The organism is Micropruina sp. (assembly GCF_047602385.1).
Lineage (GTDB): Bacteria > Actinomycetota > Actinomycetes > Propionibacteriales > Propionibacteriaceae > Micropruina.
Map to the genome: position 1 here is coordinate 626,095 of NZ_JASGHL010000005.1, position 56,872 is coordinate 682,966.

The window sequence follows — 56,872 nt, forward strand, 5'->3', positions numbered from 1 at the left end:
CTCGAGCAGCTGCAACCGCGGGTGTTCACCGTGATGATGGGTGGCGCCGTCGGGGCCTTCAACTCCACCGGAGCGGTCGGCCTCGACGTGCAGAAGCGGGTCGGCGAACTTCTCGGCATGGACGTGATGGCTATCCCGTCTCGGGCGATCAACTCGCCGAAAGTGGAGTACATCAACGCCTTGGCGCTGCTGGCCAACAACTTCCACACGGTGGCCGAGGAGGTGTTCCAAACCTCCATCGAGGAGTTCGGCGAAGTGTCCGAAGGCTTCAAGAAGGGCACCATCGGCAGTTCGACGATGCCGCACAAGATCAATCCCAAGCTGGCCAAGGGCATCATTGCGAACGCGCAGAAGCTGTACTCGCTGACGTCGGTGGGGTACTTCTCCAACGCCCGGCCGTTCGAGGCCGACAGCACGTCCAACATGCTGTTCGACAGCATCCTGGACGAGGCGGTCGGCCTGATGCGGGAAGCGATCGTGCGAATGGTGGAACTCAGCGCGACCCTGAACGTCAATGCGGGCCGCCTGTATGCGAACGCCAATCTGAATCACGGCATCGACAACAGCGAGTACATCATGATGAAGCTCGCCGAGCGTCTCGGTAAGGACCAGGCTCACGAGCTCGTGTACGACTTGGCCATCGACGCCACGATCAACCAGCGCAAGTACTCCGAGGTGTTGCTCGAGAACGACATCGTGAACTCGGCGTTCGATCGGCACGAGATCGCCGAACTGCTCAAGCCCGAGAACTACACCGGTCTGTCCGCACAGCTCGCTCGCGAATCCGCCGAGCGGGTGCGGGCGGCCTACTCACGCACCTGAACGAACCAACAACGAACTCAAAGGAAGTGATCGACAGATGGTTTTCGGATTCAAGAAGAAGCCGGCGCCGACCCTGGTGGCAGTGGCCGATGGCGAAGTGATCGCCATGGACGCGGTGTCCGATCCGGTTTTCGCCAGCAAGACGATGGGTGACGGCTTCGCCGTCCGGCCCACCTCGGACATGGTGGTCTCGCCGTTCAACGGCGAGATCGTGAGTGTCTTCCCGACCAAGCACGCGATCATCATGCACAGCGACGACGGACTCGACGTTCTCGTGCACATGGGCATCGACACCGTCGCTCTCAAGGGCGAAGGCTTCGACGTCAAGGTCGCTCAGGGCGACAAGGTCAGCGCCGGGCAGCCGTTGGCCGCCATGGATCTGGGCTACGTGGTCGACCAAGGCAAAGAGACCACCATCATCGTGGTCATCACCAATCTCGACGGCAAGCGCCTGAAGCTGACCAGCGGAGCCGCGAGCGCCGGAACGCCGGTGCTGGAACTCAAATAGTGTCCGACGGGGACGGTTCTTTCGGTCACTTCTGGACCGAAAGAACCGTCCCCGCGGTCCATTCCGGTCGAGTTGCCGAACACACCCCTCACTCGGGCAGCAGCCGCCCGACGTCCGGGTACGTGCGGGCCAAGCCGGCGTCGAGGGTCGCGAGCAGCCCACCGTGTCGGCGAGCCGTGGTGGCGAGGTAGGCGTCGGTAGCCTGGCGATGCCCACGCAGGCTTGGCAGATCGACTTCGAGATAGGACGAGTCGTCCGGCCAGAACTGACAACGTGGGTGCTGTCGGACGAGTTCCAGCACCGCACGAGCGGTCGCACCGGATTCGCCGGTCCGCAACAGGAATCGGACCAGCGCTCCCTCGACGACCGGAGACACCGCGAACTCACCTGACTTCACCAGCCACTCGCTGGCACGGTCATGGTGCTCGTGCTCGCGAACGGTCAACGCGATCAGCACGTTGGCGTCCAGCAGGTGTGGCGTCATTCGTCGTCGAGCGCTTCAGCGACGTCCGCGGAGGTGATCGTGCGGCCCAGCGAAAGCACCGGCAGACCGGTCCTCGGATCCGTCTGCAACGTCACGGGTTCATCGAGCTGAGCAAGCCCCCGGACAGCGAGGTCTGCCACCACCGCGGACAGCGACCTGCCGCTCTGACTAGCAAGTTCGCGGGCGCGCCGGTGAACCGCAGTGGGTAGATCGACTGTGGTTCGCATGTCTGCATCATAGATGCATCACCCTCAATGCAGACTATTCGGCACCACGGCTGCGGCGTTGGACGCCTCGGCCAGCACCGATCCTCGGTTGCGGGGCGCCGGACGCCTGACGCTCGCCGCGAGAAGAACCGTCCCCTTCGTGCGACATTCCGGTTCAGGCCAGGGCCGGTACCTCGCGGAGCCGGAGCGTCCGGCGCCGGACGACGGCCAGGGCACTGGCGCCCAGGGCGACCACCGCCCAGCCGAGCAGGGTGAACACCGCCGCCGACGCCCCGGACGCCCCGGTCACCAAGGCCCGGACGCCGTCCAGGGCGGGCGAGACCGGTGAGACCGGACGGGCGCTGTCGAAGAAGCCGGGGACGGCGCTGGTCACCGCGCCGACGGTGGTGAGCACCGCGAAAGCGATCGCCAGCAGCCGTCCGGCGTTGCCCAGCCAGGCCGCCAACGCGTGGTTGACCAGCACGAATGCCACCCCGGCCAGCAGCAGGAAGCCGGCCAGTGCGGCCGCCTGCGGCAAGGCCAGTCCGAGCACGCCCGCACCGATCCCGGTCAGCACCAGCGCCTGCGCCACCGCGACGACCAGGCCTGGGCGCACCGCCCGCCAGATCAGGGTGCCGGTGGACGCCGTCGACAGCGCCAGCCGTCCGTCGAGTGGCTTGACCAGGGCGAACGTCGCCAGTGCACCCAGCCACAACGCCAGCACCAGCAGCAGGCTGGCCCAGGCGGTGGTGGGTGCGACCACGCCCGCCGAGCCGTCCGGACTGACCGGCGCGGCGACCACCGTGGACAGGTTCTCCCGGTCGCTCTTGCTGAAGCTGGGCACCTTGTCGGCCCCCTTGGCCAGCCCGTCGGCGAGCTGCTGCGAGCCGTCCGCAACCTTGCCGACGCCGTCGGTGTACTTCTTCACCCCGGAGCTCAGCTGCGGCAGTCCCGCTGCCAGCTTGGTCGCACCGTCGGACGCCTGCGAGATGCCGGTGCTGAGCTGACCCAGGCCCGACCCCAGCTGCGCCGTCCCGGAGACCAGCTTCTTGCCGCCGGCCCGGAACTCGGCCAGCTTCTTGGCCTGCTCCTTCTGCTCCTTGGCGGACGGCAGCTTGCTGTTGAGCGGACCGGTGATCTTGGCCAGTCCCTGCTGCAGGCCGGTCGCCCCTTGCGCCGCTGCTCCGGTGCCGTAGCCAAGGCCGGTGTAGAACGCGGTGCACTCGCCCGGCGTCGTGAATGGGCACTCGATGTTCAGCACGGTCGGGTCCTCGGACGCCTTGGCCATCGTCTGCTGGTAGCTGTCCAGTCCGCCGGAGAACTGGCTCAGCCCGTTCGCCAGCTGCGCGGTGCCCTGTCCGGCCGCCACCAACTGGTCGGCCAGCCCGTTGGCGCCGTCCACATATCTCTTGGCCCCGGACGCCAGCTCCTTGCCCTGGCCGGGCAGGCCGGCGGTCTTGCTCTTCATCGTCCGCAGCCCGGACGCCAGCGCGCCCGCACCGTTCTCCACCTGCTTGGTGCCGTCGACCAGCGCAGGGCCGTTGACGTCCAGCTGGTGCGCACCGTCGGCCAGCTTGCCGGCGGCGTCCGCGACGGTCTGGAACTGCTTGCCGGTGTCGTTGAAGCCGATGTAGATGCGGTCCAGGTAGGCCTTGGTCAGCGTCTCGTTCAGGGCCCGGGACGCCGCGCTGGCCAGCACGTTGCCCAGCCAGCCGTCCGCCACACCGGCGACCGGCGAGGTGTGGACGGCGATTGTCGCCTGCTCGGCGGTCGCCGGGTCGTCGTTGCCGTAGGAGGTCGCCGCCTCGGAGAAGTTCTTCTGAATCACCACGACCGCGGCGTACCGGCCGGACGCCAGCCCCGGCCAGGCGTGCGCCTCGTCGGCCAGCACCCAGCTGAAGTTCTGCTGCTTCTCCGAATCGACCAGGGCGGCCGACAGCTGCCGTCCGAGCGGGATGAACTTGCCGTCCAGGTGCACCCCGTCGTCGAGGTTCACCACGGCGGCCTCGACCTGGTGCAGCCGGTCACCGGCGTTCCAGGTGCCCCAGAGGAAACCGCCGGCGACCAGCACCGGCACCAGCACCAGGGCGAGCAGGCTGCGCCAGGTCAGCGTGCGGGTTGCTTCAGGCATGGCTGAGTTCTCCTTGCAGGTTCAGCGTGCGGTAGGACGCGGGCAGCAGGTCGGCGAGGTCGGCGCCGGGCGCATGCCCCAGGACGGCGCAGCCGCCGGCCTCGGTGAGCAGCCGCAGCCGCTCGGCGAGGGCTGTCCGCTGCCGGCCGTTGAACAGATCGGCTTCCTCGACCACCAGCAACGGGCCGTCGAAATCACGGATCGGGGAACGATGGGACGGGGTGGCCACGGCGGCGATCCGGCGTACCTCGGACGCCTGCTCGGGCAGCGCGCGTCCGGCCACCACCACCTCGCCGGCGGTCAGCGGCAGCCGTCCGGCCAGGGCGAGCAGCAGGGCCCGGCGGGCCGTCACTTCACCCTCGACCACCAGCACCTCACCGGGCTTGACCGCCACATCCACACCCGAGAACGCGCCGTGGACGGACAGCCCGCGGCCGTAGACGATGTGCCCACCGGCTTCCGGCCAGGACTGCAGCTTCAACTGGTGGGCCAGCGCCTCTCCCTCGATGTCGACCACCGGCATCCGCCGATCGAGCCAGCGCGGCAGCCACCAGGCGTGCCGTCCGAACAGCTTCATCACCGCCGGCACCAGCGTCATCCGGACGATGAAGGCATCGATCGCCACGCCGATGGCAAGGGCGAACGCGATCGGTTTGATGGTTCCCTCACCGGAGGGGACGAAGAACGCGAACACCGCGAACATGATCAGCGCGGCGGCCACCACCACCCGCGAGGAATGGATGAAACCGTCCTCGACGAAGTTCTTGGTGTTGCCGTGCACGTACTCCTCGCGCATCCGGGAGACCAGGAAGACCTCATAGTCCATGGCCAGGCCGAACAGCACCCCCATCAGGATGATCGGCAGGAAGCTGATCACCGGGCCGGGTTCGCCGAGGTTGACCAGCTGTTTGAACCAGCCCTGGTTGAACACCAGCGCGGTGGCGCCGAACGCCGCGCCGACACTGAGCAGGAAGCCCAGCGCCGCCTTGATCGGCACCCAGATCGACCGGAACACCAGGGTCAGCAGCACCAGCGACAGCCCGACCACGAAGATGCCGAACGGCAGCAGCGCGCCGGCGAGCCGTTGCGTCACGTCGATCTGGACGGCGGTCGCCCCCGTCACCGAGGTGTCGATGTCGTAGTCGCGCAGCCATCGGTCGTGTTCGGCGCGCAGTTGATGGACGAGTTCCGCGGTCGCCGGGTCGTCCGGTCCGGTGGTGGGAATCACCTGGATGAGCGCGGTGTCGGCGTTCTCGTTCGGAGTGGCCAGAGGCACCAGTTGGACGCCGGGCATCTTCTCGATGTCGGCCTTCAGGTCGTCGACGATCTGCAGTGGGTCGTCCGATTCGACGATGGTGCCGGTGATCACCAGCGGACCGTTGTAGCCGATGCCGAACTCGCGGCTGATCACGTCGAAGGTGACCCGGTCGCCGTAGCTGATCGGGTTGCGGCCCGAGTTGGGCAGCGCGAGCTGCAGGTCCTTGGCCGGGACGGCGAGCGCACCAAGCGCGGCTACCACCAGGGCGACGGTGAGCAGCGGGACCGCGGTGACGGCACGCACCCAGACCCGGCGCAGGTCGAACCGCGGCCCTTGGCGTCGGGACGCCTTGGCGGCCTTCGGCGTCAGCCGGCTGCCGGCGAAGCCGAGGAAGGCGGGCAGCAGGGTGAGCGCCAGGAGCACCTCGAAGAGCACTCCAACGGCGGAGAAGATGCCCATCACACCGAGGAAGGGAACGCCCGAGATGGTCAGTCCGGCCAGCGCGATGATCACCGTCAGACCGGCGAACACCACCGCGGATCCGGCGGTGGCGACGGCCCGGGCGGCGGACTCTTCGGCGTCCAGGCCCTGGCTGAGCTGGTCGCGGTGCCGCGAGACGATGAACAGCGCGTAGTCGATGCCGACCGCCAGCGAGATCATCACCGCCAGCATCAGGCTGGTCGAGTTCACCTCGATCACCCTGGAGGCCAGCATGGTGACCTCGACCGCGATGCCGACGCCGATCAGCGCGGTGCCGACCGGCATCGCCGCGGCGGTGACCGAGCCGAGCACGACGAGCAGCACGATGATCGCGACCACCACGCCCAGGCCCTCGATGATGCTCAGGTGCGGAATATGGGTGGAGAACACCTCACCGCCCAGATGCACCTCCGAGCCGGGCAGCAGGCCGGCGACCTTGGTCGCCTGGTCCTCGAGCTGCTGCTTCTGCGCGGCGGTGATGCTGGTCACCGAGACGTTGAGTTGCACGTTGGCGAGCCCGGCACGTCCGTTGTCGGAGATCAGGCCGTCGACGTGCTCGTTGTAGGGGCTGACCACGTCGGTGACGATGGAGAGGTCCTTGAAGGTGTCGAGGGCGTCGATCACCTTGGTCTTGGTCGCGGCGTCGTTCAGCGATTCGCCCTCGGGCAGCAGCAGCACCACCTGAGCGGTGGTCGCGGCGCCGGAGGGGAAGGTCATCTTCAGCTGGTCGAGCGCCACCTGCGAGGACGCCCCGGGAATCCGGAAGCTGTCGTTGAACTGCGGGCCGCCGACGACGGCCACGGCGCCGCCGAGCGCGGCGACCAGTGCGAGCCAGATCAGCAGAACCCGGACGCCGTGGCGGTAGCAGGCCCGCCCGATCCGGTACAGCATCGACGACATCGGCCGTCCTCTCCACGGTTCTCGATACAAGTCTGTATCCGATGCAGTAGTGTATTCAATACGAGCGTGCATGCAAACAGCTAGGATGCGGCGATGACCACCACCCCGGGGATGCGACGAAGCCCCCGCCGCGAGGCGACCCGGCAACGGCTGCTGGACGCCGCGGTCGAGCTGTTCGGCGAGCGCGGGGTGCTCGGATCGTCGGTGGAGGAGATCTGCGAGCGGGCCGGCTTCACCCGAGGGGCGTTCTACTCCAACTTCGACTCCAAGGACGAGCTGTGTCTCGACGTGCTGCGCCGCAAGGGCGAGCAGTACCTCGCCGCGATGCAGGCGGCGGTCGGGGTGATCCCGGTCGCCCCGGTACCCGCGGACGGCACCGACCGATTGATCCGCGATGCGGTGGCGGTGTTCCTCGAGGCGCAGCCGAAGAAGGTCGCCGAACTCGTCACCATGATGGAATTGCGGTTGCATGCCCTGCGCACCCCCGGGCTGCGCGAGGGCTGGCTGGCCGTCCACGAGGGCATCTCGCAGTCGACCGCCGGCCTGCTCGACGTCGCTCTCGCCCGGGTCGGCGCCACCCTGACGCTGCCGGCGTCCCAGGTGATCGAACTGCTCGGCGCGGTCTACGAGAACACCATCAGTCTGAGCCTGCTGCGCGGCGAGAGCCGTCCGAGCGACCTGGCCGAACAACTGGCCGTCGTGCTGGACGCCTTCATCGTCGGCGACTGTCGATGACGGACGCGGACGCCGGCCTCGTCGCCGCGCTGCGGACGGCCCTGGCTGAGGGCGCCGATCCGGTGCGGGCAACAGGCCAGCAGCGCTACATGAAGTCGGCGATGCCCTATCTCGGCCTGCCGATGCCCCAGGTGCGCCGTGTGGTGACGACGGTGGTCGCGGCTCATCCACTGCCCGATCGGCCGACCTGGCTGGCGACGGTCCGGGCGCTCTGGGACGAGGCGACGCATCGCGAGCAGCGCTACGCCGCGATCGGCGTACTGCGGCATCGGCGCTACCGGACCTGGCTGATCCCGGACGACGAACTGCTGGGGCTGTTGCGGCACCTGGTCACCTCCGGTGCCTGGTGGGACCTGGTGGACGAGCTGTCCCACGTCGCCGGCGACCTGCTGGCGTCCGACCGGCCGGCGATGGCCGCCGTCCTGCGCGGCTGGTCACGGGAGCCGGACCTGTGGCTGCGGCGGACGTCCATCATCGCCCAGCTCGGCGCCCGTGAAGCCACCGACCTCGACCTGCTGAGCTATGCCATCGAGGGCAGCCTCGACGACCCGGACTTCTTCGCCCGCAAGGCGATCGGCTGGGCACTGCGGGAGTACTCCAAGACGGACGCCGCCTGGGTCCGCAGCTACCTGGCCGCGCAGGCGTCCCGGCTTTCGCCACTGTCCCGCCGGGAAGCGTTGAAGTGGCTGGAGGCTCGCGGATCAGCGACCGATTCCGGGCGCATCTCGCCTCCGCCGCCTCAGGCCAGGCCCGAATCGGTCGCTGATTGACGAGCCAGGAACGCTCGCACCTGACTGATCATCACCAGCGGTTCGTCGTTGAGCTGCTTCCAGGTGTATCGCAGGACGCGGTAGTCACCCATCGTGAGCACGTTCTGGCGACGCCGGTCGGACTCGAAGACCTCCGGCTTGCTGTGTACCTCGTAGCCGTCGAACTCGACCACCAGCCCAGCCTCCTCGAACAGCACGTCGGGGAAGTATCGGAAGCCGTCGATCACCAACTCCGCGTTCGCTACCCAGCCCGTCACCCGATGGCGTCGCAACAACGCGTGCAGCAGCCGCTCGCCACCTGACCACGGGTTGTCGACGCTGGTCCGGACGATTCGGCGACGGGCTTCCTGGCCAGCGCTACCGCCGAAGGCCGGCAGGACCTCGAGCAAGTCGGACGGCTTGACCAAACCGAGACGAAGGAAGCGCTCCAGCAGCGCCCCCGAGTCGCGCGCCGCACTTTCGACGGCCAGGTAGCGGGCGGACGGGCACCGCAATCCCTGCACCCGGGTGCGGTGCTCCGGCGGTACCCGTCGGCGAACCCAGGCAATCGCGTCCGTCGACGCATGCCCTCGCAGGTGCGCCAACTGAACGCGGTCTCGCGGGCCGAACGGGCGGTCATCGAGAGTTCCAGTAAGGACCGCGACCGCGTCCGCACCCCAGAGCACCGCGCCCGGAGACGTCGCCAGTGCGGCCGCGAACCGCGTCCGACGGCTCGTGATGAGCGCCGCGTCGACATAGACCCCGGGCAGCACACGAACCAATGCGCCGGAGCGCTCCAAAGCGTCGAACGTCGTCCGTGATCTCGGGTGATCCCGGCGACGCAGCACTCCGTTGTTCAGGTTCATCACGTTCGTGAGCAGCATCACGTCGTCGATGTCATCCATCAGCTCAGCGCATCAGATCGGACGGGCACGTGGGTGCCCGAAGGCGGGTTATCCACACAACTCACCCCAGAAATCCTCTGTTGCTCGCGGATCAGCGACCGATTCCGGGGGTCTTCCGCCTGCCCATCGCGGGACAAGTGGGAAATCGGTCGCCAGTTGACGGATGGTCGGGCAGAGTCGACAAGCTCGACCAACGGTGGCTGGGACGCGAGCCTCGACAAGCTCGACCGACGGTGGCCGCCTGAGGAACTCAGCGGGCAGTCAGCTGGCCCAGCGTCCGGTGAAGAACAGCCAGCCCCAGAAGCAGACCACGAAGCCGGCGGCGAGGAAGCCGAGCACGGTGAGCAGGATCCGCAGGCGCCGGCGTCCGGGAGAGACGTTCCAGCCACCCGACAGCGCTTCGCCGATCAGGATGAACAGCGGGAACCAGAGCAGCACCGCCCGGTTCACACTCAGGAACCAGTACGAGCAGGACAATGCGAGCACCTGGACGCCGACCCAGGACGCCTCGGCCCACCGTCGGCGCGCCAGGCAGGCCAGCGTGGTCACCAGCCCGAGCGCCATCGAGATGATCTCGCCGCGGAACACCCAGGACCACTCCGGATAGGCGGGGTAGGCGTCCGATGCCGCCGCTTCGAGAGTGTGCTGCAGGGACACCCACGGCCAGGTGAAGCCGCGCGGCCAACCGGTGGACTGTGCCCGGTACCAGGCGTTCCAGTCACCGGTCAGGTGGTACAGGTACGCCGCATAGGCGAACAGGGTGAACGCAGGAATCAGCAGCCACGCCAGCGCCTTCAGCCTTGTTCGCCAGGTCATCGAGGACGCCGCGGGTTGCGCGAACGCACTCGGCTGCGGCCAGGACCGCAGCCACGGCCAGGTCCACCGGGTGCGGGCGAACCGGCCGGACTCACCGCCCCGCAGAGCCTCCGGACCCCAGCTGCCGAAGGTCCCGGATCGATCCGCTCCGAAGCTGCCGAGCGAGCCCGCGGGGCGGTCGCGGCGCCCACCCCGTCCGCCCTGGGTGAGCGCCAGGATCACCAGCGCACCGAGCAGGAACAGGCCGGACACCCGGAACGTGCAAGCCACCGCAGCCAGACCTGCCGCGGCACCCCAGCGCCCCCGGCTGGCCCGCTCCCAGGCCCAGAACGCGGCGGCGCAGAACGGCGCCTCGGTATAGGGAACCAGGGTGAAGACCGTAGTGGGAGCCAGTAACCAGACCACCGCGGCGATCGGTCCGCCGAGCCGGTGCAGGGCCGCGGCGGCCAGGGCCGAACAGATCAACGCGAGCCCGACTCCGGCCCAGAGCATCGGGACGCCGACCGCGGCGAACGCCCGCAGCACCAGTGGCCAGCCGGGGAAGAAGGCGATGTCGTTGTCCCCGGTGTAGCCGTCGGACGCGATCGCGAAGTAGTGCTGGACGTCCCAGTTGGTCAGCATCTCGTACGCCGCCCGGTCAGTGCTGACCCCCACCCACAGCGCGACGCCGACCAGCAGCAACCGGGTGAACAGCCAGGTCTGCAGCACCAGCCGTCCGCCGTCGCGCACCACCGGCGCGGCCGGGGCGATCGGCCGGAAGGTCACCGCAGCCACGGCACCACCCTCATCCAGGGCGCGGCCGCCGCGCCGTCCAGCACCCCGCCGTCCGGATCGTCCAGACGCACCGGCCCACCCCTGCCGAGCGGATTGCGCACCGGGTCGAACGACGGCCAGAGGATGTCGCGGACCACCAGGCCGGCGATCCACAGCTGGACGCCGATCCGGATCAGCACCGCCGCCACATACAGCCCGTGGCCGCCAGAACCTGACTCGAGGCCACCGTCCATCTGCCGCCAGATCGCCACGAAGTACACCGCCTCGCCCAGTCCCCATACCGTCCAGTCGCGCCAGCGTGGTCGGGCCAGCACCACGAACGCCAGCAACCAGAGCACATACTGCGGCGAGTAGACCTTGTTGACGACCAGGAACAGCACCATCATCAGCAGGAACCCCTGCGCCAGCCGGGGACGCCGCGGGGCCAGCAAGAGCAGCAGGCAGATCGCCGCCGTTCCCACCACCAGCCACCAGGTCTGGGATGCGGACGCGTCCGGGATTTCGTAGCCCATCAGGCTGAGCGCGTACCACAGCGATCCCCAGTCGGCGCCCCGGTCGACGTTGAAGGTCCAGAAGTACAGCCAGCCGGACGGGCTGAGCAGGTAGATCGGCAGGTTCACCGCCACCCAGCTGCCCAGCGTGCCACCCACCGCCAGCCAGAACGCCTTGAGTCGTCCGGACCGGAAACACAACACTGCCAACGGGACCAGCAGCAGCAGCGGATACAACTTGGCCGCCACGCCGAGCCCCCACCACACCCCGGCCCAGCCGGGATGTTTCCGCGACCAGGCCAGGACGCCGAGCGCGGTCAGCGCCAGCACCAGGAAATCCCAGTTGATCAGGCCCGCCGCCATCACCGCCGGCGAGACGGCGATCATCATCGCATCCCAGGGCCTGGCCAGCCGCACGTGCGCCCACAGCACCACCAGGAAGAGCCCGAACAACAGCAGGGCGTTCACCCCGAAGAACAATGCCTCGGTCTGTCCCACCACCGCCTCGGGCAGGCCCGGACCGGTCTGCCCGCCCAGCAGCAGGGTGAGCCGCCGGGCGACGTCCATCAGTACGCCGGTGAGCACCGGGTACTCGACATCGGCGTCCAGGAACGGGATCTTGCCCTCCGCGAGTCCGCGCCAGTAGAACAGCGGTCGGATGTCGGTGTAGCACATCGCCTGGTAGACCGGTGCACCGGCCAGGCACGGGATCTGGCGCAGCATCAGCACCAGATAGGACGCGGTGCCGGCCAGCAACACCCAGGGCTGCGGATTGAACCACAGGCCGGCGCGTTCGGCCCGCCGCCCGATCGTCCCGCGCAGCGCCCCCACTCCGCTCATCGCGAGGTCACCGGGTGGTGGTGGGCCTGGAGGTCGGCCGCCCGGTGGGCCTGCCAGTCGAGGTGGCCGTGGCCGTCGGTGTCGGGGTGGGGGTCGCCGTCGGTGTCCGGGTCGGGGTGGGGGTGGCCGTCCGGGTCGGCTGAGGTGGCAGCGTCGGCGTCTGGGTCGAGGTTCGGCGGGTGGCCTGGTCGAACGGGACGTCCTTGAGACCCTTCTGCGCCACCTGCATGTAGGCCATCCAGGTGCTCAACGGCGGACCACCGCCGAAGAAACGCGGCCGGATCTTGTCGAGGTCGGCGGTGCCGTCCTTGCCTGCTACGAACATCACCGCGGTCGCGATCTGCTTGCTCATGCCGACGAACCAGCAGGCCTGGGTGGCCGCCCCGCCGCTTGCGGTCCGGTTGTAATAGGTGCCGGTCTTCCCTGCGATCGGGAACCCCATCCCGGAAGCGCGGGCAGCGGTGCCGTCCTGCACCACATGGGTGAGCGCGGCCGCTACGTCGTTGGCGACATCGGCGTCGATCACCTGTTCGGCCTTGGTGTTCGCGCGATACAGGACGGCGCCGGTCGCGTCCTTCACTTGGGCCACCACGTGCGCCGGTGCATGCTTGCCGCCATTGGCGAAGGTCGCGTAGCCGGACGCGTGGCTGAGCGGGCTGACCTCGGGGATGCCCAGCGGCAGCACGCTCACCGGGTCCCAGCCGCCGGCCTTCGGCAGGCCGACCTTCTGGGCGAACTCCAGCGTCTTCGCCGGGCCGTCCTTCATGTTGGTCTCGAGGTCGACATAGGCGGTGTTGATCGAGTTGGTGGTCGCCTGCTGCAGGGTGACCCGGCCGTAGTTCCGGTTGCCGGCGTTCTGGACGGGCCGGCTGCCGCCGGGCGGAACGAAGCTGCTGCCGTTGAACACGTCATTGAGGGTGAAGCCCTGGCTGAGCGCCGTGCCCAGCGCGTACGGCTTGAACGTCGAGCCGGTGGGACGCGGGGTGGTCGCCCAGTTGCGTCCCTTCAAGTAGTCCGGCCCGCCGTAGAGCGCGATCACACCGCCGGTCTCGACATCGATCGAGGCCAGCCCGGCGTGCAGATCGCGGATCTTCTTGGCGTTGCCGCCGGCGGTCTGCGAGGTGATCGACTGGGCGGCCTTCACCGCCGCCTCCTGAGCCGTTGCGTCGAAGGTGGTGACGATCGACAGACCGCCGCCGTCGATCTGTTCGTCGGTGAACCCCTTGGTCCGCAACTCCTCCTGCACCATGTTCAGCAGGTACCCCTTCGGCCCGCCGAACTGGGAGTCGCGTTCGAGCTTGGGGAATTTGGGCAGCTTGGCGTAGATCTCGGCCTTCTGAGCCTCGGTCAGCTTGCCCATCTCGACCAGACCGTTGATCGTGTACTGATAGCGCTCGAGCAGATCCGCGGCCTGCTGCTTGCCGCGCGAGGGATCGAGCCGGCCCGGATCGTTCGCCATCGCGGTCAGCGCGATCGCCTCCGGGTCGGTGAGCTTGCCGACCGGCTTGCCGAAGAAGGCCTGGGCCGCCGCCTCGACCCCGTACGCACCGCGTCCGAAATAGACGGTGTTCAGGTAGCCCTGGAGGATCTGCTCCTTGGACAGCTCGTTGCCCATCTTGGCGGCAAGCAGGATCTCGGTGAATTTGCGGGTGTAGCTCTTGTCCTGGGTCAGGTAGAGCACCTTGATGTACTGCTGGGTGATGGTCGAGCCGCCGACCACGTCCTCGCCGCGGACCACCGAGAGCGCGGCTCGCACCATGCCCGGGACGGAAATGCCCGGGTCGGTCCAGAAGGACCGGTTCTCGCCGGCGACGATGGCGTCCTTCACATTCTGCGGGATCTTGTCGTAGGCCAGCGTCTGCCGGTTCTGGATCTGGTAGTTGCCGATCTTCTCCTTGCCGTCGCGGTAATACACGAAGGAGGTGTTGGTCTGGAAGTCGGCGTTGGGGTCAGGCAGCTTCACCGTGGCGTAGGCCACCCCCAGCACGGTGCCGCAAGCCACGACCAGGGCCAGTACGACGATTCCGAACCAGGTGAAGAACCGGCGCCAGCCGCTCTTCTTCCTGGCCGGTTTGCCGGCGGTGCGGGTGGAGCGGTCAGCCATAGATGTCCTCGACGGTCTTTTGACGGCGTGGCGGACGACGGGTCACCCCGTCGCCCAGCAGGAAAGAACTGATCATGTGGTTCCAGCCGCAGTCGGTGCAGACCTCGACGACGCAGACCTTGAACTCGCCGAACTCGTTCTGCATCTGCTCCAGCTCGGCGGCGGACTTGATCCGGCCCGAGTACTGCCCGAGCTGCTCGCCGAAGACGTACTGCAGGTGCACCATCCGGGCTTCGCAGATCGGACAGCGTTCCGGGGTGTCCTCGCCGTGATGCAGTGCGGCGCGGATCAGCATCGGGTCGGCGTCGCAGGCGTCGGAGCGCGAAAGCGTGCGCGGCGAACGCCGCAAGGCCTGCAGGGTGTGCCGGCGTTGCAGCGCATAGTCGATCGCCTCGCGCTTGGACCACATGGGCTCAAGGGTAGTTGGGGCCACCGACGCGGTCGATCCCGGCTTCATCGGAGCCGTGCCGACGCCGGCGGCACCCCCTGAGTTGAATGGGCGCCGGCCGACGGGGACGGCTAAGATCATCCCGTTCCGCGGCGCTCGGCGTCCGGACGGCAACCGGGGACGTGGCGCAACTGGCAGCGCAAGACCTTTGCAAGGTCGAGGTTGAGGGTTCGAGTCCCTTCGTCTCCACCCAGAGATCGCTTCAGAGCCGTGCGCGGTGCAACCATATTTATGGCTTTGGCCAGAACGCTCCCGAGAGGGACTCCACGAGGAAGCGCTGATTCTCGTTGGTCGAGCTCGTTGAGACCTTGGGCGACCTGATGCTGGCAAGGTGTTTCGACAGGCTCAGCCAGCGGTGGTTGCGTTGGTCAGCGTTTTCATAAGTATGCATAACCCGCTCATTTCCGGCGTCGGAGCGCTCCGAAGAGCGCCGAGAGGCCGCTACAGTTACTACTGTAGGTACAAAGTAGGAGCACGGCATGGGCACCACGATCACGAGCCGCGAGTTCAACCGCGACGTTTCGGCTGCCAAGCGGGCCGCCGAGCACGGTCCGGTGACCATCACCGACCACGGACGACGCTCCCATGTGTTGCTGACCGCCGAAGAGTTCGATCGGCTCTCCGGCGCACATGAGCTGGTGGGGGACCGGCTGTGGGCACGAGGCACCGAACACATCGAACTCGAGCTGCCCGAACGTCGGGTCGAAGCATCGCGTGAGTTCGGCCTGTGACCTACCTCCTCGACACCAACATCATCAGCGACGCTCGGCTGAAGCGGTCCACGGCGTTGCTGGCCTGGCTGCGAGGCCAAGAGATCAGGAACCTCGCTGTCAGCGTGATCACTGTGCTGGAACTCGAACGAGGGGTCCGCCGGAAAGAGCGCAGCGACCCGACCGGCGCAGCACCGCTGCGGCTCTGGCTGGATGAGGACGTCCGGCCGATGTTCGGTGGAGCGCTCCTTCCCGTCGATGAACGGACGGCGCTCAAGGCCGCCGAGTTGCACATTCCCGACCCGCTGCCCGAGATGGATGCACTCATCGCGGCGACCGCGCTCGTCCACGACCTCATCCTCGTCACGCGCAACACCAAGGACTTCCGGCGCACCGGGGTTCGGCTACTCAACCCGAGCGAGTGAGCGCCGGCCGCCATGCCGGGGTGAGCGGGCCCCAGGCGATGCCTCCGGCCTCAGCTGACCAACGCGATGCCGGTGACCGGGGTGTCGAGGCTTGCGACGACCGTCTCCTCGCCTGCCGAGCCGGGCAGCGGGACGGCGCGGATCGCGCCGGACAGGTCCGAGACGTAGGCGATGCCCGCGTCCGCGTCGATCGCCAGGCCGATCGTCTCCTGGAAGCCGCGGGCGAGAATCTCTGGGGTGGCGCCGGCCGCTCTCGGCGCCGGTACCGGTGCCCGGTTCAGGGTGTTACCGTCCGGTTCCGCGCCCCGGTCGGTCCAGTAGAGGTAGCCGTCGGACAGTTCCAGGTCGATCGGTTCCGGCAGCCCGTCCCACAACGTCTCGATGTCCGCCCGGGTGGCCGGGTCGCCGTCCAGCGCCAACGGGGCGCGGAGGATCCGGCCGACGCCGCCTTTCGCGGGCCCCTTCTGCGTCCAGTACAGCCAACCGGCCGCCGGATCGACCGCGACGCCCACGCATTCGTTGAGCCAGTCGTCACTGCGCTCCCGGACGACCAGATTGGTCAGCCCGGTGCCGTCCAGCCGGCAGCAGGACACCAGGCAGCCCTCGCGGTCACCCCAGTACAGCCGGCTGCCGTCGCTGACCAGTTGCTTGCCGGTGGTCAGCGCGCCGTCGGGCAGGATGTCGCGGCGTCCGGTGCCGTCCAGTTCGATGGCGTGCACCCCGCCGTTGGAGGCCGAGTAGTCGCGTCCGGCCTCACCGGGCACCCCGGGGATCAGTTCGGGGACGCCCATGGTCGTCCAGTAGACGGTGTCGCCCACCACCGCGATGCCGTCCGGTGCGGCCCCGGCGTCGTCGGTGAGCGTGTCCACCCGTCCGGACGGCAACTCGACCCGGACGATCGCCTGCTGCCGCACCAACAGCGCCAGCAACGTGCTCATCGCGGGCCCCCGATCCATTCCGGGCGGTGCGAGCCGCGCGGGATCAACGGATAGCTGTAGTAGCCGGGGGTCTGGGACATCCGGACCTGTTCGGTGACCCCCTGGTAGCGGCCCAGGGCGGTGTCGGCGGTGAAGGTCTGCGGGGCCAGGTTCTCGTGCCCCGGCGCCTTGCCGGCCACCTCGCGGGCGTAGGCCTTGTCGAAGATGCCCAGGCTGCGCAGCCACAGCGCGGTGCGGGTCAGTGAGACGGTGACCTTGTACGAGCCGCCGTGCTCGGCCCGCCGCATCAGCGCATGAATGATGCCCAGCTGCAGGAACCACGAGGTGATGTAGTCGTTGACCACCGGCACCTGAGGCAGCGTGGGCACGCCGTCCTCGCCCTCGGCCAACATCACCCCGGCCAGCGCCCCGGCGGTCTGGTCGAAGCCGATCCGGCCCGACCACGGTCCGGTTTCGCCGTTGAGGTTGACGCTGGCATGGATGATGCCCGGACGGGCCGCCGCGGCGCCCGCGGCGTCCAGGCCGTGCCGGGCGAGGTAGCCCGGACGCCGGTTGGCGAAGAAGATGTCCGCCCCGCGCAGCAGCCGCTGCATGGCGGCCGCGCCGGCCTCCTGGCGCAGGTCGAGCATGGTGGAGCGCATGCCGATATTCGAGGTGGTGTAGAGCATCGGCAGCTCGTACTCGTTGGGGTCCCACACGTTCAGCACGTCGGCCCCGTGCAGCGCCAGCGCCCGCCCGCAACCGGCACCGGCGATGATGTGCGCCCGTCCGAGGGCACGGATGCCCTCCAGCGGCTGATGGACGCCGCCGGGCAGCGGCTCGGGATCGCTGTCACCGATCTGCTCCACCACCACCGGCGGCATCGAGGACAGCACCTGGCGGTACTGCTCGGTCTCGATCAGCTCGTCGGTGGTGCGGCACATCGGCATGATCACGCCGGCCTGCTCACCGGCCTCTTCGAGTTCGAGGGAGTTCCAGGACGCGATCGCCTCGGCGACCGGGGCCTGACGTTCCGGCACCCCGAGCAGGGCGGCGGTGTCGTTGCGCAACCGGGCGTACGGACCCATCGGATGCATCCAGCGGCCGTCCGCGGTCTGGTAGAAGCTGGCGGTGGCGAACGCGGGGTCCACCCTTACCGGATCGGACATCGCGTAGCCGTTGAGCAGTTCCCAGCGCTTCTCGTAGAACGGGCAGAGCCGCCGCGGCGCCACCCGCAGGTCCATCGCGATGTCCTGCCCGAGGCCGCCGCGCATCCGCCACAGCGCGGCGACCGCCACCGACTTGGCCACCAGCGCGACCGCGGTTCCGCCGGCCAGCCGCATCACGTCGGGCAGCACCGGGTCGGCGCCGACGAAGTCGATGCTGCCCCCGGCGTCGGCCGAGGTGAGCCCGACTGTGCCGAGCAAGTCCTCGAGTGCGGCGTGCGGGTCGAAGTCGTCGGTGGTCGCCGGCGCGGTACGCAGCCGGGCGGTCAGCTCCTCGCTCATCGCGAGCCCTCCTCATCCTCAGCGGCCTGATCGGCTGCGGCCAGCCCGGCGAGGACGGCGCGGGTGCGCCGGTCCCGCTGCTCGGCGAGCTGGTGATACGCGTCCTCGCCCACGCCGTAGGCCGCCTCAACGGCTTCGTAGACGGCTTCGTTGCGGGCCGGGTCGGGCGTCCCGATCTCGAAGGTCATCGCGGCGCCGACATGGGCAGCCAGGTGCCGGATGCCGCCCGGACCGCCACCGAGATGACGTGACTCGAACGGGCCGATCGTCGCCCAGCGCAGGCCGAGCGAGTTGCGCACCAGCTCGTCCAGCTCGGCCGGATCGATCACCCCTTGCTGCACCAGGTAGGTGGACTGCTCGTTGAACACCCGCTGCAGCCGGTTCCCGACGAAGCCGGGCACCTCCTTGTTGAGCCGCACCGGACGCCGGCCCAGCCCGCGATAGACCTCGATCGCACGGTCCATGGTGGCCGCCGACGTGCTCGGCGAGGGCACCACCTCGACCAGCGGCATCAGCTCCGGCGGGTTGAACGGGTGGCCGATCACGATCCGGTCGGCGGCCGGGTTGCCCTCGGCCATCGCGGAGGGAAGCAGGGACGACGACGAGGACGCCAGCACGGCGTCCGGCTCGGCGTGCTCGGCGGCGGCCGCGAACAGTTCGCGCTTCACCTCGATCCGTTCGGGTCCGTTCTCCTGGACGAAATCGGCGCCGCGCAGAGCCTCGGCCAGGTCGGGGACCGCAGTGGCGGCGATGCCGGCCAGCAGATCGGCGAGGTCGGGACGCGGGTCGGTGACCCGCACCTCCCAGCCGGCCTCGGCGAACAGCCTCGCCCAGGACACACCGATGACGCCGGCACCGATGATGGTGACGATGGGCACTCTGATTTCTCCTTCCACCGCCCAGGCATTGCGTGGGCGGGGCTGCGTTTCCTCACGGCGGGTGAGCAGCCGGTCGACGGAACCCTTGGTTGCCGGGAGCCTAAGCGCGATCGATCCACGGGGGAATGACCAAGGTTGCGCCGCCTTTGTGATCGGTGCGATAACAATCGCGTGGACGCCAGACACCTGCGCTATTTTCTCGCGGTCGCTCGCGAGCTCAACTTCACCCGAGCGGCCGCGTCGCTGCACATGTCGGTGCCGCCGCTCTCGCAGCGAATCCGTGACCTCGAGGCCGACCTGGGCTGCACCCTCTTCGATCGCTCCACCCGCCACACCCGGCTCACCGCCGAAGGCGAACGGCTGCTTCCGCTGGCCGCTCGCATCGTCGCCGACATGGACCGTGCCCGCGACGTGGTGCGCGGAGCCGGCCCCCGGCTGCATGTCCGGCTGGGCATTCCCGATGTGCTGGGCGCCCCACAGCGACGCCGGCTCGGCGAACTGATCGACGCCTCGTCCGAGACTCTCGACATCGAAGTGCGGCATGTCGCCTCGCTGGAGATCGACCGGGCCTTGGTCGACCGCACCATCGATCTCGGCCTCAGCCGCGTCCGGTCCAGCCACCCGGACCTGATCGAGGACACCGTGCTGACCGAGGACATCTCGGTGGTCTGCGACGCCGCGCACTTCCCGGCCGGAACGGTGGTCACCCCCGCCGATCTGAGCGGGTTCACCCTGGTCGGCGGCCCGCCGTACTGGGAGCTGCGCTCGGACGCCGAACGCGCTCCGCTGCGCAACGCCGACGTCCACTTCGATCCGGCCCTGACCTACTCCGACCTGGGCGGCATGCTGCTGCTGTTGCGCAACCGACGCCGGTTCACCCTGGTGCCGGCGCAGGCCGACCTGATTCGTGGTCTCGATCCGGCCGAGTTCGCCGCACACGCCCTGAGTGACCACGCCGCGCCCCTGGTGCTGCGGCTGGTGCGCCGGCGCGGTGAGGAGTGGGCACAGGACTTCGCCGTCCGTTGCCTCGCCGCCCTGGCCGGCTGACTGACGCGGCGAGGAGTGGATCCAACTGTCGGTTCAGGACGGCCGTTCCGGCAGATGGGCGAGCTTGGCGATGGTGGCCTCCGCGCGCCGTACCCGCGAGAGCGTCCCGGCCGGGATGATGTCGGGCAGGAACCCGTACTCCTCGCGCAACCGGGTCGCCACCGGGTCGCCGGACGCCGCGGAGCGGACCTGCTCGGCCCACCAGTCGGCCACGTCGCCCCAGCCCGGAGCGGCCAGCGAGCCGCCGAACTGCTGGACAGCGAGCCCCGCGGTGAGGGTGGCGAATTTGAGCCGCGCGTCCAACGGCCAGCCGCCCAGGGTTCCCACCACCAACGCGGCCCCGAAGCAGTCCCCCGCCCCGGTCGGGTCGATCGCCGGAACCGGCAGCCCCGGCACCCGGACCCATGTCCCACTACCGGATTCATGGGCGATCGCACCCTCGGCCCCGAGCGTCACCACCGCCAGCGGCACCCGCTCACCCAGCACTTCCAGCGCCTCTTCGGCGGTGTGCGTGCGGGTGTAGGCCATCGCCTCGCGGTCGTTGGGCATGAAGCAGTGGCAGCCGCTGAGCCGGTCCAGCACGCAGGGGTCCCAGGCGCCGGTGCCGTCCCAGCCGACATCGGCGAAGACCAGCGCACCGGAGGTCCGCAACCGCTGCCACCACGGGTCGCCGTCCAGTTCGGCGATCACGGCGCGCGCCGTGGTGCCGGGGATGAGCAGGCGTGAGGACGGCACCGGCGTCTCGTGCCCGTGGGTCACCATCGCCCGGTCGCCGGCATAGGCCATCGATACCGTGACCGGGGTGTGCCAGCCCTCGAAGGTGGGTGCCATCGAGGTGTCCACGCGCTCCTGCTCGGTGAGCACCTGCCGGCACCACTGGCCGTAGCCGTCGTCGCCGAAACCGGCGATCAGGCCGGTGTCCAGGCCGAGCCGCGACAGCGCCACGGCGAGGTTCGCGATCCCTCCGGGTGAGGTCCCCATCCCGCCGGCCCATACCTCGGTGCCCGGCGCGGGCGGGTTGGGGAGTTCGGTGAACACCAGATCGGCGAACACCATGCCCGCGACCAGGACATCGAAGGAGCGGCCGGTCACGGACGATCCGTCTCGGCCGCCCAGATCGCGGCCACCCGGTCCCTCCGGCGGCGAAGCGGCTCGATGACGCCGACCAGCGCGACCACGACGATCGCCAGGGCCAGCAGAGCCTTCATTGCAGAAGTCTAGGGAAGTCCTCAGCGCGGCGGCAGGGTGACCAACGGTGCCCAGGGCGCGCCCTGCCGGTCCGCCCAGGCCTCCAGTTGGTCGGCGGCGAACGCGTCGGCCAGCTCACCCAGCCGGGATTCGTCGGCGACCGTGACCGGAGCCCCGGCGAGTTCGCTGACTCCGGCCAGCGGCAGCGGCGTGCCGTTGATGTTCTCCACCCGCAAGTGCATGTCGAGCGCCATCCGGCGGATCTCGCCCGGGGTGAGCCCCGCGTCGACGATCAGGCAGCCACGCAGAATCGTGCCGATCGTCTCGACCTTGGCCGGGTTGGTCAGCGCATCCCCGCTGACCACGCCACGCACCAGCTGGACCAGCACCGCCTCGGTCCGCTCCAGCCGGGTCATCGCCTGCCGATTGGCGCCGACGAACACGGACGCCTCGCGTGCGGAGAGCTGCAGCCCTCCGGACGGGAAGTGCCAGCCCTCCGCGGACATCTCCGCCCGGTTCTCGACCCGGATCCCGCCGACCACGTCGACCAGCCTGAGGAACTCGTCCAGCTTCAGCTCGATCAGGTGGTCGACCCGGGTGCTGAGCAGCCGTTCGACCGATTCCACCGCTCCCGCTCCGTGGGCGGACGCGAACCGGCCGGACAGTGTCGTCTCGGCTCCGCCGTCCCCGCTGACCAGGAGGTTTGCCGGCAGGCTGATCAGTTGCAGGGCGTCGCGCCGGCCGGACAACTGGGCGAGATAGGCACTGGCCAGGTCGCCGTGATCGTCGGTGACCAGAACCAGGTAGCGGACGGGCGCTACGCCGGCCACCTCCGCGGCCGGGGCGGGGCGGCCCGGATAGTCCGCCAGGGGCGCGCTGCGCGGAACGTCGGAGAGGGCCTGGGTCACCGCCCCCAGGTAGAGCGAGACCAGGCCGAGCACACCGGTCACCACCACGAATGCGCCCAGGGTCGCCACGGCCACCAGCCGATCGCTCCGGTTACGCATGGGGCCAGGCTAGATTCCCCGCGCAACCGGGCTAGCCCGACGCCTACTCTTGGGGCGATGAACCCGCGTGAGCTGCTCTTCCCACCCGGTGCCACCCGGCACGACTGGGTGCTGGACGGCATGCTCGCGCTCGCCATGATGCTGGTGACGGTACTGCCGTTCGCGGTCTATTCGAACTGGAACTCGATCCCGCGGCTGCTGCTGGTGCCCACCCTGGCGCTGATGGTGCTGCCACTGGTGTTGCGTCGGCACTCTCCGCTGCTGATGCTGGCCGGCTGCACCATCGCCGGCATCGCCCAGGTGATCGTGGTGAACACCTTCACCGCGACGCTGGTCGTGCTGCCGATCGTGGCCTACTCGGTGGCCCGCTGGGTGCCTGGCCCGCTGGCCCGCTCGGTGGTCGCCATCGGTGGCTTGGCCGCGCTGATCGGTCCGCTGCGCTGGGCCACGGCGGCTGAGGGATTCGCGATCAGCGCCCGCGGCATCGTGCTGTTCGTACTGTCCGCGTTCGTCTGCCTCGGCCTGATCGTCACCCCCTACGCCATCGGACGCCGGGTGCGCGAGTCCACGGTCGCGCACGCCGACCGGATCGCCGCCGCAGAGGAGCGCTATCAACTGCTGCTGGCCGAGCGGGAACAACAGGGACGGCTGGCCGAGTCGCGCGCCCGGGCCACCATCGCGCGGGAGTTGCACGACATCGTCGCCCATTCGCTGTCGGTGATGATCGTCCAGGCCGAGGGCGGCCGGGCACTGGCGACCAAGCGGCCGGACGCCGCCGTCACCGCGCTCGACACCATCGCCGAAACCGGACGCGAGGCGCTCAGCGAGATGCGCCGGATCGTCGGCGTGCTGCGCAGCGAACCCGAACGCCGAGCCACCGACTGGGAGCCGGCGCCGTCCCTGGCCGACATCCCGGAACTGGTGCACCGGGCGTCCGACCGGGCCACACTGGTGCTGCACGGCGAGCCGCCGTGGGTCTCCCCCGCCCAGGAGTTGACCATCTACCGGGTGGTGCAGGAGGCACTGACGAACTTCCTCAAGCACGCCGGCCCGACCGCCACCGCGGTGGTCACGATCGCCTACGGGGCCGCCGAGATCATGGTCGAGGTGGTCGACAACGGGCCCGGCCCGGAGTCGGTGCACACCACCCCCGGCCACGGCCTGCGCGGGATGGCCGAGCGGGTCACCTCGATGGACGGCCGGCTGGAGGCCCACCCGCTGGCCCTCGGCGGGTTCGTCGTCCGCGCCGTCCTGCCCGTCCACCACCGACAAGGAGCACACCGATGAGCCCCACGATCCGGGTCTTCCTGGCCGACGACCAGGCGTTGGTCCGCAGCGGCTTCCGCATGCTGATCGAGGCCGAGGACGACCTGGCCGTGGTCGGCGAGGCGCCCGACGGGGCCGCTGCGGTCCAGGCGCTGACCGCCCAGCCCGCCGACGTGGTGCTGATGGACATCCGGATGCCGGTGATGGACGGTGTCGAGGCGACCCGGCAGATCATCCGGGCCGGGCTGGGCACCAAGGTGCTGGTGCTGACCACCTTCGACGTCGACGAGTATGTGTTCGCGGCGCTGAAGGCCGGGGCGTCCGGATTCCTGCTCAAGGACGCCCGGCCGGCCGACCTGCTGAACGCGATCCGCAACGTCGCCGCCGGCGAGGCGGTGATGGCGCCGTCCGCAACCCGGAGGCTGCTCGACCAGGTGGTGCCCACCCTGCCCGCCTCGCCCGGCGCCGACCGCCGGCTGGACGTGCTCACCGACCGCGAGCGCGAAGTGCTGATCGAGATCGCCGCCGGCGCCACCAACTCCGAGATCGCCGGACGGCTGTACATGGCCGAAGGCACCGTGAAGACCCACATCGGGCGGCTGCTGTCCAAGCTGCACTGCCGGGACCGGGTCGGCCTGGTGCTGCTCGCCTACGAGGCCGGCCTGGTGCGCCGCTAGCGGCCGGGCGCCAGCCGGGCGCCCGATAGGCTCGACCGGTGCGCTACCTGTCGACCCGTTCCGCTGAGCCTGGTCCCGGGCTGCCGTTCTGCGACATCCTGCTGGATGGCCTCGCCCCGGACGGCGGGCTCTACCTGCCCGAGCACTACCCGACCCTGACCTGCAGCAACCCTGGACCGCTGGCGGTCGCTGCTGGCGTCCGAGGGTTATGCCGCAGTGGCGTTCGAGGTGCTCAGCCTGTTCGTGGACGACATCCCGGACGCCGACCTGCGGGCGATCTGCGAGCGCGCCTACGCCACCGAGGTGTTCGGCGACCCGGTCGTCCCGGTGGCAGCGCTGTCGGACGGCATCTGGCTGGCGAAGCTCTCCGAAGGGCCGACCGCGGCCTTCAAGGACATGGCGATGCAGCTGCTCGGCCAACTGTTCGAGTACGAGCTCGCCCGGCGCGACGAAACATTGACGATTCTTGGTGCCACTTCGGGTGATACCGGCTCGGCCGCCGAGTACGCGATGCGCGGACGGCGCGGCATCACCGTGTTCATGTTGTCGCCCCAGGGCCGGATGAGCCCCTTCCAGCAGGCGCAGATGTTCAGCCTGGACGACCCGCAGATCGTCAACCTGGCCGTGGACGGGGTCTTCGACGACTGCCAGGATCTGGTCAAGACGGTGATGAGCGACGCCGCGTTCAAGGCCGCCCACCGGCTGGGTGCGGTGAACTCCATCAACTGGGCGCGCGTGGTGGCCCAGGTGATCTACTACGTGGTCGCCTACCTGCGGGTGACGTCCGCCCTGGACGCCGCCGGCGAGTCCGTGACTCGGGTGTCGTTCGCCGTCCCGACCGGCAACTTCGGCAACATCTGCGCCGCCCACGTCGCCCGGCAGATGTGCCTGCCGGTCGACGCGCTGATCCTGGCCACCAATGAGAACAACGTGCTGGACGAGTTCTTCCGCACCGGCGTCTACCGGGTGCGGGCCGGCGCCGAGGAGACCTCCAGCCCGTCGATGGACATCTCCAAGGCCAGCAACTTCGAGCGCTTCGTCTACGACCTGCTCGGCCGGGACGGCGCGCGCACCGCCGAGCTGTTCGGTCCGGTGCTGGCGGGCCAGGGCTTCTTCGACCTCTCCGAAACGCCGGAGTTCGCGAGCATCCGGCAGCGCTACGGCTTCGTCTCAGGCACCTCCACCCACGCCGACCGGCTGACCACCATCCGCGCGGTCGAGGCGTCCGACGGCGTGATCATCGACCCGCACACCGCGGACGCGGTCAAGCTCGCCCACGACCTGCGCGACTCGATCGCCGGCCCGATCATCGCCACCGAGACCGCGCTCCCGGTGAAGTTCTCCGCCACCATCGTCGAGGCGCTGGGACGCGAGCCGGGACGTCCGGCAGCCTTCGTCGGCCTCGAAGACCTGCCCCGGCGGGTCACCGAGATCCCCGCGGACGCGGAGGCGGTCAAGCGGATAATCGAGCAGCGCCTGAACGGTCAATAGGCGCCCGCCGCTTGCGGGGCGGTCCCCGCCACACGGGCAAATGACGAGCCCTGCATGGGCAAATGACGAGTCCTGCATGGGCAAATGACGAGTTCGGCCTGGGAGAATGACGAGCCGCGATACCATCGCGTGATAGTGACTGATGGCGTCATTGAGCGATTCCTCCTCCCACGAGTTGAGGGCGCGCTCAGGGATACTCGGATCGTCGTGTTGCAGGGTGCGCGGCAGGTGGGCAAGTCGACACTCGCCGAGCAGATCGCCGGGCGACGCAGAAGTCATGTCGTGACTCTCGACGACTTGGACGTGCGTCGATTCGCGTCGGATGACCCCGCAGGCTTCGTCGCCCAGTTTCCTGACGGGCTGCTCGTGATCGATGAGGTCCAGCGAGTGCCGCAGTTGATCATTGCCCTCAAGGCCGCGGTTGATCGAGACAAGCGTCCCGGACGGTACCTGGTCATTGGGTCCGCCAACCTGCTCGACCTTGCCACTACCCATGAGTCGCTTGCGGGGCGCGCGCAGCCGCTGACTCTTCACTCGCTGAGTCAAGCCGAGCTAGCCGAACAGTCGGCGTCCTTCATCGACGCCGTCTTCAGTGGGCGCAGATTCCTCGGGCATTCGACCCGCCTCACCCGCCGCGACTACCTGGAACGCGCATGCCGAGGGGGCTACCCGGAGGCGCTGGCTCGATCGGGCCCCGTCCGGCGCGCGGATTGGTACGACACGTATCTGACGCAGATCGTGAACCGGGACGCACTGGACCTTTCCGGACTACAGCGGCTAGCGGACCTTCCGCGACTTCTGCGCTTCATTGCGGCGCGTAGTGGAAGCGGCATGGTCTGGGCCTCCCTGGCCAACGACTCGGGGGTCCCTCGAACGACTCTCGATCCCTACATCCGGCTCCTGGAGACTCTCTTTCTGATCCATGTGTTGCCGGCCTGGACCGCGAACTTGACCTCGCGCGAGGTGAAGCAGCCGAAGGTGTTCCTCCTCGACACGGGTCTGGCGGCCAGCCTTCTGGGCGTCGCCCCCGACGGTCTCGCACCTACCGTGTCCAACAGTCCGGCCGGTGGTCTGCTTGAGGGACTCGTGGTGGGTGAGCTGCGCCGTCAACTCGGCTGGAGTTCTCAGCGCGCGAGACTGTGTCACTACCGCGATCAACGCGGTGCTGAAGTGGACGTGGTGCTGGAAAGTCCCGACGGCCGCGTCGTCGGAATGGAAGTCAAGGCTGCCGCGACCGTGCATTCGAGGGACCTGACCGGACTCATGCTCCTTCGCGACAAGCTGGGAGATCGATTCGTTGGTGGATACGTGCTATACACCGGCGACACCGCCCGCGTGGTCGGAGACCGTGTCGTCGCGCTGCCGCTCGACGCGCTGTGGCGTTCGGAAGACCGCGGAGTCGGATAGCGCAAGACGTTCGCTCGCGTCTACGATCAGCCCGCGCCGCTTCAGCAGGTGGCTGATGTCGGGGTCGGCGCCGCGAAAGTCGCGGTAGCCGTCCATCGCGTCGACCGAGCCGCCGCGGCCCAGCAGCCGCTCTCGGTACCGCTGACCGTTCGCCCTGGTCAGGCCGCCATTGGCGAGAAACCAGGCGCCGGTGTCGGCGTCCAGCACCTCCGACCACAGATAGCTGTAGTAGCCCGCCGCGTAGCCGCCCTCGAAGATGTGCTTGAAGTAGGTGGACCGGTACCGGGTCGGCGCGAGCGGGTAGTCGACCCCGGCGGCGGCCAGCGCGCGGGCCTCGAACTCCTCGACCCCACCCGGCTCGGACGGCAACTCGTCCAGGGGCGTCGCGTGCCAGGCCTGGTCGAGCAGTGAGGCGCCGAGCATCTCGGTGGTGGCCCAGCCCTGGTTGAACAGTTCGGCGCGCTTGAGCGCATCGATCCACTCGGCCGGGATCGGCTCGCCGGTCTGGTGATGGACCGCGTAGCGGGGAAGCAGTCCGGCGTCCAGGGCCCACATCTCGTTCACCTGGGACGGGAACTCGACGAAGTCGCGCGGGGTGGCGGTGCCCGACTGCGACGGGTACCGGACGTCGGAGAGCAGTCCGTGCAGGGCGTGGCCGAACTCGTGGAACAGGGTGCGCACCTCGTCCCAGGTCAGCAGCGTCGGCTGCCCGGCGGGCGGCTTGGCGATGTTGAGGTTGTTCACCACCACCGGTGACTGCCCGAGCAGGTGGTTCTGGTCGACGATGTTGTTCATCCAGGCGCCGCCCTGCTTGCCGGCGCGGGTGTAGTAGTCGGCGACGAACAGGCCGAGACCACTGCCGTCGGCGTCCAACACCTCGAAGACCCGCACCTGGTCGTTGTAGCCGCGCAGATCGTCCCGCTCGGCGAAGGTGATCCCGAACAGTCCGGTGGCCGCCGCGAACACGCCCTCGCGCAGCACCCGCTCCAACTCCAGGTAGGGCCGCAGCAGCGCCGAGTCGAAGCTGTAGCGACGTGCCTTGAGCTTCTCGGCCAGAAACTCCCAGTCCCACGGCTCCAGCGGTGTCCGGGGGCTGTCCGCGCGGTCCGTGTCGTCCTGCAACTCCTCCAGGTCGGACGCCTCGGCCCGCGCGTTGCGCACGGCTGCCGGGACGAGCCGTCCGAGCATCTGGTGCACCGCCGCGGACGACTTCGCGCAGGCGTCCGCCGCCACGTACTCGGCATGGTGCGGGAAACCCAGCAGGGTGGCCCGCTCGGCCCGCAGCCGGGCGATCTCGACCAGCAGCGCGCGGGTGTCGTGCTCGCCCGACCAGCCCCGACCCACGGACGCCTGGTGGATGCGCCGCCGCAGGTCCCGGTCGGCGACCTCGGTCAGCACCGCCTGCGGGGTGCACGAGTCGAGTTCCAGCAGCCAGCCGTCCAGACCGCGGCTCTCGGCCGCGGCCCGGGCTCCCGCCTTGGTCGCCTCGGAGACTCCGGCCAGTTGGGCCTCGTCGCTGACCAGCACCGCGGCGGCGTTCGAGCCGGCCAGGGCGGTCCGGCCGAACGCGGAGGTGAGCTCGGCCAGCTTCGCGTTCAGTTCCCGCAGCCGATCCTGGTCGGCGTCCGGCAGCCCCACCCCGGCCCGGACGAAGTCGCGCAGGTGGGTCTCCAGCCAGTAGCGAGCCTGGTCATCCGCCTCGACCTCGCCCGCCACAACGCGATCGTTGAGCGCCGACACCCGCCGGTAGAGCCCGCCGTTGAGGTAGATGGAGTCGCCGTAGCGGGCCATCATCGGCGAGATCTCGGCGTCGATGGCGTCGAGTTCGTCGGTGGTGTCCGCCGGCTGCACCGTCCAGAACGCGCCGAGGACGCGACTCAGCAACTGTCCGGACGCCTCCCAGGCCTCGATCACGTTCTCGACCGTCGCCGGCGCCGGCTCGTCGGCGATCGCCTGCAGGTCGGCCAGCCGCTCGGCGATCCCGGCCTCGACCGCCGGCAGGTAGTGCTCGGGGCGGACCTCGGCCCACGGCGTCAGCTGGTAGGGCAGCGTGGACGGCCGGGCGAACGGGTTGGCGGGATCAAGACTCATGCCGGCCATCTTGCCGGGCGTCCGGCAGGCACCCAAACGCGGCCGGACACGGCGGCACCCCCGCCCGGGCAAGGGCGGGGGTGCGGGGGCGAGGCTCAGCGCCGGTGGAACTCCGGAGCGAAGGCGAGCAGCAACGTGCTCTCCCACGGGTCGGCCGGACGGTCGGCTCCGATCTGCGGTGCGTCGGGACGAGCCGACTGGTTCTGCCGGATGGCGGCCTCAATGGCGGGAATCGCAGCGAACATGATTGTTCTCCTTTCCGTGTTGCGATCGTCGCTGGGCACAGGTCACCTAGGCCTGCGTCCAAAACTGGGTTTGACTAGGGGCTACGTTTGACTAGGGGTTATTGACTAGGAGCTGTTGCGTGGTGCGGAGCTGGACCGGACCACCAGTTGGGTCGGCATCAGGATCTGCCGGGGGGTTCGGTCCGGATCGAGCAGCAACTCGCCGGTCAACCTGCCCCGTTCGGTGATCGGCTGCCGGACGGTGGTCAGTCCCATCCGGGCCGCCTCGGGCAGATCGTCGAATCCGGTCACGGTGATGTCGCGGCCGGGCGTCAGCCCTCGGTCGGCCAGCGCGTCCATCACTCCGAAGGCGAGGATGTCCCCGCTGCAGACGATGGCGGTCGGGCGGTCCTGTCGGTCGACGGCGAGTCCGCCGGCGAGTCGCCCCGCCTCCCGGCTGTTCGCCCCGCCGATGATCGTCCGGATCCGGCAGCCGTCGCCCAGCCCGGCCAGGAAGCCACGCACCCTGGACGAGGTGTCGTACAGACCGCCGCGGGGCAGGTCGTCGATCGTGACCGGGGTGTCGGGGAACGGGCGTCCGTCGGCCTGGTGCCCGCCGACCAGCACCGCCACGTCGGTGTGCCCCAGTTGGCGCACATGCCTGCCCAATCCGGTGCCGGCGGCGTGGTCATCGATCGCGACCCAACTGCTGGCCGGGTTCTGATCGTTCGTGTCGACGATGTGCAGTCCGCTCCGGCGGGCGACCTCGAGGGCCGCATCGGTGGCGCACAGCGCGGCGAGTCCGTCGATGCTGGCATTGCGGATCACGTCGAGGTCGACGCCGCCGGCGCTCTGCGTCGGCAGCAACACCATGGTCGCCCCGGCCCGCTGCAGCGCCTCGCTGAAACCGGCCAGCCAGAGCACCGAGAACGGGTCATGGAACGCGTAGCTGAGGCTTTGCGAGAAGACCACGCCGTAGCAGTGGGTCTGTCCGGCGCGGAGTTGCCGGGCGGTGGCGTTGGGACCGGCGTAGCCCATCTTGCCGGCGCGGGAGAGGATGCGTTCCCGCAGGTCGATCGAGAGCTGATCGGGGCGATTGAAGGCGTTGGAAACCGTCATCACCGACACCCCGACCACCTCGGCGACATCCTTCATGGTGACCTTGCTTCTCACGGCTCCTCCTTCCCGAGCGACCTGTAACCATCATGATCTTTAACGTTACAGAGAACAACCGGGTGAAGGGTCTTTATCGTTACAGTTCGAAGGTTTGGGCTCTCAGAGAACGACCGGGGTGCCGTTGCCGCCGGCCAGCGGCTTGCCCGCCGAGACCCAGGCCAGGCTGCCGCCGTCCACGTTCGCCGCATCGATGCCGTGGGCCACCAGGTAACCCACCACCTGCGCCGAGCGCACGCCAGAACGGCAGATCACCGGCAGCGGGCCGTCCACCACGGGCAGCTCGGACAGCCGGGCGACCACCTCGCCGAGCGGGATGTGGACGGCGTTCGGCACGTGACCGAGCGCCCATTCACCCGGCTCGCGGACGTCCAGGACGACGGCGTCGTCGGGCAGGTCGGTCACCGGGATCTCTGCGATTTCCACCCACCCATCCAAGCACGCCTGGATCAGACCGGCGGAACCGGCGCCGGCAGCGCACCGATCTGCTGGAGCACACCCAGTTCATCCCGGACGCCCCAGTGCTCGGCCAGCCGGTCATCCTCGGTGCGATAGATGTGCACCGTCGGCATCGCGTAGGGACGGCCGGCGAACTCGGCACCGTGCACCGGCGCGACGGCGACACCGTGAGCGACCGCCCGGATCACGATCCGGTCCTCGGTGGCGAACTCGTCCATCAACTCGTAGCGGATCGCGAGCACGCGGGTCACGTAGGTGAGGATCTGCCGATAGCCGTCAGGGCCGGGCGGCAGCGGGAACGGCGAGCCGTGGTCGACGAAATCGGAGGTGACCGCATCGTCCAGGCAACTCAGGTCCTTGGAGTTGATCGCGTCGAACACTGCGCGCGCCGCTGGCAACGCCGCGTTGCCGACACTCGCTCCGATGGTGCTGCTAGTCATGGTGGCTCCTTCTAGAGTATGACTGGAACACTATTCCAATGGAATGATAATCCAGCGAATGGAGCGCGATGTCAACCCGTGGCTACGACAATTCCCGGCGGACCGAGGCCGCCCAGGCGACCCGAGCCCGGATCCTCCGCGCCGCACACCGGCACTTCCTTGAGGCCGGTTACCACCCGACGACGATCGCGGCGCTTGCCCGCGCCGCCGGGGTGAGCCCACAGACCATCTACAACACGGTCGGCGGCAAGGCCCAGGTGCTCAAGGCCGTCTACGACGTCGTGCTGGCCGGGGACGACCAGCCGATCGCGATGAACGACCGCCCCGAGATCGCCCGCATCTATCGCCAGCCGGACATCGGCGCCACGCTGCGTGCCTACGCCGCATTCGCCCGGATGCTGCTGGAACGCGCCGGGCCGCTGCTGGGCGTGGTGCTGGCCGAAGGCGCCGGTTCGGACGCCGAACTGAGCGCGTTCCTGGCCACCATCGACACCGAGCGCCGGATCGGCAACAGCGGCGTGGTTCGGCACATCGAGACAGCCTTCGGTCTCAACGGCGACCTGGACGCCGAACGCGCCGTCGACCTGGTCTGGACGCTCACCGCGCCGGAGAACGCCGACCGGCTGATCCGGCGCTGCGGCTGGGGACTGGACGCCTATCAGGACTGGCTGGCCGGCGCCCTGGTCGCGGCACTGGACGCCCGCGCGGGCTGAGCGCGGTCAGTCCGACGTCGGCTGCTGGTAGCCCTCCGGCTCGGGCTGCGCCGGCGCCGGCCGGTGCGCGGTGGAGGAAAAGCCGTCGGAGAACACGGTGCGGCCGCGCGCCGAGAGCCCGGTGTAGGCGTCCTTCAGCTCGTCGACGAAGCTTCGGACCTGTTGCGGGACCTGGCGCGCGTAGTCGCCGACCGGACGATCGCCGGCGGCGCGGCGCTCGCGGTAGCTCTGCCGGCCCTGCTTGACGACGTCCTGAACGGTTCCGGCGACGATGTCGGCCAGCCCGGTGATCACATAGGCGGCCTCGGTGGCGACCTTGGCGGCGATCCGGCCGACCTTGTCAGGATTGATGCGGGTGTTGCTGGACACTGTGGTGCTCCTTGTTCGGGGGGCATGCTGGTCACACGCCTGCGGCCAGCGTTCCCGGACGACCGCCGGCATTCAACCTCTTCAGGGGTGGATGCGGGTTCCTCCCCGGTCGGGCCGCCGAGAGCTGGCCGAGCCTCAGAGCACCGAAGCGACGAGGCCGGTCGCCGTCAGCACGACCTGCTGCTCCCACCCGGCGAGATCGGACGCTCGCACCGCCTTCTCGAAAGCTGCCAGGGTGGTCTTGGGCGTCTGGCCTGCCCTGATCCGCTTACTGGCCAACTCCCAGTCCTTCAGCAACTGCGTCTTGGCCGAACTGTCCTGCAGCGTGACCAGCGCCGTCCGGACGCCCTCGAGTGCCGCGGCCAGCGCGACCGCCGCGCCCGGCCCGGGACTCGGGCTGGTCGTCGTGCGTGGCTTGGCGCTCGGGCTAGGGCTCTTGCTCGGCGCTTTCGGTGACGGCTTGACCGACGGTGACGTTCGCGGCTGGGCCTTGAACACCTGGCCGACAGCCATGCTGGTCAGGTTGACCGCGATGCCGCCGGCCAGGATCGCCGCCATCAGGCTGATCAGGACGCCGGCGATCCACCACGATCCGACCGGCCGCAGTTGCTCCAGGGCGTGCGCGGCGGCCGCGGACGGCGCGGTGGCCACCTGCGTGTACGGCCTGGTCGCCGGTGCCGGCGACGGCTGGACCGAGGCCACCGGAGCCGGCGGGGTGAACGGCACCGTCCGGGCGTTCGGGTCGGCGACGATCCGGCCCAAGGCCTCCAGCACGGCGTCGGTGCCGGGCCGTTCCGCCGGATTCTTGCTCAGCAGCCGGGCGACCAGGGCGTCCAGCGCCGGGGGCGCGTCCGGACGGCGGCTGAGCAGCCGCGGCGGCGGTGAGTTGATCTGATGGGACGCCACCGCGACCGCCTGGTCGCCCTCGAAGGGCGGGCGTCCGGTGAGCATGGTCATGATCAGGCAACCCAGCGCGTACAGATCGGTGGCGGCGTCCACCTGGCGTCCGGACGCCTGCTCGGGCGACATGTAGGCAGCGGTCCCGATCGTCATCGACGGCGCGGTGAGATGCGGATCGGCCTGCCCGGTGAGTTGGGCGATGCCGAAGTCGAGCAGTCGCACCCGGCCGCCGCTGCGCATCACGTTCGCCGGCTTGATGTCGCGGTGCACCAGGCCGAGCGCATGCGCCGCGGCCAGCCCGAGAGTGACCTGGCGGGCCACGTCGACGGTCTGGCCGAGGCTCAGCGGGCCGCCACGGGCGATCGACTCGGCCAGCGATTCCCCGCCGAGCAGTTCCATCACCAGATAGGCGGTGTTGCCGTCCACCCCGCCGTCGAAGACCGTCACGGTGTGCGGGCTGGTCAGCTTGGCCGTCAGGATGATCTCGCGCTGGAACCGGCCGGCCACCGACGCGTCGCTGACCCGGCTGAGATCGACGGTCTTCACCGCCACTTCGCGATCGAGCCGGACGTCACGGGCACGCCACACCCGTCCCATCCCGCCGGCACCGATCTCGTGCTCCAGGCGGTAGCGGCCGGCTAGCAGATGCTCGGTCATCTATCGCAAGTGCCCATCGTCCCGGCGCCGATATCGGTCGGCCGCTTGTCGTCGTCGCCGCGATACCAGATGCCCCCGGGCGTCCGGAACACGTACACCACCGACTCGCCGAGTGCGACCTTGGCCAGCTTGCCGCCAGGGAACGCCGACTTGAGCTTCGCGAACGTGGTGTTGGTGGGATACCCGTCGGCCAATTTCATCGAGCCCTTCATCTTCTCGCCGAGACTGATCACCCAGCTGCTGAAGGTCCGTGGCGAGGAGCTGGTGCCCTTGGCCTTGCTCTGGAACATGAAGACGGCGCCGCCGTAGTTGAGTTGGCGGCCGTAGGGGCTGGCGTTGCTCACCTCGCAGATCGGACCTGAGTATGAGCCGTCGGGCTTGCCGGCCTTCCCATTGAGCAGCGCGGCAACCGCGCCCTCGGCGGTGCCGAAGGCCGCCCCATCCAGGCCCTTGGGACGCAGCACCAGCGCTTGGCTCACCGGTGTCGCCGGGGCACTCGTCGCGCCTGACGCGGTCGCAGTGGGCGTCGGGCTGCTCGTCGGCGTGCTCGTGGACGACAGGATGGCAGAGGCGGTCGGCGTGGCCGAGATCGTGGGCGGCGCCACGCTGGCGGGAGGCGGGGTGGTGCCGCAGGCGCTCAGCAGCAGGACGCCGCCGACGACGCTCAGAGCGCGCAACGAGATGGCCATGCACCAAAGATAGGCGGGACGGGGTACGCGGTGCCGCCGCCGCCGATAGGTTGTCCGCCATGCCAGACCAATCGAGTCCCGCCCCGGCGCCGTCCAGCGACCCACTGGCGGGGATGGGGGCCATCGTCGCGACGGGCGGCGCCGGCTTCCGGGTGTGGGCGCCGCACGCCGACGCGGTGGCCGTGGTCGGTTCGTTCAACGACTGGTCGGACACCACCGACGCGCTGTCCGCCGAGGGCAACGGCTACTGGTACGGCTTCGTGTCCGGCGCGTGCCCCGGCGACGAGTTCAAGTACCTGATCCGCAACGGCGAGCAGTGCCTCAGCCGGATCGATCCCTACGCCCTGCAGGTCACCAACTCGGTCGGCAACGGGGTGATCTACGACCACGCCGCCTTCGATTGGGAGGGCGATGCGTTCGTCTGTCCGCCGCACAACGATCTGGTCATCTACGAACTGCACGTCGGGTCGTTCGCACCTGAGGGCGGCGGCCGGGTCGGCACCTTCGAGGAGGTCCGCGCCCGGCTCGAACACTTCACCCGGCTGGGGGTCAGCGCGATTCAGCTGATGCCGGCGGCCGAGTTCGCCGGCGACTTCTCCTGGGGGTACAACCCGGCGCACATCTTCGCCGTGGAGAGCAGCTACGGCGGACCGGACGCGTTGAAGACGCTGATCCGCGAAGCGCACCGGGCCGGCATAGCGGTGATCATGGACGTGGTCTACAACCATTTCGGCCCCTCCGACCTGGACCTGTGGCAGTTCGACGGCTGGTACGAGAACGGCAAGGGCGGCATCTACTTCTACAACGACTGGCGATCCATCACGCCCTGGGGCGACACCCGTCCCGACTACGGACGCGGCGAGGTCCGCCAGTTCCTTCGAGACAACGCCTTCATGTGGCTGCGCGACTATCACGTCGACGGGCTGCGATTCGACATGACCCCCTATATGCGGTCCGTCGACGCCGACGCCGACCTCGACCTGCCCGACGGCTGGAGCCTGCAGGGCTGGCTCAACCGCAGCATCCGGGCGGAGTTCCCGGACACGATCACGATCGCCGAGGACCTGCACGGCAACCCCGCGGTGACCAGCACCGGCCCGGACGGCGCCGCCTACCACGCGCAGTGGGAAGCCAGGTTCGTCCACCCCGTCCGAGAGGCGATCATCGTCGCCAACGACGCCTACCGGTCGGTTCCGGCGGTGGTCGAGGCGATCGCGAACAACTACGGCGACACCTATGCGCGAGTGATCTATACCGAATCGCACGACGAAGTGGCCAACGGCAAAGCCCGGGTGCCGCAAGAGGTCGACCCGGGCGACCCCGAGGGCTACTGGGCTCAGAAGCGGTCCACCCTGGGAGCCGGACTGGTGCTCACCGCACCCGGCATCCCGATGCTGTTCCAGGGCCAGGAGTTCCTGCAGGGCGGCTGGTTCCGCGACGACGTCGGGCTGGACTGGCACCTGGACACCGAGTACCGCGGCATCGTCCGGCTGTACCGCGACCTGATCGCGCTGCGCCGCAACTTCGCCGGCCTGACCAAGGGCCTGATGGGCTCCGGGCTGAGAATCATCCACGCCAACGACGACAACAACCTGATCGCCTTCCAGCGGTGGTGGCAGCATGGTCCGCGCGACGACGTGGTCGTGGTGGCCAACCTCGATTCATGCGCCCGCCAGCGGTACGCGATCGGGATGCCGGTCCCCGGGTTGTGGAAGCTCCGCTTCAACAGTGACGCCGCGAACTACTCCGCCGACTTCAGCGACTTCGACTCCTTCGACGTGACCGCGTTCGAGGAGGACTACGACCAGATGCCGGCTCATGCCGATATCGACATCGCGCCGTACAGCCTGCTGATCTACAGCATGGACTGATCGGGACCCGACGCGGTGTGGAGGGCCCCGAGCTGTGGTTGAGCCTGCGAACACGCGCTTACGCCGTCATTTTGGCGGGGAAATGCCCGGATCGCGCGAAATCGTAACAAGCTGGACATGAGAGAACTGGTCCAAACGGTTCCCAGCGCAAGTGCCAGCCGCTAGCTTGTCCTCCACGTCCTGTCGGACAAATCATTCGGGAGACAAGATGAGTGTGCCCATCGGAGAGCAACTTCGGCGCCGGAAGCCGATCGTGTTCCAACACCTGCACCATAAGGGCGAGGAACTCGCCCGCAATATGGGCACGTTCCAGCTGATGATGTTCGGTGTCGGTGCCACGGTGGGTACCGGCATCTTCTTCGTGCTCAGCGAGGCGATCCCGAAGGCCGGCGCCGCCGTCATCATCTCGTTCATCATCGCCGCCGCGGCCGCGGGCCTGTCGGCGCTGTGCTACGCCGAGATGGCGTCCGCGATCCCGGTCAGCGGGTCGACCTACTCCTACACCTACCACGCGCTCGGCGAGGGTGCGGCGGTGCTGATCGCGGGCTGCGTGCTGCTGGAGTACGGCGTCGCCGTCTCCGCTGTGGCCGTCGGCTGGAGCGGCTACTTCAACGAGCTGCTGCACAGCCTGTTCGGATTCACCCTGCCCAAGGTGCTGTCGGTCTCGTTCGTCACCGGTCCGGACGGCGTCCCGACCGAGGGCGGGGTCAACCTGCCCGCGATGGTGCTGATCCTGCTGTGCATGCTGCTGCTCCTCCGCGGGGCGTCCGAGTCGGCCACCGTCAACGCGATCATGGTGCTGATCAAGCTCGGCGTGCTGGTGCTCTTCACCGCGATCGGGTTCAGCGCCTTCAACGCCGATCACTTCAACAACTTCTTCGCCCAGGCCGCCGGGATCAGCGCCGCGGCCGGCACGATCTTCTTCTCATTCATCGGCTTGGACGCGGTGGCGACAGCCGGTGAAGAGGTGAAGAATCCACAGAAGGCGCTGCCGCGGGCCATCATCGGCGCGCTGCTCATCGTCACCGTCATCTACATCCTGGTCGCCGCGGCCGGTATCGCCGCCAAGCCGGTCGACTTCTTCTCCACCGAGGCTGCCGGCGAGGCGGGCCTGGCCAAGATCCTGGCCGACGTCACCGGCAACCAGGTCTGGTCGACGATCCTGGCCGCCGGAGCGGTGATCTCGATCTTCTCGGTCACCCTGGTCACCCTGTACGGCCAGACTCGCATCCTGTTCGCCGTCGGCCGGGACGGCCTGATTCCGAAGAAGTTCCTGCAGGTCAACCAGAAGACCATGACGCCGACCTACAACACCGTCTTCGTCTCGGTGCTGGTCGCGATCGTGTCCGGCTTCGTGCCGGCCGACTACCTGTGGGAGACCGTCTCCATCGGCACGCTGGTGGCGTTCTCGGTGGTCGCCGTCTCGATCATGGTGCTGCGCCGGACCCACCCCGACCTCGAGCGCCCGTTCAAGGTGCCGCTCTACCCGGTGGTGCCGATCCTGACCGTCGTCGCCTGCGTGTACGTCCTGACCGGGCTGGCCGCGGTCACCTGGGCGATCTTCGGTGGTTGGATGATCATCGTGTTCGCGTACTACTGGTTCTACGGACGCCGCCACGCCACCCTCAACACCTACAAGTCACTGGAAGAGATCGCCGAACCAAAGGGTAAGGACGAGGAATGACATACCTGGTCAGCTACCGACCACCGACCGACGACTCGGGGGTGCTGGCACTCGCCTGCCAGTTCGCCCGGTCGGAGGCGGGCACGGTGCACGCATTGACCGTGGTGCCGCGCGGCTGGGAGACCTCGGCCGGCAGCGCGACGGACGGCGAGTTCGAGACGTGGGCCGCCGAAGAGGGCGAGGCAAGCGCCCGGGCCGCCCTCGAACTGCTGGCCGACGAACCTGATGTGACCGCCGAGGCGACCTGGGTGACCGGACGGTCGGTGCCGGCGGCCATCACGGACCAGGCCGAGAAGCTCGGCGCGACCCTGATCGTGGTCGGCTCGGGCAACGACGGCCCGGAGGGAAGGATCGCGGTCAGCTCGAAGACCGACCGGCTGCTGCACTCGTCACCGGTGCCGGTGGCGCTCGCCCCTCGCGGCTATCGGCCCGCTCCGGGCTCGAAGATCACCCGGGTCACGCTGGCCTTCCGCGACGACGACATCACCTGGAAGCTGCTCGACGACGTGGCCGACATCTGCAGGCGGGTAGGGGCCGAATTGCGGCTGCTGACCGTTGCGCTGAAGCATCGGACGATGGTGACCTCGCCGGTGCGAAACGACGAAGACCTGGTCTTCGCCAAGCTGGTCGAGCAGGTCAAGGGAGCACAGGTGGAGGCACTCGAGCACCTGTACAAGCATGACGGCCTGAGCGCGACCGTCGACCTGGCCCGCGGCTCCACCTGGGCCGAGGCGCTGGGCGGCATCGAGTGGGCCGACGGCGATGTGCTGGTAGTCGGGTCGTCACGCACCCACAAGCTGGCCAATGTGTTCCTGGGCTCCGGCGGGGCCAAGATCGTCCGCAATTCGCCGGTCCCGGTCATCGTCGTCCCCTGACGACCGCTGGTCGAGCTTGTCGAGCCCCTTGTTGGTCGAGCGTGTCGAACCCCCGAGAGACGCCCTGGGTCAGGGAGCCAACCGCTCCCTGACCCAGTTGCCGTCCGGGAGCAGACGGTAGCGCAGCCGATCGTGCAGCCGGGAGCGGCGTCCCTGCCAGAACTCCCAGAGTTGCGGCAGCACCCGGAAACCACCCCAATGCTCGGGCCGCGGTGGGTCCTCGCCGTAGCGTTCTGATGCCGCGGCGGCGTTGGCGGCCAGAACCTCCCGGTTGGCGATCACCTCGCTCTGCGGCGACGCCCAGGCACCGATTTTGGAGCCGACCGGACGGCTGGCGAAGTAGGCGTCCGACTCGGCGGCCGGGGTGCGCTCGACGACGCCTTCGATCCGCACCACCCGCTCCAGTTCGGCCCAGTGGAATTGCAGCGCGGCGACCGGGTTCGCGGTCAGCTCGCGGGCCTTCCGGGAACGGTAGTTGGTGTAGAACACCAGCCCGCGGGCGTCGAAGCCCTTCAGCAACACGATCCGGGTGGACGGCCGGCCGTCCGGCCCGACGGTGGCTACCGTCATCGCATTGGGCTCGCCGACACCGGCGGCGATGGCCTGGCAGAACCAGGCGGTGAACTGCGGCAGCGGCTCGTCGGCAGCCGACGCCTCGTCCAGGCTGTCCCGCTCATAGCTGAGCCGCATCGCGGAGGGATCCATGCCGGTGAGCCTACGACCCGCTCTGGGCCCTGCCGGCACCCGTCTGTTCGGCACCGACTACGAGGAGTACCGCAGGTACGTTCCGCGCTGGTTCCAGGGCTCGTCGATCGGCGCCCGCTCAATGCGCGGCACGCGACCGTGGCCGTCCCTCCATCGCCCGCTGACAAGCATCGACGGTCTCCGGAGCCAGATCGACCCCGAGGGCGCGAGCCTGTCCGGTCACCCAGCGCACCAGGCGCTGCACCTCGGCGGTGTTGCCGGCCAGCACTTCGGTGTTGATCCGCTCCACCAGCAGCAACTCGTCCTCGGGAGCGGCCAGCAGGGCCCGTGCCGCGGCCCAGCGGGCGACGTCCAGGTCGTTGTTGCGGACGGCCCACCGAACCAGGAGTACGCCGGCGTCACGGATCAGCGAGGTCATGTCGGTGCGCAGTTCCTCGGCCCAGCGCCACTGCCCGGGCGCGGCGTCGGCCAGCGGCGCGCCGCGCACCAGTTCGAGGACGCCGATCAGCGACTCCGGCGCCAGCCGGTTGAGGCCCGGTGCGGTCAGCACCTGGATCCGCCGCCAGTCCGACTCGACGGCCGGGTGCAGAGCGATCCGGCCCGAGTAGGCCTCGGGCAGGTAGGGCGCGCCCGCGGCGTCCGAACCGAGCCAGGAGCGTAGCCGGGACATGTTCGAGCGCCTGGTTGTCTCTGCGACCACCAGCGCCGAAGCCATCTGGGTCGCGACGCTGCGCGGATTCTCCAGCAGCCACCCGCAGTACTCCTCGCATTGCCGGCGGGCGCGGGTCGGTGCCGGCCCGGCCGCACCGAGCAGGTCGATCGGGCCGAGCAGCCTCAGGTAGGGATGGTCGACCACCTCGGGTTCGCGCTCGTCGAGCCGCACCGACTCGCGCCGCGGTGCCAGCGCGCGGACGTTGTCGGCGTCCGACCACCACGGTGCCGGCGACTCCGCCGGGGCGTCCGTGGCCGCGAAGATGGTGCCGATCGCCGCCCGGGTGTGCGCCGGAATCAGGTGCGCCCGCAACTCGACGCCCTCGGGATCGAGCCGGGCTCGCGGGTGATCGTCGTCCCCGGCCAGTACCAGCGCACGATCGCCCGGACCGGCGATCACCCCGCCCACGCCCAGATCGGGATCGCCGAGCAGGTCGCCGAACCGTCGCCGGGTGTCCGGATCGAGGTCGTCGGCAACGATCACGATGTGGGCGGCGCCGGCCTCGGAGCGGTCCGGGTCCACCCGGAGCAGCACGGTCGGGGACTCGTCGGCGGATCGTTCGTCGATCAGGGTGGTGAGCGCCGGCAGGGCGCCGGCGGGATCGGCGTGGTAGCGGACCAGTTCGGGGCAGGCGGCCCGGACGAACATCTCGTCGCCACCGACAACAGTCAGACCGAGCTCACAGGCCCATGGCGAGCAGGACAACTCGACCGCCATTGCCGCCGCGGCCGCGTGCCGCAGCGGTCTGGATCCGTCGAGTGCCAGTGGCGAGCGGTCCTCCAGGTCGATCATCAGCCAGCGGCCGTCGTCGTCTCGGCCGATGGTCACCAGTGCCGGGAAGGGCACCGGATGGGCCGAGGACGGCAACTCGCCGGCCGTGCGCTGCGACAGCCGCCAGCGGTTTCCCTCCCCGGTGAAGCCCTTCGGTGGGGCTGTGGCCGGCGCCTGGGCCCATTCGAATGTCACGCCGGCCGCGTCGAGCAGCACCAGTCTCGGGTGTGGCAGCGGGATGCCGGTGGTCTGGGCGTGCCTGCCGAGCGCCCGCAGTGCGACCTCCAGCAGGGCGGTGGTATCCGGCCGCTGGCGGCGTCCCAACGCAGTTTCGTACTGCCGGACGTCGACCGGAGGGTGGCTGATCCGGCGTCCGACCGGACGAACCCGCAGTTGATCGAGCCGGCCGGCTCCCACACCGGCCAGGATCATCGCCGCGGCCGCACCGGACAGTCCACCGATCAGCGGCCAGGCAACGTCTGGAGGTGCGGTCGCCCGCGGGGTCGACTGCGCACTCGGCTGCCCGGGAGCCGGGGTCGGTGGGTTGCCGGTGGGCTGAGCTGAGGTGGGTTGTGCTCCGGTGGGTTGTGCCGGCTTGCGCACCGGCCTGCCCTGACCCGGCGCGGGGGCTGCCGAGCGGCGTCCCGGGACCACCAGCTTCCAGCCGATGTCGATCCGGTCCGGATCCTTGATCTGTTCTCGGTTGGCACGGAAGATCGCCGGCCACTTACCGGTGTCACCCAGATGCTCCTTCGCCAGTCCGCTGAGGGTGTCGCCGCGCTCGACCACCACGGTCAGCGGCTGCACGCCCGGGGACGGCCGGGACTGTTCGGACGCGTCGATGCCAGGCTGCCGGGACGGCGACGCCACCTCGGGCACGGCCAGGCGGACACCGGCGGTCAGGTCGAGAGTCGGGTCGGCGAGCAGCGCTGGATTGGCATCGGCCAGCAACCGCCACTTGGCCCCGTCGCCCAGGAGTTGCTCGGCGATGCTCCACAGGTCGTCGCCGGGGCGGACCAGGTAGCGAGTATCCGTTGCCGGGGCGTCGGAGCCGGTCGTCTCGTCATCGAAAACCGTCGCCCCGGGGCTCGGGGCGGTGGCGGCATGCGCGCTCGCCAGAGGTTGGACGACGCCGGCCGACAGCGCGGTGATCACCAGCGTGCCGGCCAGCGACTGCATTCCCCCTAGTAAGGGAACTCGCACCGCGACCGGACGGCGTCCGAGCACGTTGACCGCCTCGACCAGCACCGAGACCGTGAAGGCCAGCCACGCCACCCATGCCACCAGAGTCAGCCCGCCGAGCACCGCGGAGCCGTCGTCGGGACGCAGCAGCCCGCCCAGACGCAGCGGCGAGACGCCCCACTGCACCAGGGCGGCGGGCACCGCGCCCACGATCGACAGCAGCACCAGGGCCGCCGCGAGGGCACGCAATCGAACCACTTCAGCCTCTCCTTCGATAGCGATCCAGGACCGCACCGGCCTCGGCGCTCACGTCCCACGAACCCGGCCAGCCAGGCACCAACAGATCGGCCAGCGGCACCGTGCAGGTGACCCGGGTCTGCACCCGGGCCGGTTGTCCGACCGGCACCTGGAAGCCGGCCAGGTCGACCCCTACCCGAAGTGAGCTGCAACTCAACCCGCGGGTGGTGGCCTGGTCCCGGGCGACGGCGTCGGCGGCCGCGCGTGCGTCGCCCGGAGCCAGTTCCAGCGACGCCGCTCGCGCCGCCGTGGCGGCGATCTGCTCGACGACGGTGTGTGCCTGCCACACCCGGGCCGCCCCGATGGTCACCGCGATCAGCAGTCCCAACGCGGGCACGATCAGCGCGAACTCGACGGCGGCCGTCCCTCGCTCGGAGCGGATCACGGTCGCGTCTCCAGCGGCATCACGGCGTGCTCGGTCACCGCACCGAGGCCGAGATCGATGATCAACGGCGCCCGGGCCGTGACGACGGCTCGGACCGCGCCCGGGCTCCGCTCGATCCGGACGACGACCCCGGTCAGGCCGCCGGCATCCGCGATCCGGCGCGCCATCGCCGCCGCGTCCCCGTCCGAGCCCCGGTCCCAGGCGACGTGTTCGGTGGCTGCGGCAGCGGCCTGGCCGGCCACGTTGCGTCCGTGCAGCCAGACCCCGGCCTGGATCGAGCCGAGAACGACCAGCATCAGCACAGGGATCAGCAAGGCCCACTGGGTGGACTCCGAGACCCCGCGCTCGCTCACTTCAGCGAACCGAGCTTTCCGTTGATGAAGGCTGTCACCAGCCCGACGATGAGCGTTGCCACACCGACTGCGCCGGCGAGCAGCAAGGCGTTCTCGGTGGACTGGGACAGACCCTTCTCGTCCCGTTTGGGTGGGTTGAGCAGGAACCCGATCAGGGTGTGCACAAAGGCGGTCATGGCGGTACTCCTTCTACGAGGACATCAGGTGCTCAATATCCTGAGCAGGGGTGGAACAAGGAACAGCAGCCCGAAGATCAGGCTGGGGATGACCATCAGGAAGGTCATCCGTTCGGAGATCGTCGCCGCCTCCACCTTGGCCGCGGTGAGGTGCGCGTCCCGCAACTCCTTCACCCGGGCCCGCAGCGCGTCGGAGAGCGAGGCGCCGGAATCGTCCAGTTTCATCACGTCGGCGACATCGCACAGCGCCGGCAGTTCGAGGTCCTCGCCCAGCCGCTTCAGTTCGGCGAACGGCGCCCGCTGCTCGAGCCGGGACCGTTGCAGTGAGTCGCGGATGGCCATGAAGACGGCCTGGTCGGAGACGGCCGCCGCCGCATGCAGCGACTGCGTGGCGCTCGAGTTGGCCAGCCGCTCCAGGGTGACCAGGTCCATGAAAGTGAGCAGCGCCTCGGTCGCATCGGACGCCGTGTGCGCCGCGCCACGGCCGATCACGATGTCGGGGGCTAAGAAGCCGACGATGCCGAGCACCAGTGCCGCCACCACCGGGATCGCGATCGAGGTGCCGCCGGTGAGCAGCAGCGCCAGCCCGGCCAGCGACGGCAACAGCAACCCGGTCAGGGCGCCGACTGCCTTATAGGTGTAGAACCGGTCCACTCCGATCGCCCGCAACTGCAACTGGCGGACGACCCGTTCGTCGAGTCCGTGCGGCAGCCGGCGCCGCAACCAGCCACCCAGCCGGTCGATTCCGGAGGCTTGGCTGACCGGGGCCGCCTGCGTCCGGCCGTCCAGCATCCGCAGCGCATCGTTGAGCCTGGGATGCACGCGGACGAAGAAGCGGGCGAGTGCCCACAGGCCGGCCGCCAGCAGCACGCCGGATCCGATCGCCATCCACAGCCCGCTCATCGCAGACTCCGCAGAATCCGGTCCCGACGCCGCGGGCTGGTCATCCGGCGCAGCATCAGCAGAGCCGCCACGTAGAGCCCGATCAGGGTCAGCAGGATCGTCTGGCCGAGCGGCGTCCCGTACGGCGCGAAGAAGTCGCGGCCGAACACCAAGGCCACCGCGAGGGCCGCGATCGTGATGATGGTCACCTGCCGGACGACGATGCGCGGTTTGGCGCGTTCGGTCTCGATCTCGCGCCTGGCCCGGAGCCGGTCCTGGATCGAGTCGGCCAGCGCAGCCAGGGTGGCCGCCGCGCCGGTGCCGCCCCGCTCGGCAGCGAGCGACAACGCGGCCAGGACGGCGTCGGCGTCCGGCGAATCGAGTTCGTCGGCCATGGCCCGCAGCGCCTCCGGTGTCGTCCACCGACCGTCCAGGCGCGAGACCAGCAGGGTCAGCGGCTCCGCCAGCACGGCGGGCGCGTTACGCACCGAGATTCGGATGGCGTCGGTGATGGATCGCCCGGTCGGCAGCGTCGCGGCCAGTGAGCGCACCCAGCGGTCGAGTACCTCCAGCAACTCGATGTCGCGGTTCGGTGGTGCGCTCAGCAGGATGGGCAGACCGATCACCGCGACCGGGACCACGAGTGCCATCACGCCCATCCCGGTGACCGCGGCGAAGCCGATCCCGGCGATGACGCCGATCGCCAGCCGCGCCCCGTGTGCCTTGGCCAGCTCACGCAGCATCCTCACCGCCGTCCGCCCGTGCGGCTGGCGGCGCGGCGGTGGAGTCCGGCGGCTCAGACCCGCGGCGACCAGCACCAGCCCAACGGCCATCAGGATGCCGAGCAACGCGGCCAGGGCTGTCGTCATGGCTGCTCCCAGGCCGCGTCGAACTCGGCCAGTTCGTCGGCGAAGCCGGCCTCCGGGTGGAAGGTCGCCGAGCGGCCGGCGGTCGGGGCTGCGTAGACCAGGTGGGTGATCGGCCGTCCGGACTCCATCGCGCCGGTCAGCTGACGGATCTCGGCGACCCGGCGGGTGCGCCGTCCGCCACGCCAGGTGTCGTCGACCAAGCGGACGTAGACGAGTAGATGGATGTGGTGACTGATCTGCCGGTACGCCTCGTCGACGCTCAACACGCCGCCCTGCGCGACCCGCAGCGCCAACCGGTCCATGGTGGACGCCGCCGAATGCGAGTGCGTCGTGGACAAAGTCCCGGCTCCGGACTGCATGGCTTCAAACATCGCGCCGGCCTCGGTGCCTCGCACCTCGCCGACGACCAGCCGGGAGAGGTTCTGCCGCAGTGCCTCAGGAATGAGGTCGGCGACCGTGTACTCGCCGAGCCGGCGGCCGTCCTGGTGTTCGCCGAGGCCGACCTTGGCCTGCAGCGCCAGCATGTTGCGCCGGTTCGGCCGCAGGTGGGTGAGCAGCTCGTAGTCGGTCTCCAACGTGCCGAACCGCTCGTTGTCCGGGATCGCCTCGATCAGGGCCCGCAACAGCGTGGTCTTCCCGGCGCCCTGGTCGCCGGAGATCACGATCGACTTGCGCGCCATCACCGCCGAGTGCAGGAAGCGTCCCACCTCGTCAGGAAGCATTCCAGTGTTGACCAGGTCGCGCAGCGAAACGTCGGTGAGAATGTGCTGCCGGATGGTGATCGAAGGCCGGTAGGACAACCCGAAGCCGATCGCGTGCAGCCGGAAGCGGTCCCCCAGGGCCAGCGTCATGGTGGGGTGGGCGTCGTCGAACGGACGTGCCGGCGAGACCGATTCGCCCAGGAAGCGGATCGCGTCGACCAGTTCCTGATCGGTGTCGGCGACCGGTGGCCGTTCCTCGCGGCGTCCGTCACCGAACTGCACCATCACCGTTATCTGCATACTCCTGTCGCATGTGGTGACGGGTGGGGGATCTTCGCTCGCCTCGTTGCCTCGCTGACTATCTGTTGGTTCGAGTGACTGGAGGTATGGATGTCTTGGCGGTCTGTTCGGGTGACGATGTCGGGGCCTGGCTCTGAGTCGTGGCTGGTGGTTGATGAGCATTTCCAGCCTCAGCGCGAGGCGCGGTCTTTCGTTGTGTGGATGCTCGCGAGGGGTTTGTCGATTCACACCCAACGTGTCTATGTGGGGCGGCTGGCTCGGTTTCTGTCCTGGGCCGATCGGACCGGAGTTGACTGGCGAGAGGTGCATCTGCTTGATCTGGCCCGCTACAAGCTCCATCTAGAAGCCGGCGGCCGATCAGGGCGAACGGTGAACGCGGCAATGATTACGCTCACTACCTTCTATCGCTTCTGCTCAGCCCACGGCCTCGTTGACCAGGCTGCCGTTGGGAGGCTCTTCGAGGAACGCCGGCTGCGGTTCCTGCCCCCAGGATTCAACCCTGGCGAAAATGGCGAGTTCACCCTCGTCCGTTCGCGGACCCTTCGCGCACGCGAGGAGCGTCTGCTGCCGATGGCGCTTCAAGAGGAGCAGGTCGGCTCTCTGCTCTCCTTTGTTAAGCGCCCCCGCGACGCCTTCCTCGTCAGCCTGATGGTCTCGGCCGGGATGCGTGTCGGGGAGTGCCTCGGCTTGCGCAGGGAAGACCTGCACTACCTGCCATCTTCGGCGGCCTTGGGTTGCGCCTTGCGGGGGGCCCACACCCATATCGTTGCGCGGCCCAACGAAAACCGTGCCCGAGCTAAGGGGCGGCGAACCCGGGTGGTGCCTGTGGATGCGGGAGTCGTGGAGAGTTACCGGCTCTACCAGTTGGAACGAGAGGCGCTGAGTCCAACGGGCGGAACAAGCGATTTTGTGTTCGTCAACCTCGATGGACCGGCCGCTGGCGCCCCGATGACCTATTGGCAGGCCAGGCACATGGTGGCGAATGTTGGTAGGAGAGCTGGCTACGAACTGAGACCACACATGTTGCGGCACACGGCGGCCACGAGGTGGATTCGTAGCGGCGTTGATCTGGATGTGGTGCAGGCGCTGCTGGGTCACGCCACCGCACAGAGCACCGCGGTCTATCTCCATGCTTCCGATGACGACATGCGCGGCGCCGTCGAGTTGGTGTCGCGATGAAGGTAGCTCTCCATGAACCGACCCAGGTTTGGTGCCGCATCCTTTTGAGTTGATTGGATGTTCATCATGCCGAAGAAGATTGATGCTGTGTTGCGTGAGCGCGCTGTCCGGCTCGTGCGCGAGCACCGGGCCGAGTACCCCTCGAACGCGAAGGCCATCGTGGCCGTCGCCCGCCAGGAAGGCGTCGGGGCGGAGTCGCTGCGGCGGTGGGTGGTGCAGGCCGATATCGACGCCGGTGACCGGGACGGGCAGACCAGCGAGGAACATGCCGAGATCCGCCGCCTCAAGTCGGAGAATCGGAAGCTGCGCGAGGACGTGGCGATCTTGAAAGCGGCGACGACTTTCTTCGTGGGGGAACTCGACCCCCGCAACCGTTGATCATGGGTTTCATCGATCGGATGAGGGCCGAGGGGCACGCGGTCGAGTCGATCATCCGCGTTCTGCGAGAGCAGGGCGTGAAGGTCGCCGCGCGCACCTATCGGGCGTGGCGGCAAGGCCGCATATCGATCCGGACCGTCACCGACGCGCAGGTCGTCGACGCCGTCCGTGACGCGACCTGGACCACGGTCATCGATGCCGAGGGGGTGGAGCGTCGGAAGATGACGCCGGAGGGCCTGTATGGGCGCAAGAAGATGACCGCGTTCATCCGACGCACCGCGATCGCTGACGCCTCACGCGGCGCCGTGGATCGTGCGATGCGGGCCCTGGGCCTGTCCGGGGTGACGCGTGCGAAGGCGATCCGCACGACGATCCAGGCGAAGGACGGGATCCGCGCCGGGGACTTGCTGAACCGGGACTTCACCGCCCCGCGGCCGGATCACACCTGGGTCACCGACTTCACATACGTCAGAACGTGGGCGGGCTGGGTGTATGTCGCGTTCATCCTCGACGTGTTCTCCCAACGCATCGTGGCCTGGCACGCGCAGACCACCAAGCACGTCGATCTGGTCATGATCCCGCTGCGAATGGCGCTGTGGGAACGCGACCGGCAAGGCCACCCTGTAGGCCCGAAGCAGCTCCGGCATCACAGCGATGCGGGCTCTCAATACACATCGATTGTGCTGACCGAGCACCTCGCGCTGGAGCAGATCGCACCGTCGATCGGATCGGTCGGCGACGCCTACGATAACGCCCTGATGGAGACGATCAACGGCCTCTACAAGGCCGAGTGCGTGCGTACGACGATCTTCCACGACGGCCCGTACAAGACCATCGCGGACGTCGAGTACGCGACCGCCGGCTGGGTCGACTGGTACAACAACCGCAGGCTTCACGGTAGCCTCGGAATGGTCAACCCCGACGAATACGAGGCGACCTACTACGCGACCCTCACCAAAGAGCCGCAACCCGCATAGAAGCGGCAAAGAACCTGGGTCGGTTCACCAACCCGTGTCGCCCTATGCCACTGAGTTTGGTGCGAACCCATCACAGCCATGGGTCGAGTCGATGCGCAAACGACTCAACCACGATTGGCGCCCCGGGGAATGGGATCCCAACACATGGTTCTTCCAGGGCCAGGTCGAGAATCCGCACACGTGGGTCTTCCACTGCTCGATGGAAGGTTGCGGGCGGTTCGCTGTGGCTCCTGGAGCACGATGCAAGTTCCGTCACACCAAACTGGAGGATGGCTCCTACCGACGGAGGGAGACCAGAGGCCCGTCACCAGATCCGCGCACGTTCGACCTGTCTCATCTCGACCCCCAACTTCGAGTTGAGTTCCTATTCGCACTGCAGTCCTACACCCAGCACAGGGTCGTGGTCCCTCACCGCGTGAAGACAATGACTAGCCTCCTGGCCGATGCGGTCAGCTTCTTCACCGTCCCGGAGTCAGTCCAGCACGCTTGGACACAAACTAGCCGCGGCTTCTTCCGTGCACTGCTCGCGGTATTGATCGCTGACAGAGCCCGCTTCGACGGAGTTGACCTGCACGCCGGTGACGTCTGGGATTGCGCACTGTTGGGGATGTTGCCGTCGGCCAGCCGGCCCTACCCAAGCACCTACGGCACCGTTTTGGACTTCCGTGCCGTCCACCAGATCTGGCTGAGGGAGCTGACCAAGGCTTGGGCCAAACACACCAATCCCTACGTAATGGATGTCCGAGTAACACTCAAGGCAATGGCAGCCGCGTCGATAATCTTGCTTGCGCACCCCCACGCTGACGACCCCAAGAGTCTCAGCAGAAAGGAAATCACCGCGATCATCGATGGGTTCCGTTCTGGACTGCTGGACGGAGTGAGCTACTCGATCAGTCACCGGAGAACCCTGTTCAACAGGTTCCGAGCGGTGTTGGACTTTGGACGAGCTGCTGGCCTCATGGACGAGATCCCGGGGACGTTCACAGTCGTCCGCACTGAAGGGCTCGCATACGCCAAGAGCACCGGCGAAGATCTACTTGGACGGGCGATCCCTGAACACGTCATCGATCAACTAAACCGGCAGATGCCGCTTCTGGGCGATTCGCACTACGAAGCGGGTGGGTGGACCTCCGGCGACTTCCAGCGGATGTATCAGACTGTCGTGCAGGTGATGCGCGACACCGGCCGCCGGCCAGGTGAAGTCGTGTCGCTGCAAGTCGGCTGCGTCAAGGAGATCCAAGGAAAGCCGACGCTGGTCTATGACAATCACAAGGCTGGGAGACCGGGGCGAAGGCTTCCCATCAACGCTTCGACCGCGGACATCATCGCCAGATGGGAGGCGCACCTCAGCACACTCCCCGGTCGTGACTACCGTGGAGATTGGCTCTTTCCAGCCCCGGGGCGTCGCGGCCGCGTCAGCCAACCAATCGGCTTTCTCTCACCCAGTCAGGTGTTCCGGCAGCTGCGGCGCTGGCTCGACGTCATGCCTCAACTCGTGGATGAAGGCCTGGATGACAACGGTGGACCCGTTCTGTTCGACCACGGCAGGGTTACCCTCTACGCGTTTCGCCACTCCTATGCGCAACGTCACGCTGACGCCGGCACACCGGTTGATGTGTTGCGGCGACTCATGGATCATGCGTCCGTGATGACAACCATGGGCTACTACACGATCAGTCTCGAACGTCGCCGCACCGCTGTCGCCGCACTGTCCAGCCTGATGGTCGACCGAAACGGTCGCCGACTTCTGCCTATCGCCCCAACCGACTACGAGCTGGGGACTGTCGCCGTCCCATATGGCAACTGCGCCGAACCATCAAACGTGAAGGCAGGCGGGGGCCACTGCCCCATCAGGTTCCAATGCGCCGGATGCAACTTCTACCGCCCAGACCCGTCCTACCTACCCGCCATCACCGCTCACGTTGCCGAACTACGCGTCAACAAAGAAGAGGCACTCGCCGCAGGAGCAGCCGAATGGGTGACCCGCAACATCGACGACCAGATCACCAGCTTCCACACCGTCCAAGCGGCTCTAGCGAGCCTGGTCGATTCTCTACCTGAGACTGCCCGCGAGGAACTCAGCGGCCACAGCAGAGAGATGCGCAGAGCGCGCGAGGTTCACTCCCACACGACAGTAAGAAACGGAGCACCCCATGAGTGAGGCCAGCACCGATCGGCTCCTCGCCGCAAGGCGAGCAAGCGCTAACGCAAAGCTCGAACGCGCCAAAGCCGCTCTAGACGCACTTCGCCGAGACGGGACCCCGATCACCTTCGCAGCAGTCGCCCGGACCGCCGGCGTGTCCACCTGGCTCACCTACAACCACCGCGAGCTGCGCAAAGCAATCGTCGAAGCCCGCGACCAAGCGGGTGAAGCTTCCCCTGTCGACGGTTCACCACAAGTGAGCCCGGCCGGCCTACGCGCCGAGCTGGAGATGGCACGGGCAGAGATACGAGAGCTGAGAGCTGAGAAGGCGAAACTGCTGCAGGCCCTAGGACGGCGCCTCGGCGCCGAACTCGAAGGGGAGACTCCGGCCAGCCTGGCCGAGCAACTCCGCCTCTCCAGGGCACGATGCACCGAGCTGGCGGCCGAGGTGGACCGAAAGACCACGGAAGCTCGACAAGCCATCGACGAACGCGACAACCTTAAGGCCGAGCTGGCGGCCGGACGAGAAGTGCTCAGGCGGATGATGATCGAACGGAATGCCGATGGCAAGAAGCCGACCGCACCTCACCAGTCAAAATAAGGCTCGGCGCCTTGAAAGGAACTCAATGACCTCGCACCTCGAATCAGATGCTCCAACTGGCAACTCGGGTCGGGAAAAGTCAGGGGCATATACCGCGCCCCTAACGCCACGCGCGGTCGAGCAACTGGTGGAGATACGCATTCAGCTTGAGGAAGCCGTTCGAGCGGTGCGATCCGCCGGAAAGTACCGGCGCGCTCAAGCAGCCGTCGCGATCGATGCAGTGGTCGAACGTTCGAGCAGTCTCATCGCAATAGCTCGAGGGCTCCCCCTCTCGCCGCAAGGCAAGCTCGAAGATACCATCAGCAAGCTGACGCAGGATCTGGGATCGGCATGGAGACCAACAGCCGTCCTTCCAGATGTCAAGCAGCTACGTCGAGTAAGAAACGCCGCTCAGCACGAGGGAATCCCGCCAGACCCTCCCCTCCTGAGCACCCTTTGCCGGTCCGCGGAGACCTACGTCGTGACCCTTATCGACGCCCACTTCTCGGTGGACGTTAAGAGCATCGTTCTCTCCCAGGCCATCCAGGACACGCAATGGCGATCCCAGTTTCAAGAAGCGGAGAACCGCCTTGCCGAGGGAGGATCCGGCATCGACCTGGCTCTAGGCATCATCCGCCGACTGCTTGCCAGCGCCGAGAAGCGTTGGAGGCGGTACTCCCAACCGATTGAAATGTCCCTGCCATATCGCGACAAGGCGACGCGTGACCTGCTGCGTCGCGTTGAGGCCCATCTGAGGACGGAAGAGTGGGTCTTCGCAACTCATCCAGCCGAGGCTCGCTGGGTCCGCGACGTGCTCGACTCACTTCCCGCTACCGTCGACGCCGATGAAGCCGAACGCGCCCTCAGCTATACGTTTGCGTGGCTGACTTCTCTTGAGATGGCCATCGCCGAATGGCCCGTGAGCCGCGTCCAGCGAGCACAAGTCAGGAAACGTCTCATTGGTCAGCCTGGCGAGATCCCTTCGATCAGTGACGAACTCTCGATCGTTGAGGATCATGCAGAGGGCTCAAGCGTCCGGGTCCAGCTTCGTGGAGTGCCACCTCACGATGCCTACGACGAATGGTCAGAAAGGCTCTCCAAGAGACTCCCCGACGAGGACGGCATTCACTGGACCGTGCACCACGACGGAACCGTCGAGTGGTACATCAGGCCCAGCACCCCGGAGGCTGCTGCCCACGGAGCGGCCATGCTGCAGCAGGCACTCCTTGACTCCTCTCTACCCGAACTACCGGCCCCCCTACTACCACCGGCCCAAAGTGGCGCGGACCTCGGGGCAGAGAATCAAGCCCTGCGGCGAGGCCTTCAAGCAGGCGAACTACCCCCCTGGGTTACTGACATCACCCTTGAAGTGCTCGAAGGGGACGCTGAGCCCTGGGTCGTAGTGACCGTGTCATCCCTCATCGGCACCCTGGCCGACGGACTCTGGGGCCTACGTCAGCTAATCGACGGCTACCCTCAAGTATCGGAATGCAATGCTGCCGGGATCGACTTCAACAAAGTGCGCATTAAACCTGCCCTGCCTCCGCCAGAAATTGCGCGCGTGCTAGCCGACGTTCACAGGGTCATCGACGCTGAACTGCGCGAGCGCGAAGAACATCAACGGCTCAAGGCCGCGCGACTAGCCGCTCTCGAGCAAGCTGTCAGGACACAGCTGCGTCTTCCTGGCACAACCACACCGCGGTGACGGGGGCCCAGAGCACTCAGGAAGACTTCGTCCCTCTCGTTCCTTCAACGCCATAGCGGCAACTCAAGTACTGATACCAGGACTTGCAGATAATCACCGAGTCGTAGCCGTGGATCTCGATGTTCTCGGCTTCGGGAATCTCGAACAGCGGCTGCAGCCGTCCATAACCGAAGATCGCGTTCTCGACCCCCTCGGCATAGGCGTGCTCGAGCGTCATCGACCACAGCGCCCGGCCGTTGCTGGACAGGTCCTCGGCATGATCGCGGACGACCTGGCGCACCAGGGAACGGCCGAGCAACCGCCGGTCGACCTCCGGCATCGCGCCACCGTGGGTCTCGGTATAAGTCGCGAGAGCGGTGGTGATCAGCTCGGACGCCTTACGGCGCAGCATCACCACCACGCTCCAGTCGATGGTCACGGCGTCCGAACGGGCCGGCACCGGCCTGCTGCTCTTCCAGTCGGTCCCGTTGTCGTCGAGCGGACGCCGGCTCGGCAGCCGGTCGGCCGGGACCGCCGTCTCGAACGGCAGATCCTGCCAGAGCGGGATGGAGGTCAGCTTGGTCATCGGCGCGCCCCGATCAGCTCACGGGTCGCGTCGAGCCGTCCCGCGATCGAGGCGGACGCCGTCCGCAGGCTGCGGAAATACCCCGATTCGGCGAATCGCCGCGGAACTCCGGTGCCGTCGCTGAGCACCGCGGCCTGGGCCGGTGCGTGCGCCACCTCAGCTGCCACCGTGGTGGCGAACTGCTCCTGCACCTCGGCTCGGCCGTAGGGCATCCCGCTGCCGACCAGCAGCAGCGCCGTCCGATCGGAGGCCTCGGCCAGTCCGGGCAGGTAGAGCCGCAGGCCGGCGAGCGCGACCAGCGACGTCCGGGTCACCGCGAGGACCAGATCGGCACCATGGGTCAGCGATAGTGGCAGGCCGTCCACCCCGATCCGGCCCGCATCGATCAGCACGTCGCCGTCCCACGCGGCCAGCGTCGACATCAGCTCGGGCCAGGCGGACGCGAACAGGCCGACGACGCCCGGGTGCGGGAAGCCCGGCACGAATCCGGCCCGGTTGCCGGCCACCAGGGCTGGCAGTTCGACGGTCTCGCCAGCGAGCGCCGCCGCCATCGGACGCCCCTCGCGGCTGGCCTGCAGCAGCCGCGCCAAACCGCTGTGACCAGGATGTTCGCCGCGCAGGTAGCCAGCCAGGACGGCTTGGGTCGGGTTGCGGTCGGCGTCGACCAGCAGCACCGGCCGGGGCCAGGCCAGCGCCAAACCCAGCGCGGTCGTGGTGACCCCCGGCGCGTTGCCGGCCGAGGTCAGCACGACGGTGGCCATCAGAGCGCTCGCTTCACCACGACCAGCCGGCCGGCCGCAGCCAGCCGGGCGACCTGGTCGCTGACCGAATCCGCGACCGTCACCTCCAGCGAGGTGCTGCCGTCGACCAGGGACGCCGGGGCCACCGCGACCGTGGCCGGGATCGCCCCGCCGGCCTCTTTGCCGTCATTGACGGTGGTGAGCGGCACCAGTACCACCGGCGTCCCGGCCGGCAACGTCGAGATCGGCACCTGGCCCGGGTTCAGTTTCAGACCGAGCCGGGAGAAGCCCCGCTGCAGTTCCGGCTCGCCGATGGACGCCGGCGTGACCAGCGAACCGTTCGACAGGTCGGTCAGCGCGGACTTCCCAACCAGTTCGGCGGCCCGGTCGGCAGGCACCGTGTCGACACCCAGATGGCTGCCCAGGCTGACCGGACCCAGATCGGCGGCGCCGATCAGTTCACCGCGATAGATCGTCCGGTTGACCTTCAACACCGAGGTCGCACCGGCCACGCTGGTGTACAGCACGGCCGACCCGAGGCCGCCCAGGCAGATGGCGAGGATCCCGATCAGGATCCAGCGCAGATTGCGCCGTGGCCTGATGCTGGCGGTGGCCGGGGAAACGCTCGTGTCGGTCATCGTCGGGTACCTCGTGCTGGTGTAATGCGTCCGACGAGACTAAGTGCGTGAACTGACGACGCCTAGGTGTCTCAGGAAATCTGTGGATAACTACCCGGACGAGCCGACGAACTAGTCCCGGGTCAGCGGCGGATTCAGCGTGTTGACCAGGCCGGCCCGGTACAGCGTGGCCGGACGTCCCGGCCCCTCCCGCCGGGCGCGTCCGGTCTCGACCAGCAGCCCTGGTGTGCCGGTGATCTTGCGGTGGAAGTTGCGCGGATCGAGCGGACGTCCCCAGACCGCCTCGTAGACCACGCGCAGCTCGGCGACGGTGAACTCGGCGGGACAGAACGCGGTGGCCAGCGAGCTGTACTCGAGCTTGCCCCGAACCCGGTCGAGCCCGTCGCGCAGGATCGCGGCGTGGTCGAACGCCAGCCGGGACGCCAGGGCCGCCTCGATCGGCAGCCACCGCGACCGGGCCGGCTCGGTGCCCGGCACCGGGTCGGGGACGCCCGGCGCCAGTACCAGGTAGGCCACCGAGAACGCCCGGCCGCGGGGGTCGCGGGCCACGTCGCCGTAGCTGCGCAGCTGCTCCAGGTGGGTGCGCAGCCGGGCCAGGCCGGTCTCCTCGACGAACTCGCGGGCGGCCGCTTCGTCCAGGTTCTCGTCACTGCGGACGAAACCGCCGGGAAGCGCCAGGACGCCGGCAAACGGCTCCTCATCGCGGGTGGCCAGCCGGACCTGAAGCCGTCCCTCGATCAGAGTGAAGACCACCAGATCGACCGCGACCGCCGGCAGCAGCGCCGTCGAACCTGGGCTCCACTGGGAGTTTCGCACCGAGGAACGGTATCGCGTCATAGCGACGATTAGTGGGAGGCGCTGCTCGTCGGATGGACACTAATCCGAGTCGAGCTGGTGGTGGCACACTTCCGGCATGCCAGCACCGCGTCCGAAGCCGGCCATCGTCGTGATCGGGCATGAGCACCGCGCCCCGATGGTGGCCGAACTGACCAAGCGCTACGACGCCGATTACGAGATCGTCGCGCCGGCGTCCATGCCCGAGGTGGTCGAGGTGCTGCAGGGCCTGGGCGACGACCGGCGTCCGATCGCCCTGGTCGCCTGCGAGTACTTCACCGACGGCGAGAAGGCGACCCACGTGTTCGCCAAGATCCGGCGCTTCGTGCCGACCGCGCGCCGGCTGGTGCTGATTCCCGCCGACCGGTTCCGAGGGTCGACCACGGCCATGCGCGACAGCATCGCCAACGGCTCGATCGACGCGTTCCTGATGCTGCCGCAGGGTCCGCGCGACGAGGAGTTCCACTCCGCCGTCAGCGACCT

General features: G+C 68.5%; 54 protein-coding genes, 1 tRNA gene and 2 pseudogenes (2 of these 57 running past the window's edge). 23 read left to right on the top strand and 34 right to left on the bottom strand.

The genetic code is table 11. From position 1 onward, the window contains the following. A protein-coding gene (locus QM711_RS18415; protein WP_415102029.1) for an adenylosuccinate lyase family protein crosses the window boundary here: on the top strand, positions 1-822 show its 3' portion. The gene continues 531 nt to the left of window position 1, outside the view; 822 of the gene's 1,353 nt are visible here — the last part of the coding sequence; its start codon lies beyond the left edge, outside the window; the stop codon is at positions 820-822. Positions 823-859: 37 nt separating this feature from the next. After that, positions 860-1,330, top strand: a complete 471-nt coding sequence (locus QM711_RS18420; protein ID WP_415102031.1) for a PTS sugar transporter subunit IIA — start codon at positions 860-862, stop codon at positions 1,328-1,330. 88 nt (positions 1,331-1,418) lie between these two features. Here the strand turns inward: QM711_RS18420 and QM711_RS18425 are convergent, their stop codons facing one another. The 4 genes from QM711_RS18425 to QM711_RS18440 form a co-directional block, all read right to left on the bottom strand. Continuing rightward, complete coding sequence (locus QM711_RS18425) at positions 1,419-1,814, bottom strand: TA system VapC family ribonuclease toxin (protein WP_415102033.1); 396 nt, start codon at positions 1,812-1,814, stop codon at positions 1,419-1,421. Further along, positions 1,811-2,041: a hypothetical protein gene (locus tag QM711_RS18430; protein WP_415102035.1), complete on the bottom strand. Its 231-nt coding sequence runs from the start codon at positions 2,039-2,041 to the stop codon at positions 1,811-1,813. The genes QM711_RS18425 and QM711_RS18430 overlap by 4 nt, the downstream gene beginning before the upstream one ends. A gap of 154 nt (positions 2,042-2,195) precedes the next feature. Then, on the bottom strand, positions 2,196-4,151 hold the full coding sequence (locus QM711_RS18435) for a YhgE/Pip domain-containing protein (protein ID WP_415102037.1): 1,956 nt from the start codon (positions 4,149-4,151) through the stop codon (positions 2,196-2,198). Next, entirely contained in the window at positions 4,144-6,789 is a 2,646-nt protein-coding gene (locus tag QM711_RS18440; RefSeq protein WP_415102039.1) for an MMPL family transporter, read from the bottom strand. Before QM711_RS18440 ends, QM711_RS18435 begins: the two co-directional genes overlap by 8 nt. Before the next feature lie 93 nt (positions 6,790-6,882). Here QM711_RS18440 and QM711_RS18445 point away from each other — a divergent pair, with 93 nt between their 5' ends. Together QM711_RS18445 and QM711_RS18450 are read left to right on the top strand one after the other, a co-directional pair. Beyond that, positions 6,883-7,524, top strand: coding sequence for a TetR/AcrR family transcriptional regulator (locus QM711_RS18445; RefSeq protein ID WP_415102041.1), 642 nt, complete (start codon positions 6,883-6,885; stop codon positions 7,522-7,524). Continuing rightward, complete coding sequence (locus tag QM711_RS18450; RefSeq protein ID WP_415102043.1) at positions 7,521-8,294, top strand: DNA alkylation repair protein; 774 nt, start codon at positions 7,521-7,523, stop codon at positions 8,292-8,294. The genes QM711_RS18445 and QM711_RS18450 overlap by 4 nt, the downstream gene beginning before the upstream one ends. On the opposite strand, the gene QM711_RS18455 is transcribed toward QM711_RS18450, so the two are convergent. The 5 genes from QM711_RS18455 to QM711_RS18475 all read right to left on the bottom strand — a co-directional run bounded on the left by QM711_RS18455 (position 8,264) and on the right by QM711_RS18475 (position 14,612). After that, a complete protein-coding gene (locus QM711_RS18455) occupies positions 8,264-9,178 on the bottom strand; it encodes an endonuclease domain-containing protein (protein ID WP_415102045.1) in 915 nt (304 codons plus the stop codon). The genes QM711_RS18450 and QM711_RS18455 overlap by 31 nt on opposite strands. 261 nt (positions 9,179-9,439) lie before the next feature. After that, positions 9,440-10,768 (bottom strand): hypothetical protein, encoded by a 1,329-nt coding sequence (locus tag QM711_RS18460; RefSeq protein ID WP_415102047.1) that lies wholly within the window; start codon positions 10,766-10,768, stop codon positions 9,440-9,442. After that, on the bottom strand, positions 10,756-12,099 hold the full coding sequence (locus tag QM711_RS18465; protein WP_415102049.1) for a glycosyltransferase family 87 protein: 1,344 nt from the start codon (positions 12,097-12,099) through the stop codon (positions 10,756-10,758). The genes QM711_RS18460 and QM711_RS18465 overlap by 13 nt, the downstream gene beginning before the upstream one ends. 7 nt (positions 12,100-12,106) lie before the next feature. Continuing rightward, a complete protein-coding gene (locus QM711_RS18470; protein ID WP_415102051.1) occupies positions 12,107-14,203 on the bottom strand; it encodes a transglycosylase domain-containing protein in 2,097 nt (698 codons plus the stop codon). Then, complete coding sequence (locus QM711_RS18475; RefSeq protein ID WP_415102053.1) at positions 14,196-14,612, bottom strand: DUF5318 family protein; 417 nt, start codon at positions 14,610-14,612, stop codon at positions 14,196-14,198. Before QM711_RS18475 ends, QM711_RS18470 begins: the two co-directional genes overlap by 8 nt. Positions 14,613-14,767: 155 nt before the next feature. Here QM711_RS18475 and QM711_RS18480 point away from each other — a divergent pair. The 3 genes from QM711_RS18480 (at position 14,768) to QM711_RS18490 (ending at position 15,786) form a co-directional block, all read left to right on the top strand. Further along, positions 14,768-14,840: transfer RNA gene (locus tag QM711_RS18480), tRNA-Ala, on the top strand. Between the two features lie 290 nt (positions 14,841-15,130). Beyond that, positions 15,131-15,382, top strand: a complete 252-nt coding sequence (locus tag QM711_RS18485) for a type II toxin-antitoxin system prevent-host-death family antitoxin (protein ID WP_415102055.1) — start codon at positions 15,131-15,133, stop codon at positions 15,380-15,382. Continuing rightward, on the top strand, positions 15,379-15,786 hold the full coding sequence (locus tag QM711_RS18490; protein ID WP_415102057.1) for a type II toxin-antitoxin system VapC family toxin: 408 nt from the start codon (positions 15,379-15,381) through the stop codon (positions 15,784-15,786). Before QM711_RS18485 ends, QM711_RS18490 begins: the two co-directional genes overlap by 4 nt. A 50-nt stretch (positions 15,787-15,836) precedes the next feature. Here QM711_RS18490 and QM711_RS18495 read toward each other — a convergent pair whose 3' ends face one another. The 3 genes from QM711_RS18495 to QM711_RS18505 are packed head-to-tail and all read right to left on the bottom strand — an operon-like array spanning position 15,837 to position 19,089. Continuing rightward, positions 15,837-16,724 carry a hypothetical protein gene (locus tag QM711_RS18495; RefSeq protein WP_415102059.1) on the bottom strand — a complete coding sequence of 296 codons (888 nt, stop codon included), beginning with the start codon at positions 16,722-16,724 and terminating at the stop codon, positions 15,837-15,839. Next, positions 16,721-18,211 (bottom strand): CoA transferase, encoded by a 1,491-nt coding sequence (locus tag QM711_RS18500; protein WP_415102061.1) that lies wholly within the window; start codon positions 18,209-18,211, stop codon positions 16,721-16,723. The genes QM711_RS18495 and QM711_RS18500 overlap by 4 nt, the downstream gene beginning before the upstream one ends. After that, positions 18,208-19,089 (bottom strand): 3-hydroxyacyl-CoA dehydrogenase NAD-binding domain-containing protein, encoded by an 882-nt coding sequence (locus QM711_RS18505; protein ID WP_415102063.1) that lies wholly within the window; start codon positions 19,087-19,089, stop codon positions 18,208-18,210. The genes QM711_RS18500 and QM711_RS18505 overlap by 4 nt, the downstream gene beginning before the upstream one ends. Before the next feature lie 171 nt (positions 19,090-19,260). Between QM711_RS18505 and QM711_RS18510 the strand changes: the two genes are divergently transcribed. Continuing rightward, complete coding sequence (locus QM711_RS18510; RefSeq protein ID WP_415102065.1) at positions 19,261-20,136, top strand: LysR family transcriptional regulator; 876 nt, start codon at positions 19,261-19,263, stop codon at positions 20,134-20,136. A gap of 33 nt (positions 20,137-20,169) precedes the next feature. Here the strand turns inward: QM711_RS18510 and QM711_RS18515 are convergent, their stop codons facing one another. Together QM711_RS18515 and QM711_RS18520 are read right to left on the bottom strand one after the other, a co-directional pair. Next, a complete protein-coding gene (locus QM711_RS18515) occupies positions 20,170-21,228 on the bottom strand; it encodes a carbohydrate kinase family protein (protein WP_415102067.1) in 1,059 nt (352 codons plus the stop codon). Positions 21,229-21,365: 137 nt separating this feature from the next. Further along, positions 21,366-22,331: an LCP family protein gene (locus QM711_RS18520; protein WP_415102069.1), complete on the bottom strand. Its 966-nt coding sequence runs from the start codon at positions 22,329-22,331 to the stop codon at positions 21,366-21,368. A 57-nt stretch (positions 22,332-22,388) separates the two neighbouring features. On the opposite strand from QM711_RS18520, the gene QM711_RS18525 reads away from it, so the two are divergent. From QM711_RS18525 to QM711_RS18545, 5 genes and pseudogenes are all read left to right on the top strand, one after another. Next, positions 22,389-23,618 (top strand): histidine kinase, encoded by a 1,230-nt coding sequence (locus QM711_RS18525; RefSeq protein WP_415102071.1) that lies wholly within the window; start codon positions 22,389-22,391, stop codon positions 23,616-23,618. Next, positions 23,615-24,274, top strand: coding sequence for a response regulator (locus QM711_RS18530; RefSeq protein ID WP_415102073.1), 660 nt, complete (start codon positions 23,615-23,617; stop codon positions 24,272-24,274). Before QM711_RS18525 ends, QM711_RS18530 begins: the two co-directional genes overlap by 4 nt. Before the next feature lie 38 nt (positions 24,275-24,312). After that, positions 24,313-24,381, top strand: a pseudogene (locus QM711_RS18535) (hypothetical protein); the annotation flags it as partial. Between the two features lie 109 nt (positions 24,382-24,490). Further along, positions 24,491-25,765, top strand: a complete 1,275-nt coding sequence (gene thrC / locus QM711_RS18540; protein ID WP_415102075.1) for a threonine synthase — start codon at positions 24,491-24,493, stop codon at positions 25,763-25,765. 135 nt (positions 25,766-25,900) lie between these two features. Further along, positions 25,901-27,172, top strand: coding sequence for an ATP-binding protein (locus tag QM711_RS18545; RefSeq protein ID WP_415102077.1), 1,272 nt, complete (start codon positions 25,901-25,903; stop codon positions 27,170-27,172). Here QM711_RS18545 and QM711_RS18550 read toward each other — a convergent pair. The 5 genes from QM711_RS18550 to QM711_RS18570 all read right to left on the bottom strand — a co-directional run bounded on the left by QM711_RS18550 (position 27,077) and on the right by QM711_RS18570 (position 31,559). Beyond that, entirely contained in the window at positions 27,077-29,263 is a 2,187-nt protein-coding gene (locus QM711_RS18550; protein WP_415102079.1) for a M3 family metallopeptidase, read from the bottom strand. The two genes, QM711_RS18545 and QM711_RS18550, sit on opposite strands and share 96 nt — an antisense overlap. A 95-nt stretch (positions 29,264-29,358) precedes the next feature. After that, positions 29,359-29,508: a hypothetical protein gene (locus tag QM711_RS18555; RefSeq protein WP_415102081.1), complete on the bottom strand. Its 150-nt coding sequence runs from the start codon at positions 29,506-29,508 to the stop codon at positions 29,359-29,361. A gap of 105 nt (positions 29,509-29,613) precedes the next feature. Then, positions 29,614-30,660 carry a LacI family DNA-binding transcriptional regulator gene (locus tag QM711_RS18560; protein WP_415102083.1) on the bottom strand — a complete coding sequence of 349 codons (1,047 nt, stop codon included), beginning with the start codon at positions 30,658-30,660 and terminating at the stop codon, positions 29,614-29,616. A 102-nt stretch (positions 30,661-30,762) separates the two neighbouring features. After that, the gene (locus QM711_RS18565) at positions 30,763-31,086 is read right to left on the bottom strand and encodes a rhodanese-like domain-containing protein (protein WP_415102085.1); all 324 of its coding nucleotides are present in this window, start codon (positions 31,084-31,086) and stop codon (positions 30,763-30,765) included. Between the two features lie 23 nt (positions 31,087-31,109). Beyond that, a complete protein-coding gene (locus tag QM711_RS18570) occupies positions 31,110-31,559 on the bottom strand; it encodes an ester cyclase (protein WP_415102087.1) in 450 nt (149 codons plus the stop codon). A gap of 68 nt (positions 31,560-31,627) precedes the next feature. Here QM711_RS18570 and QM711_RS18575 point away from each other — a divergent pair, with 68 nt between their 5' ends. After that, a complete protein-coding gene (locus QM711_RS18575; RefSeq protein WP_415102089.1) occupies positions 31,628-32,272 on the top strand; it encodes a TetR/AcrR family transcriptional regulator in 645 nt (214 codons plus the stop codon). Positions 32,273-32,278: 6 nt separating this feature from the next. On the opposite strand, the gene QM711_RS18580 is transcribed toward QM711_RS18575, so the two are convergent. The 3 genes from QM711_RS18580 to QM711_RS18590 form a co-directional block, all read right to left on the bottom strand. Continuing rightward, entirely contained in the window at positions 32,279-32,641 is a 363-nt protein-coding gene (locus QM711_RS18580; protein WP_415102091.1) for a hypothetical protein, read from the bottom strand. 135 nt (positions 32,642-32,776) lie between these two features. Then, positions 32,777-34,198, bottom strand: coding sequence for a protein kinase domain-containing protein (locus QM711_RS18585; protein ID WP_415102092.1), 1,422 nt, complete (start codon positions 34,196-34,198; stop codon positions 32,777-32,779). Continuing rightward, positions 34,195-34,887, bottom strand: a complete 693-nt coding sequence (locus tag QM711_RS18590) for a hypothetical protein (protein ID WP_415102093.1) — start codon at positions 34,885-34,887, stop codon at positions 34,195-34,197. The genes QM711_RS18585 and QM711_RS18590 overlap by 4 nt, the downstream gene beginning before the upstream one ends. A gap of 59 nt (positions 34,888-34,946) precedes the next feature. On the opposite strand from QM711_RS18590, the gene QM711_RS18595 reads away from it, so the two are divergent. The 3 genes from QM711_RS18595 (at position 34,947) to QM711_RS18605 (ending at position 39,317) form a co-directional block, all read left to right on the top strand. Then, positions 34,947-36,758, top strand: a complete 1,812-nt coding sequence (locus QM711_RS18595) for an alpha-amylase family glycosyl hydrolase (protein WP_415102094.1) — start codon at positions 34,947-34,949, stop codon at positions 36,756-36,758. 208 nt (positions 36,759-36,966) lie between these two features. Continuing rightward, positions 36,967-38,442 carry an APC family permease gene (locus QM711_RS18600; protein WP_415102096.1) on the top strand — a complete coding sequence of 492 codons (1,476 nt, stop codon included), beginning with the start codon at positions 36,967-36,969 and terminating at the stop codon, positions 38,440-38,442. After that, positions 38,439-39,317 (top strand): universal stress protein, encoded by an 879-nt coding sequence (locus tag QM711_RS18605; RefSeq protein WP_415102098.1) that lies wholly within the window; start codon positions 38,439-38,441, stop codon positions 39,315-39,317. Before QM711_RS18600 ends, QM711_RS18605 begins: the two co-directional genes overlap by 4 nt. Positions 39,318-39,386: 69 nt before the next feature. On the opposite strand, the gene pdxH is transcribed toward QM711_RS18605, so the two are convergent. From pdxH to QM711_RS18645, 8 genes and pseudogenes are all read right to left on the bottom strand, one after another. Beyond that, on the bottom strand, positions 39,387-40,022 hold the full coding sequence (gene pdxH, locus QM711_RS18610; protein ID WP_415102100.1) for a pyridoxamine 5'-phosphate oxidase: 636 nt from the start codon (positions 40,020-40,022) through the stop codon (positions 39,387-39,389). Positions 40,023-40,140: 118 nt separating this feature from the next. Then, on the bottom strand, positions 40,141-42,945 hold the full coding sequence (locus QM711_RS18615; RefSeq protein WP_415102102.1) for a LysM peptidoglycan-binding domain-containing protein: 2,805 nt from the start codon (positions 42,943-42,945) through the stop codon (positions 40,141-40,143). Position 42,946: 1 nt separating this feature from the next. Continuing rightward, positions 42,947-43,369, bottom strand: coding sequence for a TadE family protein (locus tag QM711_RS18620; RefSeq protein ID WP_415102104.1), 423 nt, complete (start codon positions 43,367-43,369; stop codon positions 42,947-42,949). After that, positions 43,366-43,722, bottom strand: a complete 357-nt coding sequence (locus tag QM711_RS18625) for a TadE/TadG family type IV pilus assembly protein (protein ID WP_415102106.1) — start codon at positions 43,720-43,722, stop codon at positions 43,366-43,368. Before QM711_RS18625 ends, QM711_RS18620 begins: the two co-directional genes overlap by 4 nt. Beyond that, complete coding sequence (locus QM711_RS18630) at positions 43,719-43,898, bottom strand: hypothetical protein (protein WP_415102108.1); 180 nt, start codon at positions 43,896-43,898, stop codon at positions 43,719-43,721. The genes QM711_RS18625 and QM711_RS18630 overlap by 4 nt, the downstream gene beginning before the upstream one ends. 24 nt (positions 43,899-43,922) lie before the next feature. Next, complete coding sequence (locus QM711_RS18635) at positions 43,923-44,801, bottom strand: hypothetical protein (protein ID WP_415102110.1); 879 nt, start codon at positions 44,799-44,801, stop codon at positions 43,923-43,925. Then, on the bottom strand, positions 44,798-45,649 hold the full coding sequence (locus QM711_RS18640; RefSeq protein ID WP_415102112.1) for a type II secretion system F family protein: 852 nt from the start codon (positions 45,647-45,649) through the stop codon (positions 44,798-44,800). Before QM711_RS18640 ends, QM711_RS18635 begins: the two co-directional genes overlap by 4 nt. Then, positions 45,646-46,671: pseudogene (locus QM711_RS18645) on the bottom strand (CpaF family protein); the annotation flags it as partial. The gene QM711_RS18640 and the pseudogene QM711_RS18645, both read right to left, overlap by 4 nt. Before the next feature lie 126 nt (positions 46,672-46,797). Between QM711_RS18645 and QM711_RS18650 the strand changes: the two are divergent. The 5 genes from QM711_RS18650 (at position 46,798) to QM711_RS18670 (ending at position 53,612) form a co-directional block, all read left to right on the top strand. Then, the gene (locus QM711_RS18650) at positions 46,798-47,829 is read left to right on the top strand and encodes a tyrosine-type recombinase/integrase (RefSeq protein ID WP_415102114.1); all 1,032 of its coding nucleotides are present in this window, start codon (positions 46,798-46,800) and stop codon (positions 47,827-47,829) included. 66 nt (positions 47,830-47,895) lie between these two features. Next, a protein-coding gene (locus QM711_RS18655; RefSeq protein WP_415102116.1) for an IS3 family transposase occupies positions 47,896-49,184 on the top strand; the annotation gives its coding sequence in 2 pieces (ribosomal slippage) (positions 47,896-48,169 and positions 48,169-49,184; 1,290 coding nt in all). A 424-nt stretch (positions 49,185-49,608) separates the two neighbouring features. Continuing rightward, a complete protein-coding gene (locus QM711_RS18660) occupies positions 49,609-51,345 on the top strand; it encodes a tyrosine-type recombinase/integrase (RefSeq protein WP_415102118.1) in 1,737 nt (578 codons plus the stop codon). Next, positions 51,338-51,928 carry a DUF6262 family protein gene (locus tag QM711_RS18665; RefSeq protein WP_415102120.1) on the top strand — a complete coding sequence of 197 codons (591 nt, stop codon included), beginning with the start codon at positions 51,338-51,340 and terminating at the stop codon, positions 51,926-51,928. Before QM711_RS18660 ends, QM711_RS18665 begins: the two co-directional genes overlap by 8 nt. 25 nt (positions 51,929-51,953) lie before the next feature. After that, positions 51,954-53,612 (top strand): hypothetical protein, encoded by a 1,659-nt coding sequence (locus QM711_RS18670; protein WP_415102122.1) that lies wholly within the window; start codon positions 51,954-51,956, stop codon positions 53,610-53,612. Between the two features lie 16 nt (positions 53,613-53,628). Here QM711_RS18670 and QM711_RS18675 read toward each other — a convergent pair whose 3' ends face one another. From QM711_RS18675 to QM711_RS18690, 4 genes are all read right to left on the bottom strand, one after another. Then, positions 53,629-54,177, bottom strand: coding sequence for a hypothetical protein (locus tag QM711_RS18675; RefSeq protein WP_415102124.1), 549 nt, complete (start codon positions 54,175-54,177; stop codon positions 53,629-53,631). After that, a complete protein-coding gene (locus QM711_RS18680) occupies positions 54,174-54,938 on the bottom strand; it encodes a hypothetical protein (protein ID WP_415102126.1) in 765 nt (254 codons plus the stop codon). Before QM711_RS18680 ends, QM711_RS18675 begins: the two co-directional genes overlap by 4 nt. Next, entirely contained in the window at positions 54,938-55,555 is a 618-nt protein-coding gene (locus QM711_RS18685) for an SAF domain-containing protein (RefSeq protein ID WP_415102128.1), read from the bottom strand. The genes QM711_RS18680 and QM711_RS18685 overlap by 1 nt, the downstream gene beginning before the upstream one ends. 111 nt (positions 55,556-55,666) lie before the next feature. Beyond that, positions 55,667-56,371: an NUDIX hydrolase gene (locus QM711_RS18690; protein WP_415102130.1), complete on the bottom strand. Its 705-nt coding sequence runs from the start codon at positions 56,369-56,371 to the stop codon at positions 55,667-55,669. A gap of 97 nt (positions 56,372-56,468) precedes the next feature. On the opposite strand from QM711_RS18690, the gene QM711_RS18695 reads away from it, so the two are divergent. Beyond that, positions 56,469-56,872 carry the beginning of an FAD-dependent oxidoreductase gene (locus QM711_RS18695; RefSeq protein ID WP_415102132.1) on the top strand. 1,285 nt of this gene lie beyond the right edge of the window, so 404 of the gene's 1,689 nt are visible here — the first part of the coding sequence; it begins with the start codon at positions 56,469-56,471; the stop codon falls past the right edge of the window.

Coding starts and splice junctions, on each gene's coding strand:
- QM711_RS18420 (WP_415102031.1), top strand. CDS start 860: ATGGTTTTCGGATTCAAGAAGAAGCCGGCGCCGACCCTGGTGGCAGTG.
- QM711_RS18425 (WP_415102033.1), bottom strand. CDS start 1,814: ATGACGCCACACCTGCTGGACGCCAACGTGCTGATCGCGTTGACCGTT.
- QM711_RS18430 (WP_415102035.1), bottom strand. CDS start 2,041: ATGCGAACCACAGTCGATCTACCCACTGCGGTTCACCGGCGCGCCCGC.
- QM711_RS18435 (WP_415102037.1), bottom strand. CDS start 4,151: ATGCCTGAAGCAACCCGCACGCTGACCTGGCGCAGCCTGCTCGCCCTG.
- QM711_RS18440 (WP_415102039.1), bottom strand. CDS start 6,789: ATGTCGTCGATGCTGTACCGGATCGGGCGGGCCTGCTACCGCCACGGC.
- QM711_RS18445 (WP_415102041.1), top strand. CDS start 6,883: ATGACCACCACCCCGGGGATGCGACGAAGCCCCCGCCGCGAGGCGACC.
- QM711_RS18450 (WP_415102043.1), top strand. CDS start 7,521: ATGACGGACGCGGACGCCGGCCTCGTCGCCGCGCTGCGGACGGCCCTG.
- QM711_RS18455 (WP_415102045.1), bottom strand. CDS start 9,178: ATGGATGACATCGACGACGTGATGCTGCTCACGAACGTGATGAACCTG.
- QM711_RS18465 (WP_415102049.1), bottom strand. CDS start 12,099: ATGAGCGGAGTGGGGGCGCTGCGCGGGACGATCGGGCGGCGGGCCGAA.
- QM711_RS18470 (WP_415102051.1), bottom strand. CDS start 14,203: ATGGCTGACCGCTCCACCCGCACCGCCGGCAAACCGGCCAGGAAGAAG.
- QM711_RS18475 (WP_415102053.1), bottom strand. CDS start 14,612: ATGTGGTCCAAGCGCGAGGCGATCGACTATGCGCTGCAACGCCGGCAC.
- QM711_RS18485 (WP_415102055.1), top strand. CDS start 15,131: ATGGGCACCACGATCACGAGCCGCGAGTTCAACCGCGACGTTTCGGCT.
- QM711_RS18495 (WP_415102059.1), bottom strand. CDS start 16,724: ATGAGCACGTTGCTGGCGCTGTTGGTGCGGCAGCAGGCGATCGTCCGG.
- QM711_RS18500 (WP_415102061.1), bottom strand. CDS start 18,211: ATGAGCGAGGAGCTGACCGCCCGGCTGCGTACCGCGCCGGCGACCACC.
- QM711_RS18520 (WP_415102069.1), bottom strand. CDS start 22,331: ATGCGTAACCGGAGCGATCGGCTGGTGGCCGTGGCGACCCTGGGCGCA.
- QM711_RS18525 (WP_415102071.1), top strand. CDS start 22,389: ATGAACCCGCGTGAGCTGCTCTTCCCACCCGGTGCCACCCGGCACGAC.
- QM711_RS18530 (WP_415102073.1), top strand. CDS start 23,615: ATGAGCCCCACGATCCGGGTCTTCCTGGCCGACGACCAGGCGTTGGTC.
- QM711_RS18550 (WP_415102079.1), bottom strand. CDS start 29,263: ATGAGTCTTGATCCCGCCAACCCGTTCGCCCGGCCGTCCACGCTGCCC.
- QM711_RS18555 (WP_415102081.1), bottom strand. CDS start 29,508: ATGTTCGCTGCGATTCCCGCCATTGAGGCCGCCATCCGGCAGAACCAG.
- QM711_RS18570 (WP_415102087.1), bottom strand. CDS start 31,559: ATGACTAGCAGCACCATCGGAGCGAGTGTCGGCAACGCGGCGTTGCCA.
- QM711_RS18575 (WP_415102089.1), top strand. CDS start 31,628: ATGTCAACCCGTGGCTACGACAATTCCCGGCGGACCGAGGCCGCCCAG.
- QM711_RS18585 (WP_415102092.1), bottom strand. CDS start 34,198: ATGACCGAGCATCTGCTAGCCGGCCGCTACCGCCTGGAGCACGAGATC.
- QM711_RS18590 (WP_415102093.1), bottom strand. CDS start 34,887: ATGGCCATCTCGTTGCGCGCTCTGAGCGTCGTCGGCGGCGTCCTGCTG.
- QM711_RS18595 (WP_415102094.1), top strand. CDS start 34,947: ATGCCAGACCAATCGAGTCCCGCCCCGGCGCCGTCCAGCGACCCACTG.
- QM711_RS18600 (WP_415102096.1), top strand. CDS start 36,967: ATGAGTGTGCCCATCGGAGAGCAACTTCGGCGCCGGAAGCCGATCGTG.
- QM711_RS18605 (WP_415102098.1), top strand. CDS start 38,439: ATGACATACCTGGTCAGCTACCGACCACCGACCGACGACTCGGGGGTG.
- pdxH (WP_415102100.1), bottom strand. CDS start 40,022: ATGGATCCCTCCGCGATGCGGCTCAGCTATGAGCGGGACAGCCTGGAC.
- QM711_RS18630 (WP_415102108.1), bottom strand. CDS start 43,898: ATGACCGCCTTTGTGCACACCCTGATCGGGTTCCTGCTCAACCCACCC.
- QM711_RS18635 (WP_415102110.1), bottom strand. CDS start 44,801: ATGAGCGGGCTGTGGATGGCGATCGGATCCGGCGTGCTGCTGGCGGCC.
- QM711_RS18640 (WP_415102112.1), bottom strand. CDS start 45,649: ATGACGACAGCCCTGGCCGCGTTGCTCGGCATCCTGATGGCCGTTGGG.
- QM711_RS18660 (WP_415102118.1), top strand. CDS start 49,609: ATGACTAGCCTCCTGGCCGATGCGGTCAGCTTCTTCACCGTCCCGGAG.
- QM711_RS18665 (WP_415102120.1), top strand. CDS start 51,338: ATGAGTGAGGCCAGCACCGATCGGCTCCTCGCCGCAAGGCGAGCAAGC.
- QM711_RS18670 (WP_415102122.1), top strand. CDS start 51,954: ATGACCTCGCACCTCGAATCAGATGCTCCAACTGGCAACTCGGGTCGG.
- QM711_RS18675 (WP_415102124.1), bottom strand. CDS start 54,177: ATGACCAAGCTGACCTCCATCCCGCTCTGGCAGGATCTGCCGTTCGAG.
- QM711_RS18680 (WP_415102126.1), bottom strand. CDS start 54,938: ATGGCCACCGTCGTGCTGACCTCGGCCGGCAACGCGCCGGGGGTCACC.
- QM711_RS18685 (WP_415102128.1), bottom strand. CDS start 55,555: ATGACCGACACGAGCGTTTCCCCGGCCACCGCCAGCATCAGGCCACGG.